Genomic DNA, 57,671 nt, shown 5'->3' on the forward strand with positions numbered 1-57,671 from the left:
CCGCGACGGCAAAGACCGCTGGGCCTACGCCTACACCGGCCGTCGGTACAGGCGGCCACGCCCGGATCGGGGAGACACCTCAGACGGCTCGACCGGGTCGCCCAAGGGCGCGACATCAAGCCCATCAGGACCATCAAGCCCATCAGGTCCATCGGGCTGATCGGCCGGCCATGCTTCATGCCGGCGAAGCCTCGTCCCGCTCATCTCCGCTCGCCGGCGGGCCGATCAGTTGCGGACGCGACGCCCGGAGATCTGCTCGGGTGCCATCACGATGAAGTGGAGGAAGTGATCATTGTGGGGAGGCGCCCACGACGTCAGGGGGAGCAGGGACAGCCGGGAGATCTCGTCGGGTTCCACCACGGCGCGCGCGTGTCCGATGGCGGTGACCGTCCATCCGGCGCGCATGGCGGCGTCGAAGTCGTCCACCTCGAAGGCCACGACGGAGTTCTTCGCGGCGGCCGCGACGTTGGAGCCGATGGTGGTGCGGATGACGACGTTGCCGTCGATCAGGCAGAAGGCCACCGGCTGTACGGCGGGGAGAGCGTGATCGGTGAAGACGATCCTGCCGATCGCCGTCGATGCCAGCAGATCCAGACACTCGTCCCGAGAGAGGATCTCCAGTCCGGCCGAGTCGAGCTTCATGCGAGCCAGCCTGCTCGATCAAGAGCGATACGGATAAGGGGCAAAGGTCCCGTCATTCCTGTCGATCGGCCTTCAACCGGGCGGCCAGCGCCGCCGCCTGCGTACGGCGCTGCATGCTGAGTTTGCTCAACAGGTTGGACACGTAATTCTTGACTGTCTTCTCCGCCAGGAAGAGCCGCTCGCCGATCTGCCGATTGGTCAGGCCTTCGCCGATGAGCTCCAGGATGTGCCGTTCCTGGTCGGAGAGGGCGGCCAGCGGATCCTTCTTCGTGGCCTGGTCACGCAGTCGCCTGAGCATCGTCGCGGTGGTGTGCGGATCGAGCAGCGACTGTCCCGCGGCCACGGTTCGCACCGCTCCCACGAGGTCCGATCCGTGGATCTGCTTGAGCACGTATCCCGACGCGCCCGCCATCACGGCGTTGAACAACGCGTCGTCGTCGGCGAACGAGGTCAGGATCAGGCAGGCCAGATCAGGCACCTTCGAGCGAACCTCCCGGCACACGTCCACGCCGCTTCCGTCGGGGAGCCGCACGTCGAGCACGACCACGTCCGGTTTGAGCGCCGGGATCCGCGCCATCGCCGACTCGGCGGTGGCCGCCTCACCGGCGACCTCGATGTCAGCCTCGGACTCGAGCAGCGCCGCGACGCCTCGCCGGACGACCTCGTGGTCGTCTACGAGGAACACGCGAATCATGTGATCACGCTAACCACGGCTCGGGGGACCGCTGTAGGGGCCAAGGTCCCGACCCCGTACGCATGGACGGACGCGGGCAGCGGGTACGGCGGGCGTCCCGTCGCCAGGGAGACCCGCCCCCGGGTGACGAGTGCGATCAGCGACGGAAGGCACGGCGCACCGCGCTCCGGATCCGCTCCATCATGACCGTACGACGCTTGCCCACCGGGGATTCCCCGAAGCGCTGGTTGCCGATCTGGGCGTTGCGGGCCTGGCGCAGTTCGAGGCGAGCCGTCGCCGCGTCAGGCCGCTTCGACGGCGTGTGATCGCGCATGCGCCGCACCAGGTCCATCACCTCAGGCGGAACCTCGCCGCCGTCGGCCTCGCCGTCCGGGTCGGGAAAGGGAAGCTGGCCGGTCAGCAACTGGAAGGCGATCACGCCCGCCGAGTACACGTCGGAGGCGGGACTCATCCGGTCCGGCCTGGCCCGGCATTCCGGCGCCACGTAGTGGGTGTCGAGGATGTTGGGCAGTTCCTGGGCGACGGTGTGCTTGCGCGGTCCAGGCTTGGCGTAGTCGAAGCCGGTCAGCATCGCATGATTGTTCTCGGTGACGAGCACGCAGGCCGGTGTGAGCGCCCGATGGATGACCTTGTTCGCGTGTACGTGGGCGAGGCCGAGGAGCATGTCCTCCAGCACGTCGAGCTTGGCCTCGGTCGTCAGCGGAAGCCCGGTGAGGTGCAGGTGCAGTGCCTGGCCGTGTACGTCGTCGAGAACGAGTACGAACCTGCTCTCATCGTCGATCGCGAAGAAGTCACGGGACCGTACGACGCACGGATGCGGTGGGATCTTGGCGAGCGACTGGTAGGCGTTGGCGATGCGTCGCTGCTCGGACACCCGCCGCTGCTGCTCGGCCATCGGATCGGCCCGATAGACCCGGAGCAGGACCGTCTCGCTGGTCGGAGCCGTGGCGTTGACCGCGCGGTATTCGGTGACTCTGCTGTCGCCGCCGAGTTGCTCCTCGACCTCCCAGTTGCCGAACCGCGGCGGCGCCGTCGGCCGGCGCACGGTCCCGTTGAGCGCCTCGATGACCGCCGTCCGGTACGGCGTGGCGTCCCGACTACAGCCGTGCCGTACGCGGGAGACGTCGCTCAAGATGCCGACCAGGCCGTTCAGGTCGGTGACGTGCCGTGCGTCGCGGCCGCTGGGGTCGATCAGGACTGCGCCGGGGGCGGTCAGCACGACGACGTTGTCCACATACAGCCGCTCGAGTTCGCGATGTTCGTCGATCAGGACACCCTTGAGCGCCCGGGCCGTCCCCCTGAGCTTGGCCACGGGGGAGCCGAACGCCTCCCTGTGCTGGGGGAACCATCGGGTGCCCGCCACTTCGAAGCGGCCGCGTGCGCCCTTGACGTCGATGACGCAGAGCGAGTGGCCCGTGAGCACGACGAGGTCGACCTCGAACAGGTCCGCCCCGCGGGGAATCTCGATGTTGTGAAGCAGAAGCCAATCGTCGGGGGCGTTGTCTCGCAGGTGTGCGATGACCCTTCGTTCGGCGTCATTGACGGGGCTTCCGCCACCGACGATCTGAGCCATCTTTCCCTGCCGCCTCTCTGACACTAAATGAGAACTTGATCCTCCTGAGTATCGGTATTCCCGTACCACAACTGGATTCCCCCTGATTGTCCAAGTCCAACCTTTCGTCTGGCCCGCAATGGGCGAAATGCCGGTGAGGTGATCTGGGAGTTTGCCCTGGTGTAAGGGTGTGGGCCATGGGGTGTGAGGGTGCGGCGCGAGGGGCGCGCCCGGGGTGGCGGTGCGCTGACGGGCCGGGTTGACGGTGCGATGACGGGCCGGCGAGACGGCGTGGTGAGCGGCCGGGGTAAGGCCGGGGTGGGTGGCCGGGGGAAGGGCCGGGGTGAGTGGCCGGCGAGACGGCGAGACGGCGGGGCGAGGGGTCGGGCGGAGGGGTGGTGAAATGCCGCCGGCCAGGCTCGCGGCCCGCGACCGCGTCCACGACCCAGGACGGCCCGGAACTCTGTCCGTTTGTCGACCTATTAGTCGGGAAACGCATTATTTATGCGGATTATCGTGGTCGGCGCCACCGGGAACGTCGGGACCAGCGTGGTTTCGGCTCTCGAGTCCGAGCCCTCCGTCACCTCGATCGTCGGGGTCGCGAGACGGCAGCCCGAGTGGCGGGCCGGGAAGACCTCGTGGCGGACGGCGGACATGAGCAGGGACGACCTCACGGAGATCTTCGCCGGGGCGGACGCGGTGATCCATCTGGCGTGGCTCTTCCAGCCGACCCATGATCCGGTGACGACCTGGGCGTGCAATGTGCTCGGCAGCATGCGCGTCTTCCGGGCCGCCGCGACTGCGGGCGTGGGCGCGCTCGTCCACGCGTCGTCGGTCGGCGCCTACTCGCCGGGGCCGAAGGACGGGCCGGTCGACGAGACCTGGCCCACTCACGGGTGGCCCAACGCGGCGTACGCGAGGGAGAAGGCCTATCTCGAACGGGTCCTCGACGTCTTCGAGAAGGACCATCCCGACATCCGGGTGGTCCGCATGCGTCCCGGGTTCATCTTCAAGCGCGAGTCCGCGACCGAGCAGCGCCGCCTGTTCGCCGGACCGCTGCTGCCCCAGAGACTCGTACGGCCCGGGCTGATCCCAATGATTCCGGACATCCCCGGGCTCCGGATCCAGGCGCTGCATTCCGACGACGCCGGTCAGGCCTACCGTCTGGCCGTGACCCGGCCCGTCTCCGGCGCGTTCAACCTCGCCGCCGACCCCGTCGTCGACCCGGAGGTCCTGGCCGAGTTGTTCGGCGCGCGCCGGGTGCCCGTGCCGCCGTGGCTGGCCAGGTCGGTGATCGCGGCCGGCTGGCATCTGCACCTGATCCCGGCGTCGCCGGGCCTGGTCGAGATGGCCCTGCGGATCCCCATCATGGACGTGACCCGCGCCCGGACCGTGCTCGGCTGGCGTCCCCGCCGTACGGCAACGGACGCCCTGCGCGAGCTGATCGAAGGCGTGCACGGAGGGGCGGGAATGGCCACCCCGCCGCTCGCGTCGGTGTCAGGCCTGCATGACCGGGTGAAGGAGCCGGCCGTCGGCGACGGGCAGCGGCGGTAGCCGGTCGGTCCGCCGTACTCGAAGGGAGGGCTTCGATGTCACTCGTCGATCAGGAATGTGTCAGACGGTTGATCGAGTCCGATGATCCGAACGTCGCCTTGGTCTTCGTCCGAGGGGAATGCGTGATCCGTTCGCTCGACGAGATCGAGCGGGAGATCGAGGAGGCGGCCGCGGCGGGAGACGCGAAGCCCCACCGCACGCTGGTGATCGTACGGCGGGAGGACATCCCGGGGGTGCTCTCCGGCGGGCCGGTGACCGAGGAGCGGCTCGCGGCGCTGGCCCACTGCCTGGACAACGTCGCCCGTGATCTCGGTGCCTGAGCGGGCTACCGCGGCCCTGGGCAGTCCGGCCGCGGCGGCACGGTCGGAGGCGAACTCCAGCCTCAGCTCGACGATCGACAGCGTCCCCGCCGGGTGGACGGCCACCGTCGTGAGACCGGCGGACTCCCCCAGAGCGGACAGTTCGCCCACTCCGCGCTCCCTGCCGCCGAAATAGACGAGCATCCGCAGGTCCATGCCGGTGTTCACGGACTCGCCGTCGACACCGGTCTTCTCGACGACGAAGATCGAGCCCGTGGTGCCGGCCGCCTCGGCGCAGGACCGCAGGATCGCCCGGGCCGACTCGTCGTCCCAGTCGTGGATGATCGCGGACAGGAGGTAGCCGTCGGCGTCCGGCGGCAGAGCCTCGAAGAAGCTGCCGGCCACGACGTCGCCCCGGCCGGTCAGACCGGCGGCCGCGAGGGTGGCCCGCGCGGCCTCGGCGGTCTCCGGCTGGTCGAAGACCGTGCCGCGAAGTGCGGGGTACGCCCGCAGCAGCGCCGCCATCAACGTGCCGTTGCCGCCTCCGACGTCGACCACGTGGCCCAGCGATCCCCAGTCGTACGCCGAGATGATCGGCGGCGCCCACTCGGCCACGTCCGAGCCCATCTGCATGTCGTAGGACGCGGTCCGGGCCGGATCGGCCGCGAGGTCGTCCCAGAACGAGCGGCCGAACTGCTCGGGGAACGCGGGCCGTCCGGTCCTGACGCTGTGCAGCAGGTGGACGAACGAGAGGTCGGCGCGGCCGATCGCGCCCTCGACGTCCAGCATCTCGCGCAGCCCGCCCGGGTGATCATCGCGAAGCGAGTCGCCCAGAGGGGTCAGCGCGTACCCGAGCGTCCCCTCCCGAGCCAGCACTCCCGCGCTCACGAGGTGACGCAGCAGGCGATCGAGCACGCCGGCGTCGGCGTCCACGGCCTCCGCCAGGTCCTTCGCCGTCCGCCGTCCCTGTGCGATGTGGTCGGCGACGCCCAGGGTCGCCGCCACGCGTACCGCCATAGGGGTCACCAGGTCCGCGACCTCTCCCAGGCTCCTGCCCGCGCCGCCCTCGCTCGCCATCCGGACTCCATTCGCGTAGTGAACCGCTGTCTCCCGTCATGCGGAGCAGCCCGTTCTATCGCGAATCCGCTCGAAGATCACACGCATTTCCGCAGTGAGACCCGCCTGGGGTAGCCGGACGCCGGCCCCTGTGACCAGGCGTGTGACCAGCCGTGTGACCAGGCGAGGGGGATCTCAGGCGTGGTCGCCGCAGCAGGGCGTCGGGTTGGGCACCTCCGCGGGCATCAGCATCCCGCCCGAGGCCGGCATCGTGAGAAGGGTCATCACGCCGTCCTCCCACACGGGCCGGACGAAGTCGTTGGTCGCCACCGGGAGATCGGCGTCCGCCGGCTCCGACTGCGCGAGCACGCGGACCCGGGCGACGGCCGACCTCTCCAGCAGTTCGCCGACCGACAGCGTGCCCACGAGTTCGCCCCTGCCGGGGAAGACGACGATCCGGCCGCTCGCCCGCGACTCGTGGGCCGCCGCCGCGAGTGCCGCACCGTCCGGGTCCGAGCCCGTACGGCTCTCGCCCAGCGAAGCGGACACGCCCTCCGGGAGGAGGGTCAGGTCGACCTGAGCGGGGACGGTCAGGGAGCAGGCCACGTGGGGCGTCCCCGTCGACACGAAATGGGTGCATCCGACCACGTCGGACGGCAGGCCGAGCACCTCCACCACGGTGTGGAGAAGGTGCTCGGCCTCGGTGACCGTCCGTGACCCGGAGTCGATGCCCAGGATCATCGGCGTCGTCATCGGCGGGGCAGGATCCAGATCGGGTTGCTGTAGAACCAGAGGTCCTTCCACGGGTCGGCGTCACCGAAGACGTCGATCGCGGGGCCGTGCGGGTCGACGGAGGCGCCGAGCAGGCCGGGGGCGCTGCGCTTGCCGTCCGTGCCGCGAAGCCGGACGTAGATCGGCCGGTCGACGGCGCCGACGTTGTACTTGAACGTGACGGTGCCGGTGTTCTTGTTCACCTCGAAGGACTTGACGACCTTCGTCTTCGGCGTGGTGAAGGTGTCCTTGTCGGAGACGGGGCCGGTCACCTCGCCCTGGATCACGTCGACGCGGGCGAGCGTCGGGATCTCGTTCGCCCAGTTCGGGCGGTTCGCCAGCGTGATCTCGATGGAGACCTCGACCTTGGTGCCCTGGCGGACGTGCAGCGCACCGCCGAGGGTCACGCCGCGGGTGTCCGACGTGTGGGCACGGACGATGAGGCCGCTGATCAGGCCTCCGTGATCGACCCAGATGCGGCCGGCGCGGATGGCGTCCATGATCGCGCCGTAGCCGAAGTCGGCGGCGCCGACGTGGGTCCGGCTGTAGTAGCCCGGCCAGAAGTCACCCTGGGTCAGGACGGGAGCTCCCCCGTAGACCGGGTCGTTGTAACGGCCGTTGGCCTCGAAGTCGCTGTTCGGCCCGCGGAGGCTGGAGTCCTGGTACACCGTGTGCGCGTCGGAGTTCGCGGTGATCCACCAGGTCTTGCCCTCGGCGAGGAGGCTGTCCCACAGGCCGCCCACGGTCGAGGTCATCCAGTCGAAGCCGCCGAAGGTCTTGTAGCTCTCCGCCGGGTAGCCGGGCCACGAGTCCGCGCTGGGGGTGCTGTCGTAGAAGCCGCGGCCGCCGCCGGGGCCGGCCGGCTTGGGGATGCCGGCGGCCTGGTGGCCGGGAGCGCCCTCCATGCCCACCGCGATCGTCGGCTGGGCGTCGCGCCAGCCGCGGATCTCGTGGGGCGAGTCGAGGCCCTTGCGGGCGGGGTGGTTGGCGAGGAACAGCGCGTCGTCCACACGGCGCTTCTTGACCGCGTTGGCCAGGAAGTTGAGGCCGGCGATGGCGAGGGCCTCGTTCTGCGGCGTGCTGGAGGTCGCGTTCTTGACCGAGCCGTCGAAGGAGTTCTCGAACTCCTTCAGCGTGGAGACCTCGTTGCGGCCGGGGGCCACGAAGACCGTGCCGTGCTCGGCGCCCGGGATGTTCCATTCCAGGCCCTGGAAGACCAGGGTGTCCTTGACGACCTTGCGCGCCGCGACGATGTCGGGGTTGACCTTCTCGACACCGATCTTGGCGTGCGCGACGCTGCCGTGGTCGGTGATGACCATCCAGTCCAGGCCGTACGCGTTGGCGTGCTGGACGTGGTCGATCACCCTGTACATGCCGTCCGAGCTGTGCTGCGTGTGGATGTGGTGGTCGCCCGCCAGCCAGAGGTACCCGTCCCTGGGCTCGCAGTTGCTGCGGCCCCACGCCTTGTCGGAGTCGGCGGCCGCCTGGCCGGGCGTCCCGAGGACTCCGGCGGCGGTGATCCCCGCGCCGAGGAGTCCGGCGCGCCGGAACATCTGGCGACGCGACACCTGGCCGGGGGAGAGCTCGGAGTCCGGGATCGACATGTCGACGACCGGCGCCATGTCGCCCTGGTCGACGGCGTGCTCGTGGGTGTGGTCGTGGTCGTGTGAATGCCCGTGTGAATGCCCGTGCGTATGACCGTGGGGGTGTGAATGCCCGTGGCTCATGCTGTTTGCCCCTTCGTCCCGCCGGAGGAGATCTTGTTCCGGCTACGAAGGCACGATTGCGAGGTTCAATTAACCGGGCGTAAACGTAACGAGCCGCGAATGGGGCCGGTTACTGTACGGCTGCCATTTCGATGTCCGTGCGTACCGGCTCGGTTACTTTCTGCTACGACCCGAAGATTGGCGTGGCGCGGAAAACCTCACTTCACGCGTCCCAGGGAAGGGCGGAAACGATTGGCTGGTTGCCGAAGCGAATGGCCGTGGACCGCGAACGCCGCCGGCTTCCCGGCGGAAACGGGACCCTTTCGGGCGTCGGGCCGCTCATGAAAGGCCGCACCACACGGCGTTGCCGCGCATGCGGCGGGGGGTCGCAGGGATCCACGCAGGGTGACGGCGGAGGTTCTGCCCACTCTCCCCGTCTGGAACGGCGTGTCGTGTCGTTATCCCAATTTCCGGAAAAGCCCGACGGACATATCGGACACGAAATACCCCTTTACCGGGACAAATTGGGACGTAAGTAGATAGACGTCTGGTGATTTTGTCGTCACTCTGCGTATGGAGCCTAGAATGCCGCTCGAATCCATTGCGTACACGGTGTGTTACCTGTGACCATGAAATGGAAGGTCCGGAATCCCCTCCGCCGGGTCGGCACGAGGGCGCGGTATTCCCCGCGGCCCTGGGGCGGGCCCAGACGGAAACGGGGTTCCCGGTCGGGCCTTTAACCGTATTCGCGGCTAAAGCCGCTAATAGTGCCATATCGGGGGGTGGTCACAATGACGGTTATTCGGCCTCGCGAAAGCGGGGGGCGTGGTCGTGACGGGCGGGGTCGCGACCCGGAGTTCGGTTCGTGGGTGGGGGAGGTGGCGAGAGTGGTCCGGGACGTGGTCGACAGCACGCCCCGGACCATCCGCCTCTGCATTCTGATCGCGGTTGCCGCCGCGTCATGGGCATACCTCAAGTAGCGCTGGTGACGTACCTGTGGTCGCGGGCCCCAGGTTAAGCCGAGCAGGTCCTCCAAACGGCCCGATTTACGGGATCACGACGATAATGAGGACCAACGTCAACGCTTGACCAGGGCCCGCCGCAGGGCCGTTGGGGCTCGTTTCACAGAGTCGTGGACGACGTCCCCTTGCTGTTGAACCCCCCTGTGGACCCCCCTGTGAACCCACTGTGAACCCCCAACCCTGTGGACCCCCGGCGAACCGTGCATGACTGCGGGTGGCCACGTGTCACGATGTGCGACCGGGTTCCGTCTGCTTTCCCCTGATTCCGGCTCCGCTCGGGCTCGGTCTAAGGCCTCGGACGGCCTGCAGGACAGTGATTGGCGGCATCTTTGAGCTTTTGGGTGATTTGCAGCTTCTGGTCGGGATAAGGGCGCGGTAGGCGATGTCGTCGATGCCGTCGGGTCGATGTCGTTGACGGCATCGATGTTCGTGCGCCGACACGGCCGAAGATCATGTCCCGCCGTCGGGAGCCCGCCGTACGTGGACGCGGGGATCATGACGCGGGCGTGACGCCGACATGACCGGTTCCATCAATCCAGAAGAGAGATCGAGATGCGATCACCAGTCGCGCCCCGACCGATGTCGGCCGGAGCAACGTGTGATCGGCGGGACGGAGTGCGGCCGTGACGACGGTCGTCGGCTCCCGTGGTGCGAGGGCGCCTTCCGTCGTCTCCGCGCCGGCGGCCTCGATGCCGAGACTCACCGTCGGGGTGGAGGAGGAATTCCTGCTGATCGACCCGGAGACGGGACGGGTGGTGCCGGGCGCCGACGCCGTACGCGCGCGTGTCCGGGGTCCCGTCGCGTCCCGCCTGGTTCCGGAGCTGACCCGCTTCCAGGTCGAGAGCAACACCGAGGTCCACACCGAGCTGAGCCGTCTCGGCGACGACCTGCTCGAGTTGCGCACGGCCGCCGCGACGGCGGCCGGCGCCGCGGGGCTGGGTCTGGTCGCCTGCGGGACGGCGCTGAGCGGGAACGGGGGAGTCCCGCCGCTGAGCCGGTCTCCTCGCTACCACGAGATCGCCAGGGAGTTCCGTGCCGTCATCCGAGGGCAGGGCGTCTGCGGATGCCACGTCCACATCGGGATGGAAGATCACGAAGAGGCCGTGCAGGTCAGCAATCATGCCCGCCCGTGGCTGCCGGTCCTGCTCGCGCTGACGGTCAACTCGCCGATAGCCGACGCTCTCGACACCGGATACGCCAGTTGGCGGACGATGTTGATAGGCCGGTGGCCGAGCGCGGAGCCGCCGCCGTTCTTCCACTCGTTCGCGCACTACGAGAGCCTCGTGACGGGCCTGCGGGCGAGCGGGGCGATCCTGGACCGCGGCATGGTGTACTGGCTCGTCCGGATCTCCGATCACGTGCCCACGCTGGAGTTCCGCGCCGCAGACGTCTGCGCGACGGTGCAGGAGACGGTCCTGCTCGCCGCGCTCGTACGGGCGCTCGCCGCGACCGCTCTGCTCGACGTACGGGCGGGGTTGGCCGCACCGCCGATCGACCAGACCCTGCTGCGGGCCGCCTACTGGCGTGCCGCCCGGGACGGCATGGCAGGACACGGGCTCGACCTGATCACCGGAAGCCGGGTGCCCGCCTGGCGGCTGGTCCGCGCGTTGCTCGACCGCATCCGGCCGAGCCTCGTGGCCAGCGGCGACCTGCGCACGGTGACCGCCGCCCTTGACGCCATCCGGCGCGGGGGCTCGGGGGCGGCCCGTCAGCGCGCCGTCTACCTGCGCCGGCGCCACCTGCCCGACGTGGCCAGGCTGCTGATCGAGCAGACCGTGGCCGTGCCCGGCCACAGGGCTCTGTGAGGGCGCCAGGCCGGCCCGAGGTGGGCCTGTGCACGGACGCCGGGCCGCGTCGAGGGGCCGCCGGTTCTGTAGCCGGTTCTGTAGCCGGTTCTACGGCCGGCTCTTGGGCCGCGGGTCGGCCATCGCACGCAGGCGCAGGACGAACCGGGCTCCCCGGGGCGAGTCCTCGACGCGCAACGTCCCTCCGTGCGCTTCGACGATCTCGCGGGAGATCGCGAGCCCGAGGCCGGTTCCGCCCGGATCGCGGCGCCGGGCTTCGTCGAGGCGGGTGAAGCGGCCGAAAACGCGCTCACGGTCCTGCGGGGCGATGCCCGCGCCGTCGTCCGTCACGCTCACGACGGCCTGGTCGTTCTCGGCCTCGACGGTCACCTCGACGTTGCTGTCGGCATGGCGCCTGGCGTTGTTCAGCAGGTTGTCCATGACCCGCATCAACTGGATGCGGGAGCCGCTGACCCGGACGTCCCCGGTCGCGTTCACGTGCACGGGCACGGTGTCGATCGGCCCGGTCGACGCCTCCTTCGCCAGGGCGGCGAGATCGATCGGCTCGGGCGGCTCCGGATCGCTGGCGCGCAGACGGGCCAGCACCAGCAGATCGCTGACGATCGCCTCGAGCCGGTTCGTCGTCGACAACGCCGTGCGGAGCGTCTCCTGCGCGTCGACGTCCTCGGGATGCGCGATCGCGTCCTCGAGGGCCACCCGCAGGCCGGCGATCGGCGTCCGCAGTTCGTGTGAGGCGTCCGAGGCGAACCTGCGCTGCTGCTTGACCGCGATCTCCAGCCGGTCGAGCGTCTGGTTGGCGGTCCGCGCGAGCATCGCGATCTCGTCCCGGCCGGGCGGCAGCGGCACCCTGAGGCTGAGGTCGGAGCCGGTGATCTCGGACATGCGTGCGCGGATCGTCTCCACCGGACGGAGTGTCCGCCCGACCAGCGCCCAGGTCACCCAGGCCACGAAGCCGAGGATCGGCAGCGCGATCAGGGCCAGGCCGAGTTCCAGCCAGTGGGTCGCGAGCAGGAAGGGCTCGCGAAGGCCGGCGTAGACGACCGGCGAGTCATCGGCGGGCGTCACCCGGATCGCCCACAGCAGCACGCACTCGCGCCCGGGCTCACACGAGGTGAGGTCCTGGAACCGGTCGTCGGCCGGAGGGCGGACCCGGCTGATCGGAGGCCTGGTCCAGGCCTGCTTGCTGGCTTGGAGGACATGGCCGTTCGCGTCGACGATCTGGATCAGGTTCACCCGCGTCATGGTGGGCAGCGTGTGTGGCACGCGGCCGTTCCGCACGGCGGCGCTCCACTGGCTGGCCACGTCCTTGGTGTCCTCGAAGGCGTTGGCCTCGACCCGGTACCGGGTGGTCAGGTCGACGCTCACGCCGATCGTGGTGAGGAACACCAGGGACAGGGCCGTCGCCATCATCGTGTAGCGCGTGCGGATGGAACGGGGGCGGAACACCGGCCTCACCCGTCTCCTTCCGGCCGGCGCGGCCATGCCACAGAACGCGACGGCGCGGGTGCGCGGTGCGTTCTGAGGGGAACGGGCTGAAGCCGATTCGGTCGAGATCGCGTCATGGGCGACGAGCGCTCAGCAGCCCGAGCGAGTGTTCGGCCGGGCTGCCCGGCTCGGCCTGGAGGATGATGAGCTGCTGGCCGGGTGCGCTGTTGACGGCGAATGTCTCGCAGTTGAGCTCCAGGTCGCCGATGCCGTGGATGTGGAACCGCTTGAACTCGTGCCCCTTGGGCCGTACATCGTGGCGCTCCCACAACCTGCGGAACTCCTCGCTCTGCAGGGAGACCTCCTCGACCAGATCCGGCAGGAATGGATCATCGGGGTCGGAGCCCGCGGAGGCGTGCAGGTTGGCCACCTTGAAGTAGGCGGTCTTCTCCCAGTCCGAATAGAAGATCTTCGCCTCGGGGTTGAGGAAGGTCAGCCGGATGAGGTTGTCCCTCAGGTCGAGCCCGGCGTAAAGGGCGTCGGCCATCGCGTTCGTCGCGAGCACGTCCATCCAGCGGTCGATGATGAACGCCGGGTTCTTGTCCCACGCCCCCAGCAACTGGAGCAGGCTGGGGCTCACGTGATCCACCCGGTTGACCGGGCGCCGCCGCACCCGGGGGCGGGCGAGTTCGTGCAGGTGCTCGATGGCGTCCACGTCGAGATCCAGAGCTCGGGCCAGCGCGTCGAGGACCTGTTCGGACGGCCGGCGCTCCCGGCCCTGCTCCAGCCGGACGAGATAGTCCGTGCTCACCCCCGCCAGGGTCGCAAGCTCTTCGCGGCGCAGCCCCGGCGTCCGGCGCCGGCCCGCGCAGGGCAGTCCGACGTCCTCGATCGCCGTACATTCTCGACGAGCTCGGAGAAATTGTCCGAGAAGTCTGGATCTGTCCACATAAACACTTTATGGCGTTATGTCGTTTTTAAGGTGGCAGTGGTGCACCCAGGCAGAACGCACCCTGGCAGGTCAGAAGGTATGTGACCACTATTGGTCGTGGCGGCAGCGTCAAGATTCGCTCAGTTCCACCCCGGTGGAACACACGACGATCACCGAGCGCCGCCGACGGGACAGCGGCCCCACGTGTCGACACATCCGACCACCGCATTCCGTCGCCACAGCGATTGGTTCCGCGGCTGGGGGGCCGTCGGACCGAGAAGGGAGAGCAGCAAGCTGATGTCTCTGTATGGCATAGCGATCAGCGAGCAGGAAGCATTGTTTCTCATCGTCAGCGTCCTGTTCTGGGTAGCGATCATCGGTGGCGTGGGCGCCGTTCTCCGCACCAGGGTCCCCGTCTCCGGACGCGGGTCGGCCTCTCGGGAGGAGGACATGCTGTTCAGGAGGTTCGTCGACGGCGAGATCGACGACGACGAGTACCGGTTCCGCCGCGAAGCCCTCCGCCAGATCCCTCACCCCTGCGGGCACGACGGCTCCTGACTCCCGGGAGCGCGACCCGAACGTACCGACCCCCGAAACCAGAATCCTGAGCGAGACCCGTGAGGAGGTGTGCCGGCACCTTATGCCTCCGCCGCTACGACACCTGCGGCTGCGACCGCGGTCGATCAGGGGGCGAGTGACCGCCCTGATCACCTTCTTCGCGGTGCTGTTGCTGGTGCCCGGAGGAGTGGCGGCGGCCGCGGTGGCGCGGCAACGGCTGACCGACATGGAGTGGGAGCACGCGCACGCGCAGGCGGTCATCACGGCGGCGGACATCCGCGCCGGACGCCTGACGAATCCGATCACTCCCCGTGTCACGGGAGCCGACCTCATCCAGGTCGTGGCCTCTGACCGCCATGTCGTGGCTTCGTCCGCCGCCGCCAAGGCGCTCGCGCCGCTGACCGACGCGTGGCCGACCAGGCAGGAACCCCGGCTGGACGTGCAGACCTGCGGGCTCCCGCACGTCGGCTGCGTCCGGTTGGAGGCGGTGCTCGTCTCGGGACCTCCGATGAGCAGCCCCACGACCGGCTCGCCCGGAGGTTCCGCGTCCCCGTCCGTGTCCCCATCCGTGACGCCGGTGACCTCGTCCGCGAGGCCCGCCAAGGCGTCCGCGACCCCGGTGGCGACCACGCCGGGCCCTTATGTCGTCTATGTGGGCGAACGGGTGTCCAGCCCGATGTCCACGGGGATCTTCGACACGCTGTTCGCGATCCAGGTCGCGGGCCTGATCTTCCTCACCGCCTGGGCGACCTGGAAGATCACCGGCCGGACGTTGCGTCCCGTGGGAGTGATACGGGCGGAGCTCGCCGCGATCAACGTCAACGACCTGAGCAGCCGCGTTCCCGAACCGGCCGGCGAGGACGAGATCGCGCGGCTGGCCAAAACGATCAACAACACCCTCGGCCGGCTCGACCACGCCCAGCGCGGGCTGGAGCAGATGCTCGAACAGCAGCGCCAGTTCGCCTCCGACGCCTCCCATGAGCTGCGCACCCCGATCGCGGGCCTGCGCACGCAACTGGAGGACGCCGTGCTCCACTTCGACGCCACCGATCTCCACACGACGCTCGACCACGCGCTGGGAGACGTCGACCGCCTGGAGGCGATCGCCGCCGACCTGCTGCTCCTGGCCCGCCTGGGCTCCGACGTGCCCGAGAGCCGGGTCTCGCTCGACTTGGCCGAACTGGTCGAGGGAGAGGTGTCCACCCGGGCAGGCCGGCACCCGACCCGCCTCAGCCTGGAGTCCGGCACCATGGTCGGCGTCGTCCCTGGTCAGATGCGCCGGGCGCTGGCCAACCTGCTGGACAACGCGCAACGGCATGCCAAGGGCGCCGTCTCCGTCGACGTCCGCAGAACCGGCGACGGAGCGGAGCTGATCGTCAGCGACGACGGGGAGGGCATCCCCGTGGCCGACAGGGAGCGGGTCTTCCGGCGGTTCACCCGTCTGGACACCGCCCGCAGCCGCGCCCATGGAGGCACGGGCCTCGGCCTGGCCATCGCCCAGGAGATCGCCCGCGCTCATCACGGCACGTTGTCGGTGGAGGACTCACCCGGCGGCGGCGCCCGCTTCATCCTCCGCGTCCCCCTCGACGGATCGGCTCCGGCGAGGAACTGATCCGTCGATCACAGCAGCCGGTCCAATGTGATGGGAAGGTCGCGCACGCGCCTGCCGGTCGCGTGATGAACGGCGTTGGCGATCGCCGCGGCGGCTCCGGTGATGCTCACCTCGCCCACACCGATCAGCCCGAGAGGCATGGTCGGGTCGGGTTCGTCCAGCCAGGAGACGTCGATCGCGGGGATGTCCGCGTGCACGGGCACGTGATACTCGGCGAGGCTCGGGTTCATGATCCGGCCGTTCCTCGGGTCGACGAGCGTCTCCTCGGACAACGCCATGCCGATGCCCATCACGATCCCGCCCCGCAGCTGGCTCGCCGTCGTCTTCGCGTTGATCACCGTGCCCACGTCGAACACGCCGACCCAGCGGGACACCCGTACCTCGCCGGTGTCCGGGTCGACGCGCACCTCGCAGAACTGGGCACCGGACGCCGCCTTCACCCAGCGGCGCCGGTCGAGCATCAGCTTCGACATGAACCGGACCTGGCCGGCGATCGCGCCGACGCGGGTGTCGGAGCCGACCCTGGCCTCCATCGAGTCGCGGCCGGCCCTGGTCAGGATCTTCGCGTACGACTCCCCGAGCCCCGCACCGCCCGTGCGGTAGAGCCCGCCGTCCCTGGCCTCGACGCCGGTCATCCGCTGTCCCCGCAGGGGCGAGTCCCCCGACCGTCTGGCGAGGGCGAGGACCGAGCGCTTCAGCTTCTCGCACGCGCTCAGCAGGCTCGCCGCGATGCTCGCGGTCTGGCCGGACCCGCCGGCTCCCGGGCCGGTGGGCAGCGCGGTGTCGCCGTACTCCATCCTGACGGCCTCGAACGGCACGCCGAGCGCGTCCGCGGCGATCTGCGCCTGCGCGGTCGCGCCGCCCATGCCCATCTCGTGGAAGCCGCAGCGCACCACGACCGTCCCGTCGGGCGACAGCCGTACCGTGACGTTGGCGGCGAACTGCCACGACGGGTGGTAGGCCGAGGCGACGCCCATGCCGACGAGCCACCTGCCGTCGCGCATCGAGCGGGGCTCAGGCGTCCGCTCCGACCAGCCGAACCGCTCCGCTCCCCGCGCGTAGGCCTCGCGCAACATGCGGTGGGCGAAGCGCTTGCCGTCGATCGGGTTGCGCTCCGGCTCGTTGCGCATCCGCAGCGCGATCGGGTCCATGCCGAGTTCGCTTGCGAGTTCGTCGATCGCCGACTCCAGCGCGAACGTGCCGATCGACTCGCCGGGGGCGCGCATCACCGTGTTCGGAAGCAGGTCGAGCTTGACGAGGTTCTGCTGGACCAGGATGTTCTCGGCGTCGTAGAGGTGCCGCGACTGGGAGGTCACCTGCTCGGGTCCGCCGCCGACCCGGCCGAGCCGCGTCACGCTGGTGTGGACGAGCGCGGTGAGCCTGCCGTCGGCCTCGGCTCCCAAGGCCACCCGCTGCGTCGAGGGCGTGCGCCCGCCGACCGTGCGGTAGACCCCCTCGCGCGTGAGCATCAGGCGCACCGGCCGGCCCGTGACCCGTGCCGCCAGCACCGTGAGGATCGTCCCGGCCCAGACCATGGTCTTGCCGCCGAAGGCGCCGCCGACGTAGGGCGAGATCACCCGCACGTTCGCGGCCGGGATGCCGAACTTCATGGCCAGGTTGTCGCGCACCCAGTACATGTTCTGCGCGCCGTCGTGGACCGTGACCCGGTCGCCGTCCCACGCGGCCGTCGTCGCGTGGGGTTCGATGGCGTTGTGGTTGTGCGGAGGCGTGGTGAACCGGAGGTCCACGGCGACGGGCGCCGCCGCGAGCGCGGCCTCCGCGTCGCCCTTCGTGGCCCCGCCGGACTGCACGAGATCGCTCTTCTGGGGCTTGGCGTTCTTCTCCTCGGCGGCGAAGTCGAAGGTCGCCGGCAGCGTCTCGTACGTGACCCGCACCAGCGACGCGCCCTGCCGGGCCGCCTCCAGGGTCTCCGCGACGACGACCGCCACCGGCTGGCCGTCCCAGTGCACCTCGTCGGTGTTGAGGTAGTTGACCGTCGTCCCGGACGCGAGCGTGCTCAGGTTCATCATGCTGACCGGGGGCGGAGGCTTCATCGCCGGCGCGTTCAGATGCGTGATGACGGCGAGCACGCCGGGCACGGCCGAGGCGGCCGCGGCGTCGATCCCGGCGATGCGCCCGCGGCTGACGGTGGCGTGCACCAGCGCGGCATGGGCGATGTCGGGATAGGGATATTCGGCCGAGTAGCGCGCGGCCCCGGTCGTCTTGACCCTGCCGTCGACGCGGTCGATCGGCTTGCCTACGCTGCGTTCCGCCGTCGCCGGCGCCGGACGGCTGTGCACGGGTGCCTGGGTCATGCCGCGCTCCCCTCGGTGTGCAGCCGGCGCAGGGTCGCCACGATCACGCGACGGGCCAGCTCGATCTTGAACGCGTTCTGTGACTGCGCGACCGCGGGCGCGAGCTCGGCGTCCGCCGCCCGCTCGAACGTCTCATCGGTGGCCGGCGCGCCGAGCAGGACCCGTTCGGCCTGGTGGGCCCGCCACGGCTTCGCGGCGACGCCGCCCAGGGCCAGCCGTACGGCGGAGATCGCGCCGTCCGTCGTCTCGAGCGCCGCGGCGACGGACACCAGCGCGAACGCGTACGACGCGCGGTCGCGGACCTTGCGGTAGGCCGAGGTCGCGGCGACGGGGATCTCCGGAAGCTCGACCGCGGTGACGAGCTCGTCGGCGGCCAGCGTGGTCTCGACGTCCGGCGTGTCACCGGGCAGCACGTGGAACTCGGTCATGGGGATGCGGCGGACGCCTCGGACGCTCTCGGCCACGACGGTCGCGTCGAGCGCGGCCAGCGCCACGCACATGTCCGAGGGGTGGGTCGCCACGCAGGCCTCGCTCGCGCCCAGGATGGCGTGGCCCCTGGTGAACCCGCCGATCGCGTCGCACCCCCGGCCGGGCTCTCTCTTGCTGCACGCGGCGGCGCCGTCGTAGAAGTAGAGGCAGCGGGTGCGCTGGAGCAGGTTCCCGCCCACCGTCGCCATGTTGCGCAACTGGGCCGAGGCCCCCGTGAGGACGGCCTGGGACAACATCGGGTACCGCGTCCTGATCAGACGGTGCGCGGCCAGGTGACTGTTGCGGACCATGGCGCCGATCCTGACGCCGCCGCCGGGCAGTTCCTCGACGCCGGACAGCGGGAGCCGGGTGATGTCGATGATCGTGTCGGGTCGCTCGATCTCCTCGCGCATCAGGTCGACGAGGTTCGTGCCGCCGCCGATGAACTTCGCGTTGGGCTCGGTGGAGATCGCCCGCAACGCCGCCGGGACGTCGGCGGCGCTCACGTAGGAGAACGCCTTCATCGCGCCGCCTCCATCACGTCGCGTCCGGACTCGCCGGAGGCGACCTCCCTGATCGCGCCGACGATTCCGTTGTAGGCGCCGCAGCGGCACAGGTTGCCGCTCATCCGCTCCCGGATCTCGGCGTCGGACAACTCGATCGTGTCGGCCGACAGGTGCTCGGTGACGGCGCTCGGCGCCCCCGCTCCGTGTTCGGCCAGCATCCCGATGGCGGAGCAGATCTGGCCTGAGGTGCAGTAACCGCACTGGAAGCCGTCGTGGCGCACGAACGCCGACTGCAGGGGATGCGTGTGCTCCCCGTCTGCCACCCCCTCGATGGTGGTGATCGCACGGCCGTCGTACTGGACGGCCAGGGCCAGGCAGGAGTTGATCCGCTCACCGTCGACGAGGACCGTGCACGCGCCGCAGGCGCCCTGGTCGCATCCCTTCTTCGTGCCGGTCAGCCCGAGGTGCTCGCGCAGCGCGTCGAGCAGGCTGACCCGCGGCTCCAGGTCGAGCGACTCCATGACTCCGTTCACCCGCATCCGTATCTCGACCACGGGTCGTCCCCCCATCCTGACGTCCATCCCGACGTCCACCGTCGGATGGCGCCGACGTTAACAGAACGATGTTGCCTTAACAAGAGGACAGCGTTCTTTTAACGAAGCGTATGCTTGCCGGGTCATGACACAGCAGGAATTCGTCCGGGCCAGGCGGCCGGAGCACAAGCAACAGCGGCGTGAGGCGATCCTGGAGGCCGCGCGCGACCTCGCCGAGAGGTCCGGCGTCCGCAATGTCAGCCTGGGCGGCGTCGCGGCCGCCGTGGGCCTGGCGAAGTCGAACGTGGTCCGCTACTTCGGCACCCGTGAGGAGATCTACCTCGAACTCGCCGCCGAGGCCTGGCGCGAGTGGGGCCAGACGGTCTCCGAGCGCCTGCGGACCGCGGCCGGTCCGGACGACGTCCTCGCCGCGCTGACGGACCCGCTGGCCGAGCGTCCGCTGTTCTGCGACCTGCTCAGCCACATGTCGACCAACCTGGAGCACAACGTCTCGGTCCCGGCGGCCCGGGCGTTCAAGCTGGTCGTGCTCGGCGTGATCGCCGACCTCGGGGCACAGGTCGCGCGGGTGCACCCCGATCTGACGGAGCCGGAGGGGATCGAGTTGGTCGGGGTGGCCACCGCCTTCGCCGGCACGCTCTACCCGGTCTCGAACCCGTCGGCCACACTCGTCGAGCTCTACGCGCAGTACCCGGAGATCGGGGCGGCCTGCCCGCCCTTTCTGCCCACGCTGCGGCGGTGCGTCGCCGCGGTCGCGGCCGGGGTGCCGACGCTGCGCGCCGCCGGTTCCGCCGTCACCTGGACAACAGGACCAGCAACAGACTGACCAGGGCGGGGACGGTCTGGACGAACAGGATCCTGCGACTGGCGGTCGCGGCGCCGTAGAGTCCCGCCACCGCGATGCAGACGAGGAAGAACACCTTCGCCTGGAAGCCCACAGGATCGGCGGCGATCAGGCCCCAGACCAGGCCGGCCGCGAGGAAGCCGTTGTAGAGCCCCTGGTTGCCCGCCAGGACCCGGGTCTTCTCCGCGAACTCGGGGTCGGTGCCGAAGGCCTTCATGGCGCGCGGGGAGGTCCAGCCGAACATCTCCAGGACCAGGATGTAGAGGTGGAGCAGCGCCATCACGGCCACTGCGACATTCGCCAACACCGTCACGGTGCCACTCCTCGTGAAACAGGCAATCCTGGTACGGCGGGTGCCGTACCAGGATTGTGGCGGGGCCTGAACTACTCACACAAATCGCCTTGAAGCGATTCGCATCCGGTCAGAAGCCGGCCGTGATGCGAGAGAAGTCCCAGTTGCTCCCGCCGAGGCCGCTGCAGGTCTCCTGCAGACCGCCGCCCGCGCAGGGCCGGTCCCGGTTGACCGACCAGAAGGCCAGGCGGACGAGGCCCTTGGAGTTCGCGTAGTCCCGGATCTGGGTCCAGGTCGCCTGCGTGGTCACCTCCTGCTGGTCGGAGAGGCCGTTCATGCCCGAGATGCCCATGTGCCCGTACGCCTGGGCGTCGGACCAGCCGAAGGTGCTCTTGAGCTGGTTCTTCAGGCCCTCGGCCGCGTTGACCGTGCTCTGGTACATGTTCGAGCCGCCGCCGAAGTCGAACGGCATGATCGTGTAGGCGTCGACCGGCACGCCGAGCGCCTTCGACTGGTTGATCAGCCGGATGCCGTCGCCGGTCGGCCCGGTGGTGCTGGTGCCGAAGGTCAGCGCGAGCTTGACGTTGGGGTTGTTCTGCTTGACGATCTTCAGGCCGTTGAGGATGCGGTCCTGGACCGTGTAGTTCGAGAATTCGTCGGTGTTCTCGATGTCGAAGTCGACCACGGCGGGGCCGACCGCGTTGATGACCTGCTGGACCGCGTTGGCGTACGCCGACGGGGACGAGCAGTTGGGGCCGAGCTTGTTGCCGGACCAGCCGCCGAACGACACCTGGACGCTGCCGCCGGCGCTCTTGATGGCGGAGATCGTCTGCGCGTCGACCCCGCCGGTCAGCGGCCTGGCGCCGTCCCACATCGGGTTGCACCCGCCGCCGGACAGGATGAACGCCATCGTGAAGGACTTGACGCCGGTGGCGCTCATCACCGAGGTCGCGCTGGGCGGGCTGCCCCAGCCCATGTAGAGGTACGGCGCGCCCGGCATCTTGGCGCCGGTGGGCGGCGGGTTGGTGCCGCCGCCGCTCGGGAGCGTCCACCGCTGGTTCGAGCCGGCGAAGCAGTCCCAGATCTGGAGCGGGGTGCCGTCTGCCGAGCTGGGGCCGGTGGCGTCGAGGCACTTGCCGAGGGCGCGCAGGGTGCCGTCGGAGTTCGCGGTCCACCTCTGGGCGGCGGAGCCGTTGCAGTCGTAGATCTGCACCTTTGTGCCGTTGGCGCTGCTGGCGGCGGCGACGTCGAGGCACTTGCCGAGGGCGCGGATCGTGCCGTCCGTGCCGACGTTCCATGACTGGGCCGCGGTGCCGTTGCACGTGTAGAGCTGGACCTGGGTGCCGTTGGCGGAACTGGCGGCGGCGACGTCGACGCACTTGCCGCCGAGGCCGGTGATCTGGCCGGTCGCCGCCATCGCGGGGGTCAGGCTCGTGGCGACCAGGGGGAGGGAGGCGACGAGGGAACCGAGGAGCAGCCGGAGCCGGATCCGGCGGGAGCGTTCGGGGTTCACGGGGGGTGTCTCTTTTCTGAGAGGAGTCAACGCTTCGACGGCGAAAGGGAGAAGAGGCTGGGGACCTCCCGGGGTCCGTCCTTCCGGCAGGCGCCGGGTGGGCAGCCCCCGGCAACTGTTAGGAAGGTTTCTTTATAATTACTGAGCCGTAGTTAACTCCGACGGGCCCTCGCGAGTCAAGGGCCCAGTCGAGTTTCGTGGGGTCAGGTCTGGACGGCCCACTTCTGGTTGGAGCCGCCTGTGCAGTCCCAGATCTGGAGCGGGGTGCCGTCTGCCGAGCTGGGGCCGGTGGCGTCGAGGCACTTGCCGAGGGCGCGCAGGGTGCCGTCGGAGTTCGCGGTCCACCTCTGGGCGGCGGAGCCGTTGCAGTCGTAGATCTGCACCTTTGTGCCGTTGGCGCTGTTCGCGGCGGCGACGTCGAGGCACTTGCCGAGGGCGCGTATCGTGCCGTCGGTCCCCACGGTCCACTGCTGTGCGGTTGAGCCGTTGCAGGTGTAGAGCTGGACCTGGGTGCCGTTGGCGGAGTTGGCCGCCGCCACGTCGACGCACTTGCCGCCGTAGCCGGTGATGGCCTTGCCGCCGCCGCCCCCGCCCGACTGCGTGCCCCACGTGAAGGTCGCCGAGGTCTTGGTGGGCAGGCTGTAGGTGAACGACTGCCCGCCCCAGTTGACCTTGACCGTCTGGGTGCTCCCCGTCGTGTTGTAGGCGATGAGCGCCTTGGACCCGTCGGGGTTCCTCCACGCCACGTTCTTCACCGCGGAGTTGGCGGTCGAGTCGATCCGGTACGCGCCGGGCTTCACGAACTTGGTGAGGTGGCCCATGGTGTAGTACTCGATCGTGTAGTCGACCTGGCCGCTGCGGCTGCCGCCGTTCTGCACGGTGATCAGGCCGGTGCACGAGTCGCACCCGCCGTTGTGCGGCCCGTGGAACTGGTCGACGGCGAGGCTCCACTTGACCCAGCTGCGGTCCCAGTTGCGGGTGTAGTCGATCAGGTTGTTCATGTCCTCGGTCTGCTGGTTCCCGATCCACCCGCCACCTGAATGTTCGGTCATGTACGCGTTGACCTGCGGATACTGGTTGTGCACCGTCGTCTGGGTGGTCACGTCGCCGCCGTATCCGTGCCAGGCAACGCCGCCGAACAGCGGGTCGTTGCGGATGGCGGTGTCGGCGAGCAGCGGGGCGGCCCAGGTGTTGTAGGCGTCCCAGTTCCAGTCGTTGACGAGCGTCTTGGTGGTGATGCCCGCGCTGCGGAAGGCCGGCCAGAGCGCGCTCTTGATGAAGTACTGGATGCCGGAGGCGTTCCACTGCATCGACGGGTACCCGGCGCAGCAGGTCGGCTCGTTCTGCACCGACACGTAGTCGATGGGCACGCCCTGCGCCTGGTAGGCCTGGATGTACTTCGCGAAGTACTGGCCGTACAGGCCGTAGTACTGCGACTCGAGCCAGCCCTGGCTCCAGGCGTCGTTGTCCTTCATCCAGGACGGCGCGCTCCACGGCGAAGCCATGATCTTGAGCGCGGGGTTGAGCGCCTTGGCCTGCTTGGTCAGCGGCAGCACGTCGGCGAGGTCGTGGTTGATCGAGAACCCGTTCAGGTCGCAGCAGGTGTCGTCGTAGGAGTAGCTGAAGCGGGCGAGGTCGGACGACCCCATCGGGTTGCGGATGAAGCTCAGGCCGATGCCGTTGACCGGGTCGAACAGCTTCTGCATGACCGAGGCGCGGGTGCTCGCGCTGAGCGCGCCGCTGCTGTTCATCAGCCATGCGGCGGTGTCGGTGAACGACGCGCCGCCGCCTTCGAACTGCTGGTAGGTCGTGTTCTCGTTGACGGTGATCGTCTGCGCCGCCGCGGGGCTGGTGGCGGCGAACGACACGGGCGCCTGCTGCTGGAGTCCTCGGGTGACGGTACGGCCGCCGGCGTCGGAGGTGGTGGTGAGCCAGATGTTCACGTTTTCGCCCGCGGCCTGGGCCGCGGGGGCGCCGACGACGGTCAGCGCCGAGGCGGCGAGCAGGAGCGCGGGCAGCGCACGACGGAATCGTGGGAAGGGCATGAGCGGGGTCTCCCTCTGGGGGGTCGAGTGAAGACCGCCCGTACGGCCCTGCCCGGCAGCGCACTCGGCGTGACGTAAGTGATAACACGCCTGACACCGGTGTGCAACGGGATGACAACGGATGGATGACGAAATATCACGCCGTCGTCATCCCGTGCCATGCCCGCCGGTGTCAGGCGCCGCGTCGGTATGGCTGCGTCGGTATGCGGTGTCAGTGTGACGGTGTCGGGGGTGCCCGGTCAGGGGGCCTCGATGCCGCCGTCGGGCCGCCGCACCCGGGTCGACCAGCGCTCGTGCAGATGGGTGAGCGGTGGATGCCCGGCCGCCAGTTTCTCGTCGAGATCGATTCCCCAGCCCGGCGCCTGGTTCGGATACAGGTATCCGTTCACCGGGGCCAACGTTCCCGGGAAGACCTCGTGGACGACGTCGGGGTAGACGTGCCCCTCCTGGATCTGGAAGGCGGGCGTCGTCACGTCCAGTGCCACGTTCGCGGCGGCGCCGACAGGGGAGACGTCGGCCGGCGAGTGCCAGGCCGTTCCGACGCCCATCAGCTCGCACAGCGCGACGAGCTTACGCGTCGGGGTGGCGCCGCCCACCGCGGAGACGTGCAGGCGCAGCAGGTCGACGCCGCCGTCGCGGACCAGCCGCGCCGCGTCGGTGACCGAGCTGATCTGCTCGCCCGCCGCGATGGGCATCGGCGCCGCCGCGCGCACCTCGGGCAGGCGGTCGTAGAACTCCGGCGCGATCGGATCCTCCAGGAAGAACAGCCGGTACGGCTCCAGTGACCTGGCCAGGGCGACGGCCTGCTTGGGGGTCAGCCGGGAGTGCACGTCGTGCATGAGGCCGGGCTCCTCGCCGAGCTCACGCCGGGCACGCTCGAACAGCCGCGGGGTTTCCCGCAGGTACCGCTGCACGTCCCAGCCGTCGGGGTACGGCGAGCCCGGATAGCCGCCGGGAGTGCCGGGAGCGCCGTAGTGACCCAGCCCCGGGGCGCCCGTCTGGAGCCGCACGTTCCGGTATCCCGACGCCAGGATCGCCGCGGCCTCCTCGATCGTCTCCTCGAGGGTCGCCCCGCCCGCATGCAGGTAGGTGTCGGCCGCCGCGCGAACCCGTCCGCCCCAGAGCTCGTGGACGGGCATGCCCGCGCGCTTTCCCGCGATGTCCCACAGCGCCTGGTCGACTCCGGACAGGGCGCTGTTGAGTACCGGGCCGCCACGCCAGTAGGACGAGAAGTGCACCGTGCGCGTGATGTCCTCGATGTCGGCCGGATGACGGCCGACCAGGAGCGGCCCGACGTGCAGGTCGACCGCCGCCGCCACGGCGTGGAAGCGCTGGGTGAAGGTCGCGCAGCCCAGCCCGTAGAGGCCGGGCTCGCTCGTGTCCACCCGCACGACGACCAGCGGCGGCCCCTCGGGGGCGGTGACGATCGCGCGGACCCCGGTGATCCGCAGGTTGTCCCTGTCCGGCCAGGGTGCGGGGAACTCGGGCGCGGACGCCGTCGTTCCGGCGGTGACATCCGCAGCGTGCTCGGTCATCGTGGCTCCCCCTGTGGTTCGACCTGTGGCTCGAACGGTTGCCCGACCTGTGGCTCGACGAAGAGGTCCATCCGGCGGTGCCGCCTGAAGGGCATCGGCTCTCCTTGTCGCGCTTCGTGTCGCTCCCGTCGCGCAAATCGTTTTGCCCGCCGAGATCGCGAGAAGTTTTTCCTGGGTGTCGTCCCTTGTCAACGGCTCGGCGCGACCCTTGCCGAGGAGACCGCGGCAAGCGGATCGCCGGCCACGACGCCAAGCTCGGCGCCCGCCTCCCCCATTTCGCCGATCCGGTCTGATCGCCCTCACCCGGCGGCCATGCCGGTTCCGTCTTTTTCCGGTGCTGCGCGAGAAACAGGGATCTAGCATCGAATGAGCGGCGTTGTGCCCAAAATACTAATTAGAGGTTTATGGTGAGTTCGCTGGCTAAAGCATTCTGAGTCGTAACCCCAGGGGGCAGCCGTCATGGGGTGACTTCCTGCTAGCGTAAGCCGTCTACCGTCCTCGGCGGCATTCTCGAATGCCCGTTCGCATTGGTGTGGGATTATGAGCGCTACTGCAATGACGCAGTCCACTGTGGCTTCGAATGTCACGGATCTACGGGACATTCCGCTGTCCCTCGTCCCCACGTCCGATGTCGACCGTATTCTGGGACGTGTCCTTCCGGAGGTCGTGTCCGTCGAGTCCGTCTCCGTGGCGGCTTTCAACTCGTCGATCTGACCTCTAGGGGGGCCGGTGAACGGGCCCTTCCTGCCATTCCGGCAATTCGTACTAAAAGTACACAGCCGATGTGATCTCGCCTGTGATCACTGTTATGTCTACGAACATGCCGATCAATCATGGCAGGTACGTCCGAAAGTCATTTCGGATGAAACGGTAACCTGGTCGGCCAGCCGTATGGCGGAACACGTCAAACGGCACGGCCTCGATCAGGTGCACGTCGTGCTCCACGGCGGCGAGCCGCTTCTCGCCGGCCGGGCCAGGCTGGGACGCGTCATCGCCGAGCTGCGCGGTCACCTCGACGGGCTGTGTGATCTCGACCTCCGGGTGCACACCAACGGCGTGCTCCTCGACGACGCCTTCCTCGACCTCTTCGCCGAGCACAAGGTGCTGGTCGGGGTCTCGCTCGACGGCGACCGGGTGGCCAACGACAGGCATCGCCGCTACGCCGACGGCCGCAGCAGCTACGACCGGGTGATCCGGGCCGTCGAGCTGCTGCGCCGTCGTCGCGACCTGTACGCGGGTCTGCTGTGCACGATCGACGTCGCCAACGACCCGCTCGCCGTCTACCGTGCGCTGGCCGAGCTCGACCCGCCGCGCATCGACTTCCTTCTCCCGCACGCCACCTGGGACGTGCCGCCTCCGCGGCCGACCCCGACCGCGTACGCCGACTGGCTCATCCAGATCTTCGACGTCTGGCTCGACGAGGGCGCCAGGGTGCCGGTGCGCATGTTCGAGTCGATCCTGCGCACCAGCCGGGGAGAGTCCAGCCTCACCGAGTCGCTCGGCCTCGAACCTTCGGACCTCGTCGTCATCGAGACCGACGGGGCCTACGAACAGGCGGACTCCCTGAAGGTCGCCTTCGACGGCGCGCCCTCGACCGGACTGAACGTCGTCACCGACGATCTCGACGCCGTGGCCGCCCACACCGGCGTCCTGGCCCGGCAGCAGGGACTCGGCGGACTGTGCGACACCTGCCGGGCGTGCCCGGTCGTCGACAGTTGCGGCGGCGGACTGTACGCGCACCGCTACCGGACGGGTTCCGCCTTCGCGAATCCGAGCGTCTTCTCCGCCGACCTCCTCAAGCTCATCACTCATGTCAGGCACAGGACCGCCATGCCCACGCACGCCCTGCCGTACGACACGATCGAGGCCCTCGCCGCCGGGTTCGGCGACGAGGCCGACATGAAGCACCTTCTGGCGGGACAGCGGACGTTGCGCCGCGGGCTTCTGGCCGGAGTGCACGGCCAGGATGGCGCGGCGGACGGATGGGACCTGCTGACCCGGCTCGACGCGGAGCACCGCGGAGCCGTCGACGTGGTGCTCGACCACCCGTACGTCAGGGAGTGGGCCGCCCGGTGCCTGACCGGCGGGGGGCACCCCGGCTACCTCGCGAACATCGCCGCGGCGGCCGCGGTCAGGGCGGGCGCCGACGCGGAGATCACGCTGCAGGACGTGGACGGGGTGTTCCACCTCCCGACGCTGGGCGCGTTCGAAGCGGCGCCTGGCTCCGACGGCCGGCTGCTCGTCAAGGACGAGCGGTTCACGCTGGCGGGGCAACCGGACGCCGTCTGGCATCCCGTGCGGACGCTGGAGGCGGACGGGTTCACCGTCGTCTTGGAGGACACCGATCCGCACCGCCACTGCCACGGTCACCAGGCGGCGGGACGGCTGTCCGAAGCGGAAGCCGGCGCATGGCAGCGCGCGTTCACCGTCGCGTGGTCGCTGATCGAGACGGACCACCCGCAGCACGCGGCGGGTTTGCGCGCCGCCCTGTCCACTGTGGTCCCCCTTGCTCCTCCCGTCGGCGGTGGGGATGTCAGCTCGGCGGCCAGGCACGCGTTCGGCGCCGTCGCCATCGCCCTGCCGGAGGACCCGGCCACGCTCGCGCTCCTGCTGATGCACGAGTTCCAGCACGTCAAGCTCGGAGCGGTCCTCGACATGGTCGACCTGTACGACCGGCGGCACGCGGGCCTCTATTACGCGCCCTGGCGTCCGGACCTCCGTCCGCTCGAGGGTCTCCTGCAAGGCACGTATGCCCATTTGGCCGTTTCCGACTTCTGGAGAATGCGGCGTCGCGCCGAGGGTGGCAGGCCTGAGGTTCAGTTCGCGCTGTGGCGCAAGCACACCGCCGACGCGATCGAATCCCTCGGCGAAACGCAGGCGCTCACTCCTGTTGGCATGCGGTTCGTGGCGGGGATGCGGCGGTCCGTGGAGCCCTGGCTCGCGGAACCGGTTCCTTCTGCGGCCATCGCCATGGCCGCGGACCTGGCGGAACGGCATCGAACGGAGTCGGCCGCGCAATAGGGCCCACCACTTTTTCCGGGGTTTCGCGATCGCGCCCTTTCCTCGCAAAGGCCGTGTTTCTATAGTGAAATCCCCGGAAGGAGGCGGATGGCGACTCCCCAGCCCTCGGCTCAGCCCGCGGGGCCGTACTTCTTCCTCAGCTACGCGCACGTGCCGCCCTACGACATCACGGACGGGGGCGACCCCAACCAGTGGGTGGAAAAGCTGTTCAAGGTGCTCTGTGAGCACATCATGCATCTGACCCGGGTGCCGGCCGGATCGGCCGGCTATATGGACCGGGAATTACGCGTCGGCGACAACTGGCCGCAGATGCTTTCCGAACGCCTCTCGAGCTGCCGGGTCTTCGTTCCCCTGTACTCGCCGCGCTACTTCGAGAGTGTGCATTGCGGCAAGGAATGGGCGGCCTTTCTCGAACGCGCGCCCGGGCACACCGGGCCGACGGCGATCGTGCCCGCCATCTGGGCTCCCATGCGGACGGCGACGCTTCCGAGAGCGGCGCAGGCGATCCAGTTCAACCACGCCGACCTCGGCGCACGCTACGCGGACGAGGGCTTCTACGGGATCATGAAGCTCAGCAAGTACCGCAACCAGTACCAGCAGGCGACCATGGGCCTGGCCCAGCGGATCATCGAGGTGGCCGAGTCTTCGCCCATGCCGTACGGCAAGATCCGCGACTACACGTCCGTGCCGACCGCGTTCACCGGCCACACGCCGGAACGCCCGGTCACCGTCACCGTCGTCGCCCCCGACCTGCGCCACCTGCCCGAGGGGCGGGACGCCTACCACTACGGGCGCACACCGTACGAGTGGGACCCGTTCCGCACCCGCAACGGGATGCGCCCCCTCGCCGACTGCGCGGTGGACGTGGCACGTTCCCGCGGCTACCTGCCCGAGGTCGGCACGCTCGACGATCACGGCGGCGAACTCGCCGCGGAGAGCCCGCACGCTCCGGGAGTGATGCTCGTCGACCCCTGGGCCACCACACAGGAGCAGTGCCAGGAGTCGCTGGTGTCGGTGAACCGGCCGGGACGGCAGTGGATCTCCGTCATGGTCCCGTGGAACCGCGACGACCAGGAGACCGTCGAGCACGAGCCGCGGCTGAAGGGGCACCTCAGGGAGGCGCTCGGGCACAAGCTGGCCGAGCCGGCCGCCGAGCCCGACGTGCGGAGCCTGGAGGCGTTCCGGAGTCTTCTGCCCGACGCCCTGCACAAGGCCACCCAGCAGTACTTCAAGCACGCCCCCGCGTACCCACCCGAGGGCGCGAGAGTCGACAGACCCCGGCTGATCGGGCCAGAGGAGTAGCGATGAGCGAGGGCCGGATCGTCACCTTCTACTCGTACAAAGGCGGCACCGGACGCACGATGGCGCTGGCGAACACGGCATGGATCCTCGCCAGCAGCGGCAAGCGGGTCCTGGTCGTCGACTGGGACCTGGAGTCACCCGGCCTGCACAAGTTCTTCCGGCCGTTCCTGGACAGCGGGCTGGTGGCGACGACCTCGGGGGTCATCGACCTCATCACGACCTACCAGTGGGCGGCCATGAAGCGGGAGGCCCGCTCACGCGAGTGGCACAAGCAGTACGCGCGCGTCGAGCCGCACGCCGTTTCGCTGGAATTCGAGTTCCCCGGTGAGGGCACGCTCGACTTCATCTCGGCCGGCCGGCAGAACCGTGACTACTCCTCCCTGGTCTCGGGTTTCGACTGGGACACCTTCTACGAGCGCCAGGGCGGCGGCCAGTTCTTCGACGCGCTGCGCGAGGACATGAAGGCCTGCTACGACTACGTGCTGATCGACAGCCGCACCGGACTGAGCGACATCGCGGAGATCTGCACCGTCCAGATGCCCGACGTCCTCGTGGCCTGCTTCACCCTGTCCGACCAGGGCATCGAGGGAACCTCCTCGGTGGCGCGCCACATCGATGACCGCTACGGCGACCGCAACATCCGCATCCTGCCCGTCCCCATGCGCATCGAGACGGGGGAGAAGGAGAAATGCGACGCCGGACGTGGTCTGGCCAGGCGCAGGTTCGACAAGTTCCCGCGCGGGATGTCCCCGGAGCAGCTCCATCAGTACTGGGGCGCGGTGGAGATCCCGTACATGCCCTTCTACGCCTTCGAGGAGATCCTGGCCACCTTCGGCGACGAACCGAACCGGCCCAGCTCGATACTCGCCGCCTTCGAACGGCTGACCGGCATGATCACCGAAGGGGAGGTCACCTCCTTCCCTCCGATCGAGGAGCCCACCCGGACCCGTTACCTGGACTCCTTCACCCGCCGCCATCCCGCACACCAGACCGACGTCTACCTCAGTTACACGGCGAAGGACCGGATGTGGACGGACTGGATCGCCGCCCTGCTGGACCGGCACGGTTACCGGGTGACCCTGCGTGAGGTCGACTCCGAGGACGCGATGGACTTCGCGGGCGACGCGCCCCGCACGGTCGTGGTGCTCTCCGACGCCTACATCCGCTCCTCGCGCAGCCACGAGGTCTGGCAGTGGCTCACCAACGCCGAAGGCTCCGTCCGCGGTGAGCTGATCCCGATCCGGGTGTCGGAATCGCACTTCCCCTCGCCCTTCGGCGACCGCGCGCTCTCCGACCTCACCAGGATCTCCGAGCAGGCGGCCGCGGAGCGGGTGCTCAAGGCGTTCGGACGGCCGGACGAGGGACAGCCGCCGGACACGGCGGGGCTCGGCGCCCGCTACCCCGGAAGCGTCCCCGCGGTCTGGAACGTCTCCGACCGCAACGCCGTCTTCACCGGCCGGGGGGCCGTCCTGGACGAACTGCGCGACCAGTTGGTCGGCGGCAGCTCGGCGGTGGTCCTCCCGCAGGCGCTCTACGGCCTGGGCGGCGTGGGCAAGACCCAGGTGGCGCTGGAGTACGCCCACCGCTTCCGCGCCGACTACGACCTGGTCTGGTGGATCTCGTCGGAGGACCGCGAACGCATCAACGCGGCGTTCGAGGAGCTGGCCCGCCAGCTGCACATTCCGGTCGCCGACAACATCGCGGAAGTCGTCGCCGCCGTGCGCGAGTCCCTGCGTCTGGGCGAGCCGTTCGGCCGCTGGCTCCTGATATTCGACAACGCCGGGGATCCCGACGACCTGAGAGGCTTCTTCCCCGGCGGCTCCTCGGGCCACATCCTGATCACCTCGCGCAACCAGGCGTGGTCGGCCGTCGCGGCCCCCCTCGAGGTGGACGTCTTCAGCCAGGAGGAGAGCCTGGAACACCTCAGCCGCCGGGTGCCTGGGCTGGCTCCGGCCGAGGCGATCCGGGTGGCCGAAGCGCTGGGGAACCTGCCGCTCGCCGTCGAGCAGGCCGCCGCGTGGCTGGCGGAGACCGGCATTCCCGCCGTGACCTTCCTCGAACAGCTCGAGACGGAGGCCGCCCGGGTGTTGTCGCTGAGCCAGCCGGCCGACTATCCCCACCCGGTCGCCGTGACCTGGAACCTGTCGCTCGGGCAGCTCCAGGAGAGCTCGCCCGCGTCGGTGCGGCTGCTTCAGCTGTGCGCGTTCTTCGCGCCGGAACCGATCTCGATGCAGCTCCTGTACAGCGACGAGATGACCGATTCGCTGCTCCCTTACGACGACACCCTGCGCGAGAAGCTGGTCCTCGGCCGCGTGATCCAGGAGATCGGCAGGTTCGCCCTGGCCAAGGCCGACCAGGCCAACAACACGATCCAGGTGCACCGGCTGGTGCAGGCGGTCATCCGCAGCCAGATGACACAGGAGGAACAGGACCAGGCCTGTCATGAGGTCCACCGCATCCTCGTGGGCGCGAGGCCGCGTCAGGGCGACGTCGACGACCCGGAGAACTGGATCCGCTACGACCTGATCTGGCAGCACCTGCAGCCTTCCCGCGCGACCGAGTGCACGGAGGAGGAGACCCGGCAGTTGCTCACCGACCGGGTGCGGTACCTCTGGAAGCGCGGCGACTTCGACAGCGCCCTCGCGCTGGGCGACCGTCTCGCCAACTTCTGGGAGGACGTGTTCGGCATCCACGACAGGCAGCGGCTCCACCTGCTGTTCAACGTGGCGAACGTGAAGCGGTCGCAGGGCAAGTACGAGGAGGCGCGCGAACTCGACGAATGGGTCAGGCAGCAGCAGCTGCAGGTCGTCGGGGAGCGCCATCCGCACACGCTGATGACCGCCGGCGGACTGGGGGCCGACCTGCGCGGTCTCGGCGACTACCAGAGCGCGCTTGAACTGGACCAGGTGACCTACCAGCAGTGGAAGACACTGTTCGGTCAGGACCATCCGCGGACCCTCGCCTCGGCCAACAACCTCGCGCTCGGGTACCGCCTGGTCGGCGACGCGGCCAGCGCCCGCGACCTCGACCACGACACCCGCCAGCGCCGCATGAGGGTGCTCGGCCCCAACCATCCCTACACCCTGTTCTCCGCTGCCCAGCTGGCCCGTGACCTGCGGGAGATGGGCAGGTACCGCGAGTCGGTCGACCTGCTGCGGACCACGCTCCAGCACTACCGGGAGTCGCTCGGCGAGTCCTTCGTCGACACGTTGCGCGCGGCCAAGAGCCTCGCCGTCTCGCTCCGCAGGGCGGGCGAGCAGCAGGAGGCGTGGAACCTGGCGAAGGACACCGACGAGAGGTACTCGCAGCGGTACGCGGGCACCCCCGACGCGCTCGCGGCGCGGCTCGAGCTCGCCTGCTGCATGTCGGCTCTGGGCGACAAGAGCGGGGCGCGGGACCTGGCCGGCGAGATCGCCCGGATCTACCAGGACACGCTGGGCGTCGACCACCCGGGAACGCTGATCGCCCAGAACAACCTGGCCATCTACCTCCGCGGGACCGGCGAGGCCGGCAAAGCGAGCGACGTCGCGAGGGTGTCGTACGAGGGGCTGTACTCCCAGCTGGGGTCGGATCACCCGTTCACGTTGTCGGCGGCGATCAATCTCGCCAACTGCTTGGGTGACGAGGAGCGACTGGACGAGGCGGAGGCGCTGGAACGGCGGACGCTGGCCGATCTGCGCACGAAACTGGGCGAGAGTCATCCCGACACGCTCGCCTGCGAGGCCAATCTGGCGGTGACGCTGTGGTCCGCCGGCCGGACCGCCCAGGCCGAGCGCGTCCGCGCCCGCCTGCTCCCCATCAACAGCCGGATCCTGGGTGACAACCACCCGACTCTGGCGTACCTCAGGGAGTGGCGGCGGACCAACAGGGACCTCGAGCCGCAGCCGTTCTGACGTCAGGCGGCCGACAGCCAGGACAGCACGTCGGGCATGACGCGGAGGGCGCCGAAATGCGCGGCGCCCTCCTGGATCACGACTCGGGCGCCCGGAATCTGCTCGCCGAGCCAGCGGCAGTGGTCGACGGGTGAGAACACGTCCTCGTCGCCGTGCCACAAGAATGTCGGCACCGAGATGTCCGCCGGTTCGAATCCCCACGGGGTGCTGAACGCCAGGGCGTCGTCGATCCAACCGGCCGCGGAATTTCGCAGGGCCTCGGCGAAATTGTCGGCGAGCATCGACCGGATTCCGAAATCCGCCATGACGTGCCTGTCGTTTTCCGGTAGGTCCTCGTCGAAGGCCGGGACCAGCCGGGTCGGATCCGCCCGGATCCGCTCCACCGCCGGGGAGAGCAGTTCCGTCATCGCGGCGTGGCCGCTCTCCGCGGCCTTGTATTCGCTGACGTTGGACGGCGTCATGCCGTTGAACCAGTCCAGCCCTTCCGCCTCCCGGGGCGCCAGCGGGACGAGGGCGGCCGCCCTCGTCGTCCGCTCCGGCAGCAGCCCGGCGCAGGCCAGCGCGTGCGGAGCCCCGCCGGAGCGGCCGATCACCGCGAAACTGTCGATGCGCAGGGCGTCGGCGATGGCCTCCACGTCCGCGGCGGCGTCCGCGACGGTACGACCCCTCCTCCGGTCGGACAGGCCGTATCCGGGACGGTCGTAACTGATCAGTTTGATGCCGAGCCGATAGAGCACCGACGCGCGCGGAAACGGCCCCAACCTGCTCCCTGGTGTGCCGTGTAACAGGAAGACCGGGCTTCCGTCTGGCTCACCCCTCTCGTCGACCGCCAGTGTCCGTCCGTCATGAGCCTTCACGAAGCTCGTCAAGGCACCTCCCCGTCTCCCGATCGCAATGCTCTCTTATCAGCGGCTTTCGTCATATAGCTGTTTCTGACGAATATTCCGCACCGCATTGAAAGCACTGGGAAAACTGAGGTGAGATGACATGGAAAACGAGCGGCTGATTACGAGAATGGCGCGATCGCCATTCCGGCCATTCCTTCGATGCCGATGCGGAATGACCGGCCGGGTCATGCGGCGAACAGGAGCAGCAACCCCATCACGGTGTAGAGCACCATCAACACCAGCAGCGGGATCTGGCCGGTGACAGCGGCGCGCCGCGGGAGCAGCGCCAGCGCACGATCGTGGGCCAGCACAGTCCCGAGCACGTGGCCGATGATGATGACCGTCACCTGGAGCATGGCGATGCCGGCGGGGGTGTTGCCCAGGCCGCCGACGGTCCAGCCGGCCGTGCCCAGCCAGTCGGCGCCGGAGACCAGGGGATCGGAGAGCAGCGCGATCGTCCGCTGCCCTTCGAGCAGGAAGAGCGTGTAGTAGTGCGCGATCAGATAGCCGACGGCGATCGGCACGATCGAGTGGGCGAGTTCGCCCGCCATCACGCGGGGCTCGGTCGCGCCGCGTCCGGCGGCCAGGGTGGTCGCGCCCAGGAACGCCGCGAGCACGAGGCCGATGACGACGAGCAGGCCCGCGGTGCCCACGACGGGCGCGGGCAGCGGGTTGTTCTGCACGAACCGCACCCAGACCGGGGCGCCGGAGAGGCTGTCGTACATCGTCGAGCCGAGAAGCACCACGACGAGCACCGGCAGACCGGGGGCCGGCCGCAGCCCGGACATCCCGTCGAGGGAGTTCCGCCACGCCACCCGGCCGTCCTCCCGCCTGACCACGGGGGAGAGCCTGCCGATGAGGTCGCTGTAGGCCTCGAACGCGTCCGCCCTGTCGAACCACCGGGCCCCGAAGACCACCGCTCCCACCAGCATGATCACGGCGTACGCGGCCAGCCAGATCCCGATGACCGGCAGGGTGGCCCGGTCCGGGGCGACCAGTTCCAGCCAGACGAACGCGAACAGCCCCGCGGCCGCCGGCCAGTATCCGAGCCCGTCGGGCAGCGGCCGCAGCCCGGCGTCTGGGTCACGCCGCAGCGCTCTGGCCGCCAGCAGGTGCAGCGTCCGCAGCGGGTTGAGAGCGCGCCACACCGGCCCGAGCAGCAGCGACAGCGGGACGAGGCCGACCCAGAACAGCACGTAGAAGACGCCGGCCGTCGGATTGTCCACGTCGTCCGGACCGAACACGAGCCCGACGCAGAAGTACGCGGCGACGACGAGCCCCACGATCCGCCAGGTCCAGGCCCAGGCGTCGGAGGAGACCGCCCGCTGGAACAGGCCGGACCACGGCCGGACCCGTGCGAGCGCCCCGCCCAGGCGGGGGTCGGTCCACAGGACGCCGAGGGCCGCGAACGACACCAGCAGCGCGATGATCGCACCCGCGAGGGCGGCGGAGAATGGGATCGGCAGGTCCTGACGGCCGCCTACGCCGTGAGCCAGCAGCACCGCGCGCCCTAGCGGACCGCGAGCTGGAACAACTGCAGGTCCGACTCGTGCGTCTCGACCTCGAACAGACCGTCCTGGTCGGCGACGAACTCGATCGTCGCCGGGGTCCCGGGCTGCAGGCTCACGCCCTTGTCGTAGCCGTGCACGTGCGCCTCGTCGGCCACGTCGCTGGTCACCGTTATCCGCACGGTCTGGCCCTTGGTCACGTCGATCCGGCCCGGGGGCGGTGTCACGCTCTTCGCGGCGATCGTCACGTTGATCTCCTTGACCCCCGCCGCGGTGGCGGAGGCGGGTGTGGTGTCGGCGCTCGATTCCGAGCAGGCGGACACGCCCCCCAGGAGGGCCGCGCCGAGCGCGAGGCCGGAGAGCAGCGAACGGAAACGGGCAGGGGCGTGCGTCATGACTGCTCTCCCGAGGGGAAGGAGGGTGGGGATCCCTGTGCCGGCGGTGAAAGGTCGTTCAACGTCGCTTGGCGGCCTTGGCCGCCTTGGTGCCTGAGGCGCTTCGCGGCGCGTCCGTGCGCTGGGCCAAGGGTGATCTTCCGGGCGGGCCGGGGACTCGACGGGCAGGAGACGCGCCGTCGGGTGAGGGCCGCCGTGCCGCTCTGACCACCATGAATCCGGCCGCCACGACGAGGACGGCGGGGATCAGCCAGACCAGCACGCCGGTGCCGGAGTCGTCCTCGGCCGCGGCCTGCGCGGCCACGGCCGGCGACGGAGCGCCCGTGTCACACCCGGTCTCCGGCACGCCGCGCGGAGTGCAGCCCGCGGCCGGAGTGGGAGACGTCGTCCCCCCGGCCTGAGGCCCGGCCGCCACCCCGGAGCCTGTCGCGGCGAGCAGGGCGGCGTCCGGCTGGTTGGCGGGGGCCTGCCAGTTCTTGGGAGCCGCCGTCATCCTGCCCTTGTAGGTGAACCTGACCTCTCCCTGGACGTGCTCGCCGTCCGAGGCGATCGTCATGTACTTCGCGGTGTAGACGCCCTGCTCGGGCCAGTACGCCACGGGGATCTTCGCGGGATATCCGGTGTGGTAGAGCTTCGGCTCCCAGACGCCGTCGATGAGGTGGTCCTCGCGAACCGGTTCGTCGAGCCGCTTGGGCTCGTCGGTCAGCCACTGCCGGTCCACCCTGACGCCGCTCGGCGTGGTGACCGTGAAGTACGAGTTGGGCGCGGGCGGCTCGGTGAAATAGAGGAAGACCGCCTCAAGCGGGTCCCTGACCGTGCTGTCCTTCGCCGGATTGGCCATGCCGAGCTGGCCGTGGGCCGACGCGGGTGACGACAGTGTGGTCAGGGCGGCGGCGCTGAGGAGAGCCGTGAGAAGCACGAGGGACAGCCGGCGGAGCCGTCGGCTCGCGGTTCCGGTCGTGGTCGCGGACGGCGCGGGAGAAGAACGCGTGAGTCGGGACAAGCGCGGGGCCGATCCTTTCCGGTACCGAACACGTGCGCCGACCACGTCGTACGTCGAGTTGTCCTCCCACCTTCGCCGGGGTGCCGACCGGCTTACGTGAGAGGCGCCTGGGGCCACATTGTCACCAGCAAGTTGATCGAGCGTCAACCCTCAGAAAACGGTGCGAGCCGGGCACGTCGAGTGACGTGCCCGGCTCGGGAGCCGTGGGTCTCAGACGAGTTTCTTGTAGGTGTTCCAGCCAGAGCCGATCTTGACCCTGGGACTGATCGCGCCCTTTCCGTTGCCGGAGTAGCGGTAGAGGTTGCCCGCGGCGTCGCGGGTCAGCAGGTCGTTCTTGCCGTCCTGGTTGATGTCGCCGATGCCGATGATGGCGTTGTAGGTGTTCCATCCGGCGCCGATCTTGGCCCGCGGGCCGAAGCGGCCGTTGGCGCCGAGCATCCGGTAGAGGTTGCCCGCGGCGTCCCGGGCGACCAGGTCGCCCCTTCCGTCGCCGTTGAGGTCGCCGACGCCGACCATGGCGGTGTAGCCGCCCTGTCCGTAGCCGATCTTGATTCGGGTGCCGTATCCGCTCCTGCCGTTGGCGGGGTAGAGCCACAGCACGCCCGCGGTGTCGCGTGCGACCAGGTCGTCACGCCCGTCACCGGTCAGGTCGCCGGGGGAGGTCAGCACGTTGTACCTGTTCCACCCGGTGGTGATCGCGGTGGACTTGAGCGTCGGGGAGAATTCGCTGTAGCCCCGGCCCCAGTACGCCCGTACGGCGCCCTTGGAGTTGCGCACGAGCAGGTCCGCGTTTCCGTCGCCGTTGAGGTCGCCGATCGGCACCAGCAGGGACGAGGTCGGCCACGTCGCTATCCACCCGTCGTTGCGCAGCGTTCCCTTCGACAGGCCCGCCCACGAGTACGTCCGCCCGTCCGTGCGGATGCCCAGCAGGTCGGGGATGCCGTCACAGTCATAGACATGGGTCAGCAGACGGCCGCACCACACTGGGACGGTGCCGCTGCCCACCTGGGTGGCGGAGGTCCTCCCGTCGTACTTCACGGTCAGATTCCAGACGTAGGGTCCGCTGGGCGCGAAGGCGCCGTTCGGCTCCTTGCCGTTCCAGAAGGCGCTTATCGGTTCGTCGCCACGTGCGGCGCCGCCCCGAAACGTCGCCACCCGGCGGCCGGTGACCTTGGAGGAGATGCCCAGTTCCCAGGAGTCGACCGGACGGCTCAGCCAACGGTGCGAGTACCAGGTCAGCACTCTCGGCTCGATGATGGTCGGGAGCACCGCGTCGCCGATCACGGGCGCGGAGTTCGGGACTCCGTCCGCGCGGACGTGCACGTAGTGTTCCCCGTCGACCCAGGCGATGTGGCCGCTGTACTTGTCCACCGCCCAGGTGATCCTGGACTCGTCGGGAAGGCCGCTCGGCGGCAGGTCGCCGATGCGGCGCTCCGCGGCCGGGGCGCCGGTGTGGAAGTCGGTCAGCTTCAGCTCGTGCGCCGTCCGGTCGTTACGTACGACGTAGCCGTCCCCGAGCATGGACGGACCGGACGGCACAGCGAACCCGCGGTTCCGGGCCAGGTCGTACACGCCGGCCCGCTTGCCGTCGCCGCAGGACCAGTAGAGCCAGTGGTTGGTCGCCTGCAGTTCGGTGGGCACACAGGCCACGCCGGTCTTCACGGTGCGGACGGGCTTGCCCGGGGTGGTGACGCTCGGGGTCAGCCTCTCGGCGGTCAACGTGCCGGGGCTGCTCGCGCTGGCGCTCCACAGGGTGCTGTACCAGAGCGCCGCGGCCTGGACGGGGCGGCTGCGCAGCACGTTCGGGCTCCCGGAGGAGCTGACGATGTATTGGGTCCTCGGCGAGCCGCCGTCGACCACCGCGTAGTCACCTGACGCGTCCCTGACCTGCCCGCCGCGTCCGGGTATCGGGAGCATGAGGGACGAGCCCACACCGAGCATGAGGTACGTACGGCCGTTCTCCTCGATCAGGTGGGCGAGACCGGACTCGTTTCCCTCCACCAGTCGCACGCACTCCACGGCGGCCGAACACGACGGCGTTTTCCACGTGGGAGGAATGAACCCCAGCCCCGTGGTCGTACCGGCGACCGGTGCGGCCCCGATGCCCACGTTCGTCTTGTACACGTCGAGCTGGTCGGAGGAACGGACCACTCGGTTGAGGAAGCCCCGGTAGAGGGTCAACCCGACGAGTTTGACGTTGCCGGTGATGGGCGGGAGTACGACTTCCTGGGCCGCGGCGGCCTGGGCCTGCGGCGCGTTCACGGCGAGCGGCAGCGCGGCGGACGCGAGTGCGAGCGCGGCGGCCGCCACGCGGGTGGTGATTCGGGCCTGCCGTACGGAGCGTCGTGGTCCGTGCGGTGGCTCGGCTGGAACGTGGGTCGATGGCCCCACAGTTTCTCCTTGGGGGTGCACGGTTAGCGGAGCGCGACGTGGATGTACTTGCTCGCCGCGGAGGAGTGGTAGCCGGCCTTCACGGGCACGGTGAACCGGCCCGTGGGATCGGTCGTCACTGTTCCGCCGGTTTCGAAGGCCAGGCACCGGTGAGGTCGGACGCGGCCGTCAGCGTGATCTTCGTCGTGCTTTTGGTCGTGCTTTTGGTCGTGTCCGCGTGGGCGGGAGGGGTTGCCAGGCTGATCGTCGTCAGGATGCCGGGCAGCCCCAGGAGAGTACGGCGCAAGGCTGCCTCTTCGATGGGGGCGGAGAGAGGTAGGAAGAATATCGTTCCAAAGCGACAAATCAAGACCATTAATGCGTATGCGACTCGAACCCATCTATTGCGGCATGAGCCGCATATCAGTCACGTGTGCCTCAATCACCGCGTACCCAGTCGAACAGAGGCGACCCGACTCGATTCCCGCCTCCGCTCAGATGTTCATGTGACGGGTGATGAGCGGGTGCCGAGGGCGAGGCCCGGTCGTGGGTGCGCGTCGCCGAGGGGATCGCGATCACTCCGGGGCGCCGCCGGCGCCCGGGGCGGCCTGCTCCGGAAAATGAAAAAGTCCCGAGCCTGTGACCTGCACAGATTCGGGACCGAGGTTGGTGTCCGAGGGGGGACTTGAACCCCCATGCCCATCACTGGGCACTAGCACCTCAAGCTAGCGCGTCTGCCTATTCCGCCACCCGGACGTGGTGCCTGCACGCGAGACCGTCATCCCGCGTCGGCTGATACAGGTTAGCACTGTCCCGCGGCTGCTTCATACCGAGAATCAGGGCGGCGTACGGCTTGCGCCCGGCCCGTGGTGATGATCCAGGTCGGCCGACGGCAGGATGGAGGCGCGAGCCGTTCCGGCCGCATGCCGTACAAGATCGCGAGCCGGGCCGGCAACGAGCGCGAGGAGGCGCAATGACCCCATTGAACGGCGAGGACGAAGTCGTCGAGTTGTGTGGCGACCTCATCCGGATCGACTCGACGAACGCCGGGGACAATTCCGGCCCCGGAGAGCGCAAGGCCGCGGAATACGTGGCCGCCAAGCTCGCCGACGTGGGCCTGGAGCCGGAGATCCTCGAGTCAGACGGCGGGCGGGCGAATGTGATCGCCCGCATCGAGGGGACCGACCCCGGCAGGGACGGCCTGCTGCTCCACGGGCACCTGGACGTGGTGCCGTTCGACGCGGCCGACTGGCGTCACCACCCGCTGAGCGGCGAGGTCGCCGACGGCTGCGTCTGGGGGCGCGGCGCGGTCGACATGAAGAACATGGACGCCATGATCCTGGCCGTCGTGCGGCAGCGCCTCAGCGCGGGACGCAGGCCCTCGCGTGACGTCGTCCTCGCCTTCACGGCCGACGAGGAAGCGGGCGGCAACTACGGCGCGCAGTGGCTTGTGGAGAACCACCGCGATCTCTTCGCAGGTTGCACGGAGGCGATCGGGGAGGTCGGCGGCTTCAGCGTGACCATGGACGCGCAGGACGGGGGCTCGCGCAGGCTCTACCTGATCGAGGCGGCGGAGAAGGGCATCGCCTGGATGCGGCTGACGGCCAAGGGCCGGGCCGGCCACGGTTCGATGCTCAACGACGAGAACGCGGTCACCGAGCTCGCCGAGGCGGTCGGGCGTCTCGGCCGCTACGAGTGGCCGGTACGGCTCACCTCCACCGTCCAGTCCTTCTTCGACGAGGTCTTCGAGGTCGAGGTGAAGGCCGAGGACGCGGAGGCCGCGGTGGCCGAGCTCGGCCTCCTGGCCCGGATGATCGGCGCCACGCTGCGCAACACGGCCAACCCGACCATGCTCGCGGCGGGGTACAAGGCCAACGTCATCCCGCAGTCGGCGACCGCCCATGTCGACGGGCGGTTCCTCCCCGGTTACGAGGACGAGTTCTTCCGGACGGTCGACGAACTGCTCGGGCCGAACGTCACCCGGGAGTTCGTCTACCACGACGTGGCGGTCGAGACCCCGTTCACCGGGGACCTCGTCAAGGCGATGGCCGACGCCCTGCACGAGGAGGACCCCGGCGCGAAGGTCGTGCCGTACACGCTCAGCGGTGGGACGGACCTCAAGGCCTTCAGCCGCCTCGGGATCCGCGGGTTCGGTTTCGCGCCGCTCCAGCTTCCCCCGGACTTGGACTTCTCTGGGATGTTCCATGGCATCGACGAGCGGGTTCCGGTGGATTCGCTCCGGTTTGGGGTCCGCGTTCTTGACCGATTCCTCGATTACTGCTGAGAAATCTCTTGTGATCACGTGGTGTGCGGCTACAGTGACTCTGCGTTGAGGGCGGGATCCGCACCGGGCGGACTCCACGGACTCGGGAGGTCGTGTGACGCGCACGCCGGAGCTGCAGTGGGGGGCGCCCATGCCCGCCGCTGTCCGGTGCGCGGCCGACGCTCCCGAGCCCGGCAGGGGCGACCGGATGGCGCGGTTCGCGGCCGGTTCCCGACTGGGTCCCCTTCTGGTCATCGGCGGGCTGATCGCCGTCGGATGGCTGCTCGGTGTGATCTTCGGTGTCTTCGGCACGGCGACGTCCGTGGCGCAGACGGCCCTCTCGCATGTCGCCGCCGGATCGGCGCTCTCCGATGTTCTCCCCGTGGCGGGCTTCAGCGGGTCGCCCGCGGCCGCCGACGGGGGCTTCACGGAGGGCTCCGGTGATTTCCCCACGGTGAGTGACGACGCCCCGGCGAACGCCGCGGCCATGGCGGGGCGCACGGTCGACGGGATGACCAGTCAATCGAAGCCCGTGCTCCCCTCACCGTCCACTGTGGACCACGCCCCGGACAACCATGGGCTGGTTCCGCAGGCGGGCAGTGGATCCTCCATGTTCGGGGATCTCGCGCGGCCGGTTCTTGAGCCGCGTCTCACTTCGCTGCGCGCCCCTCTGGCGGCAGTGGTTCCTCCGGTCGTCCGCACAGCGGCGGATGACCCTTCTTTCTCTCCAGACTGATCCCGCCTCAGCGCCGGCTCTCCCCTTAGACGAGTGGCCGGTGCCGACGCCTGCCCTGAGCCGTTCACCCACGGCCCGGCGGGCTCCGCGCGGGTGACGCGGAATCTCTCCATCTCGTGACTGACGATCCACGGTCCAGTGGTGCCTTGGCCTGGACGCATGTCTCGAGCTGTCAGGAAACCCCCTAAAGAACGACATAGGAGCATTCATTATGCGAACGTGGGCGAAGGGCTCAGCCCCCGCAGCGTTTCTGGCCGCCGGCGTCATGGCTCTCGGCAGCGGCACGGCTCACGCCGACACCGGCGGCGACGGCTCGATCGGTGGCGGCAACCAGCTGAACCTGCCGATAACCGTGCCGATCGACATCAGCGGGAACGCCGTGGCCATCGCCGGCGACGCCGACGCGTCCTCCAAGGGGGGAGCGTCGGTCCAGGGCGGGAACGGCGGCGGCATCTCGGGCCGGACCTCGGGTGCGCACAGCATCCTGGGCGGCAACCAGGTCAACGCTCCGATCACGGCGCCGATCAACGCCTGCGGCAACGCCGTGGCGATCTTCGGCAACGCCGACGCGGGCTGCAAGGGCGGCGCGACGGTCAAGAACTCCGGCAGCGGCGGAGCGGGCCACAACGTCACCTCGGGTCGCTCGTCCATCCTGGGCGGCAACCAGATCGTCGCGCCCATCACGGCGCCGATCAACGCCTGCGGCAACTCCGTGGCGATCTTCGGCAACGCGACCGCGGGCTGTAAGGGCGGCGCGTCCGTCCAGGGCTCCCGCCGGGGCGGAGCGGGCCACAACGTCACCTCGGGTCGCTCGTCCATCCTGGGCGGCAACCAGATCATCGCGCCCGTCACCGCGCCGATCAACGTCTGCGGCAACTCCGTCGCCGTCCTCGGCCGGTCGTTCTCCGGCTGCAAGGGCGGCGCGTCCGTCTCCGGCGGCGGCCACGGTCACGGCGGCTACGGCGGCTGGAAGGGCGGCGGTCACGGAGGCTGGAAGGGCGGCTGGAAGGGCGGCTCGAAGGGCAGCGGCGGCCGCAACGTCACCGACGGTCGTTCCTCCATCGGGGGCGGCAACCAGGTGGTCGCGCCGATCACCGCTCCGGTGAACGTCTGCGGCAACGCGATCGGCAACGGCAGCGCGAGCTGCGGCGGCGGTGCCAGCGTCAAGCACCCCACCCCCGGCGGCTGGAGCGGCCGTAACGTCACCGACGGTCGTTCCTCCATCGGGGGCGGCAACCAGGTGGTCGCGCCGATCACCCTCCCGATCAACATCTGCGGCAACGCCGTGGCCCTGCTCGGCGACGCCTTCGGCGGCTGCAAGGGCGGCGCGTCCGTGAAGGGCGCCTGGTGGGCCAGGAGCGGGTCGGGCCACAACGTCACCTCGGGCCGCTCGTCCATCCTGGGCGGCAACCAGGTCGTGGCGCCCATCACCGCCCCCGTCAACCTGTGCGGCAACGCGGTCGCGGTGCTCGGCCGGTCGAACGCGAACTGCGCCGGCGGCGCCTCGGTGCTCGGCGGGGTCGGCGGGGGCCACAACACCACCTCGGGCCGGTACGGCATCCTCGCGGGCAACCAGATCGTCGCCCCGATCACGGCTCCCGTGAACGTGTGCGGCAACGCCGTCGCCGTTCTGGGCGACGCCGCCGCCGGGTGCCTGGGCGGAGCCCAGGTCGGCTCGCAGCACGGCCGGTACGACCGCCACGCCTGGGGCCGTCCTCAGCACCAGGCGGCGGCCCGTGACGGGATGTCCGCTCTCCCCGCCGTTCCCGCCCTGTCGGGGCTGAAGGAGGCCAACGGCGTGCAGCAGATGAGCGCGGCGGCGACTCCGTCGGCGCCGGCCGTCGGCGACCTGCCGAGCATGACGGGCCTCCCGGCGCTGCCGGGCGCCCCGGAGGCGCTGCCCAGCGGCAGCCTGGACAAGACGGCGCGCACCCTGACGGGCAAGAACACCGTCAGCGGCGTGACCGACGCGCTGCCGACGAGCGACCTCGACGAGACGACCGACGCGCTGCCCCTCAAGAACCTCGGCCTGATGAGCGCGGAGCAGCCGGTCGGCGTGACCGGCATGAACTCCGGCTCGCTCGCCGCCCTGCTCCTTGGTGCCATGTTCGCCGCTTCGGCGAGCCTGTTCGCCGTGACCCGGCGCGTCCGCGTCGGCCGGAAGTGACATCGGTCCGAAGCGACTCCGGCCGGGGAGGACCCGGCCGGAACTGATCCCAGCGGGAACCCGTTCCGGCTGGATGTGGCACCAAGCCCTTCACAGCTTTTCGCCGGAAGACGCCTCGGTGGAGGAAGCACTGGCGGAAAGTAACAAATATCACTCGTCCGCGTCAGGGTGAGGGACGGCGCATCAGTCGCCCGTCCCACGCCGGGCGTGGACGACCAGAGACGCTCCCCCGTCGTCCAGACGGAGGTGAGCACAGATGCTTTGCCCGTTCCGGGGGCGCGGCCCGGGGCGGGCAAAGCGCATTTGGCCGGTCGATCACGTGACTATTACTCACATGGTGCGAACTGCACGGATGACCTTGCGCCGCAGGCGGATACGCCTGCTCCCGTCGGGATACAGGCGCAGACGGTCGATCTCCCAGCTACCGTGCTGGGCGTGCTCCGTCAGCATCTGCCTCGCTATCTCCCGCGAGGTGCCACGTGGCAGATAGATGTCCATGTAGGAGTAATCCAGCACAGCGATTAGTCTCCGAGGGGCGTGCTAGGGAACCCGAACGGCTCTATTCTGCGTCCTCGTGGATAACGGGTCCAGGCGGGTTAGATCCCGGGAGAGAACCGGGTAGCCCGAGGGGGAGGGACTTGCGGATCCAGGTACCTTCAAATCGGCTCCCTGGCCGGGGACGAACAAGGCGGCAGGCGCCGTGCCGCCCGGGGTCAGAGGGACGAAGGACGCCAGTGGTCGGGAACGCAAGGCCCGCAAGCACGGGGAACGAACAGCGAACAGCGAGGTAGGAAGCAGCGTGCCAGCCAATAACGGCAACGCCGGCGGAACCCGCCTGGTGATCGTCGAGTCGCCTGCCAAGGCGAAGACGATCGCCGGGTACCTCGGGCGCGGCTACATCGTGGAGTCCAGCATCGGGCACATCCGTGACCTGCCGGAGAAGGCCGATGACATCCCGGAGAAGTTCAAGGGAGAGGCGTGGGCGCGTCTCGGCGTCAACGTCGACCATGAGTTCGAGCCGCTGTACGTCGTCAACCCCGACAAGAAGTCTCAGGTCTCCAAGCTGAAGCAGCTGCTCAAGGAGGCCGACGAGCTCTATCTCGCCACTGACGAGGACCGCGAGGGCGAGGCCATCGCGTGGCACCTGCGTGAGGTGCTCAAGCCGAAGATCCCGGTGCACCGGATGGTCTTCCACGAGATCACCCCGCACGCCATCCAGGACGCGGTGTCCAACCCGCGCGACCTCAACCTCCGGCTGGTCGACGCCCAGGAGACCCGCCGGATCCTCGACCGCCTCTACGGCTACGAGGTCAGCCCCGTCCTGTGGAAGAAGGTCAAGCCGAAGTTGTCGGCCGGCCGGGTGCAGTCGGTGGCGACCCGTCTGGTGGTCGAGCGCGAGCGTGAGCGCATGGCGTTCACCGCGGCCAACTACTGGGATTTGCAGGCGCTGTTCGACACGGGCCGTTCGACCGACGACCCGAGCACCTTCACGGCCGCGTTGACCGGGGTCGACGGAAAGCGCGTCGCCCAGGGCCGCGACTTCACGTCCCAGGGGACGCTGAAGGGCACGGGCGTCCTCCACCTCGACGAGGCGTCCGCCCGCGCTCTGGCGGGCAGGCTCGCCGACTCCTCCTACGCCGTCCGGTCCGTCGAGCGCAAGCCGTACACGCGCAAGCCGTACGCGCCGTTCCGGACCACGACGCTGCAGCAGGAGGCGAGCCGCAAGCTGGGCTTCTCCGCGAAGTACACGATGCAGATCGCCCAGCGGCTCTACGAGAACGGTTTCATCACCTACATGCGTACCGACAGCATCACGCTGTCGGAGACGGCCGTCGCCGCCGCGCGGAGCCAGGCCATCAAGCTGTACGGCTCGGCCTACGTGCCCGACAAGCCGCGGGTCTACACGAGCAAGGTCAAGAACGCCCAGGAGGCCCACGAGGCGATCCGCCCGTCCGGCGAGGAGTTCCGGACGCCGGGTGAGACCGGGCTGTCCGGCGACATGTTCCGGCTGTACGAGCTGATCTGGCAGCGGACCGTCGCCTCCCAGATGAAGGACGCCGTCGGCGAGTCGGTGTCGGTCAAGGTCGCCGGCACGTCCAGCACCGGGGAGAGCGTCGAGTTCAGCGCCACCGGCCGGACGATCACGTTCTACGGGTTCCTCAAGGCGTACGTCGAGGGGGCCGACGACCCGTCCACCGACAGGGACGACTCGGAGAAGCGCCTGCCCACCCTGACCGAGGGTGACCGCCTGACGGCGAGGGACCTCACGGCGCTGGGCCACTCGACCAAGCCGCCCGCCCGCTACACCGAGGCCTCGCTGGTCAAGGAGCTGGAAGACCGCGAGATCGGCCGCCCGTCGACGTACGCGTCGATCATCGGGACGATCCTCGACCGCGGGTACGTCTTCAAGAAGGGCACCGCGCTGGTGCCGTCCTTCCTGGCGTTCGCCGTGGTCAACCTGCTGGAGCAGCACTTCGGCAACCTGGTCGACTACGACTTCACCGCCGACATGGAGAAGGTCCTCGACGACATCGCCAACGACCGGGCGGAGCGGGTGCCTGAGCTGCGCCGGTTCTACTACGGCGAAGAGGGCGACGAGGGCCTCAAGGAGATGGTCACCGACCTCGGCGAGATCGACGCCAAGGAGATCAGCTCCTTCCCGATCAGGGGCAGCGACATCGTGATCAGGGTCGGCCGGTACGGGCCGTACCTCGACCGCGAGGGCGCCCGGGTGAACATCCCGGAGGACATGACCCCCGACGAGCTGACCGCCGACAAGGCCGAGGAGCTCTTCTCGCGCCCGAACGGGGATCGTGAGCTCGGCGTCGACCCGGCCACCGGCCGCACGATCGTGGCCAAGGACGGCCGGTTCGGACCGTACGTCACCGAGATCCTGCCGGAGGAGCAGCCGCCCGCCGACACGAAGAAGCGGACCAGGAAGGCCGACGTCGTCAAGCCGCGCACCGGCTCGCTGTTCAAGACGATGTCCCTGGACACGATCACTCTTCAGCAGGCGCTGATGTTGCTGACGCTTCCCCGCGTGGTCGGTGAGATCGATGGCGAGGAGGTGACCGCGCAGAACGGCAGGTTCGGCCCGTACATCAAGAAGGGCACGGACTCCAGGTCCCTCGCGTCGGAGGACGACCTGCTGACGGTCACGATCGAGCAGGCCAAGGAGTTGTTCGCGCAGCCGAAGCCGCGTGGCCGCGGGCGCGCGGCGGCCGCCCCGCCGCTGCGGGAGTTGGGCGTGGACCCGAACTCCAAGAAGCCGGTGGTGGTGAAGGAGGGCCGCTTCGGGCCCTACGTCACCGACGGCGAGACCAACGCGTCCCTCCGCAAGGGCGACGGTGTCGAAGAGATCACGATTGAGCGCGCCGCCGAATTGCTCGCCGAGCGCAGAGAGCGTGCGCCGGCGCCGAAGCGGACCTCTACCAGGGCGAAGACGACCACGAAGAAGCCCGCCGCCAAGTCCTAGGGGGGCGGCGGGCCCCGCGTGCGCGGCGCACCTGTCGGCGGTAGCTCATAGCATCGTCGTCAGCCGGTCGAGGGGAGTCCGTCGTGGGGTTTGGGATCGCCATCGTGGTGGCCGTGGCGGTCGTGCACTACTACCTGTGGCGACGTGTGATCCGGCCGGCGACGACGCCGGGATCCCGCACGCGGCGGGTGGCGGTGTGGGCCCTGTTCCTGCTGGCCGCCCCACTGGTGCTGACCCGTGCGGGCGGCCGGATCTTCGGCACCGGGTTCGAGCACTTCCTCGCCTGGCCGGGCTACCTGTGGCTGGCGATCATGTTCTACCTGCTGGTGTTCGCGCTGGTCATGGAGATTCCGCGCGCCCTCGCCCTGCTGGTGGTGCGGCGGATCGAGCGTCGCGAGGCCGCTGCGGCCTCTGCAGCCGGTGCGGCCGGTGCGGGGGCTCCGGCCGCCGGGGGCGAGTTGCCGGTGGCGGCCCTGGCGGCTTCGGGAACGTCCTCTTCCGAGGTCGTCCCGGGATCCTCGTCTCCCGCTTCCGCTGACGTCGCCGTACAGGACGGCCACCCGGTGGCCACGGATCCCGCCGGTCCGGCGCCCGGCCGGATCGACCGGCGGATGTTCATCTCCCGCACGGCGTCCGCGGTCGTGGGCGTGGGCGCGCTCGCCACCGTCGGGTACGGCATGACCACCGCTCTGGGAGACCCGGTCGTCGAACGGGTCCCGATCCGCCTGGCCCGGCTGGACCCGCGGATGAACGGGCTGCGCATCGCCGTGGTCAGCGACATCCACCTCGGCCCGCTGACGGGAATCGGGCACACCCGGCGCATCACCAGGATGATCAACGGTCTCCATGCGGACGTGGTCACGATCGTGGGAGACCTGGTAGACGGCAGCGTCGCCGAGCTCGGCGCGCTGGCCGCGCCGCTCAAGGACCTGGAATCCCGCTACGGGGCCTATTTCGTCACCGGCAACCACGAGTACTACTCCTCCGGCGGGCCCCAGGAGTGGATCGAGGAGCTGGACTCCCTGGGCGTACGGTCGCTGCGCAACGAACGGGTCGAGATCAGCCACGGCGGGGCCGTGCTCGACCTCGCCGGGGTCAACGACCTGAACGGCGCGTCGTACGGAGACGGCCCCGACTTCGACAAGGCGCTGACCGGCCGGGACCCCGCCAGGCCGGTCGTGTTGCTCGCGCACCAGCCGGTCCAGGTCGAGACGGCCGCGGGCCACGGCGTCGACCTGCAGCTTTCCGGGCACACCCACGGTGGCCAGATCGCGCCGTTCAACCTGGTCGTCAAGCTGCAGCAGCCCGTGGTGGCCGGTCTCGCGGCCTTCCCGCGCACCGGTGGCGGGGAGACGCAGATGTACGTCACCAGGGGCGCCGGATACTGGGGGCCGCCGGTCCGTGTCGGCGCTCCGCCCGAGATCACCTTGGTCGAACTGCACGCCTGAATCCCCGGCGGGTTAGGCCCAGGGCATATCCGTAGGAAAGGGGCATAAGAAGGTGACCGTTCCTCGCGTCCACAGTGCGGGACACGGCGGGACGTAATACCCTCAGGCGACGAGCAGGCGGGGTCCTGTCCGGCCCGCTCGTCCCCCATACAGCCCAGCGAGCACCTGGATACGCTGACATCATGAGCACCCCTGGTCGGGCAGCCCAGCGACGTAAGACGTCGCATGTTCTGGCGATAGCGCCGTTCCGCAGGATCTGGACGGCGATGGGGGTGTGCAGCCTCGGCGACTGGCTCAACATCATCGCGCTGACGGCTCTCGCGGGTAACCTCACCCAAGGCTCGGGCTTCCAGGCGCAGAGCCTGGCCGTCGGAGGCGTCTTCGTCGCCAAGATGCTGCCCGCGATCCTGCTCGGGCCGATCGCCGGGACGGTGGCCGACCGCTTCGACCGTCGCCTGACGATGGTCGTGGCCGACGTCGTCAGATTCGCCGTGGTGTTGTCGATTCCGCTGGTCGGCAGCTACCAGTGGGTGCTCATCGCCGCGTTCCTGGTGGAATGCGTCAACCTCTTCTGGGTGCCGGCGAAGGACGCGACCGTCCCCAACCTGGTGCCCAAGGAGAAGCTGGAGGAGGCCAACCAGTTCAACCTCCTGGTCACCTACGGCACCGCCCCCGTCGCCGCCGCCCTGTTCGCCGTCGTGTCCGCGCTGACGAGCATGGTGACGACCGCCTTCCCCGCATCCGGAGTGCAGCCGACCGACCTGACGCTCGGCATCAACGCCGTCGCCTACCTGGCCTCGGCCGTCCTGATCTTCACGTTGCGGAGCATCCCCAAGGACCACACCCGCCAGGCCTCCACCGCCTCCGTCCTCGGGCAGATCGTGGACGGCTGGCGCTTCGTCGGCGGCAACCGGGTCGTCAAGGGCCTGATCATCGGAATGCTCGGCGCGTTCGCCGCCGGTGGCGCGGTCGTCGGCGTCGGAAAGGCGTATGTCAGCGCCCTGCACGGGGGCGACGCGGGATACGGCGCGGTCTTCTGCGCGGTGTTCCTCGGCATGGGCCTCGGGATGTTCTTCGGTCTGCGCCTGCTCGGCGGGCTCTCCCGGCGCCGCATGTTCGGGCTGTCCATCATCGTGGCCGGGCTGACTCTCGCGGCCATCGCGTTGATCCACGACCTCGTGATCGTCGTCATGCTGACCGTGCTCCTCGGAGCCTGCGCCGGCATCGCCTGGATCATCGGCTACACGATGATCGGGCTGGAGGTCGAGGACGCGCTGCGTGGCCGTACCTTCTCCTTCCTGCAGTCGATGGCGCGCGTCGTGCTGCTGGTGGTCGTGGCCGTGGCCTCGGGTCTGGCCGCCGTCTTCGGCCTGCACGTCCTCACCATCGGCGGGATCAGCTACCAGTTCGACGGCTCCAACGTGGTGCTCCTGATCGCCGCCCTGCTGGCCGTGATCGTGGGACTGCTCGCGTTCAGGCACATGGACGACCGCCGGGGGATCCCGATCGGCGTCGACCTCATGGCGGCGCTGAAGGGCGAGAAGTTCGTTCCGGAAACCGAGGAGCAGCCCCGCGGGTTCTTCGTAGCGTTCGAAGGCGGCGAGGGCTCGGGCAAGACCACCCAGTCGCGCCTGCTCGCCATCTGGCTGCGTGACCAGGGCTTCGACGTCGTCCAGACCCGGGAGCCCGGCTCGACCAAGGTCGGCATGCGGCTTCGGGCCATCCTGCTCGACGCGACCCACCAGGGCCTGTCCGCCCGCTCGGAGACCCTGCTGTACGCCGCCGACCGGGCCGAGCACGTCGAGAAGGTCATCCGCCCCGCTCTTCAGCGGGGATCCACCGTCGTGACGGACCGCTATGTCGACTCGTCCCTGGCCTACCAGGGGGCCGGGCGGGCTCTCGACCCCGAGGAGGTCGCCCAGATCAACTCGTGGGCGACTGGCGGGTTGGTGCCCGACCTGACCGTCCTGATCGATGTGCCTCCGTCGGTCGGGCTGCGCCGGATGGCCTCTCCCGCCGACCGGATCGAGGCCGAGCCCCTGGAGTTCCACGAGCGGGTCCGGCGGGAGTTCCGGGCGCTGGCCGCCGCGGCCCCCGACCGGTATCTCGTGGTCGACGGAACGCTCGCGCAGGCCGAGGTGTCCCGCGTCATCCAGGATCGGGTCAGGGAGATCCTCCCCGACCCCGTCCCCCACGAGGCCGAAGCCGCCACCGGCACCATCCCCGCCATCCGCGACTGACCCCCCGCCCGCCCCCTCGCCGTGATCATGCACAGGTTCGTGGCTGTGCCGTCGGACCAGCCCCGACGCTTGGCGTGATCATGCACAGGTTCGTGGGCATGCCGTCGGACCAGCACCGACGCTTGGCGTGATCATGCACAGGTTCGTGGGCATGCCGTCGGACCAGCACCGACGTTTCGCGTGATCATGCACGGGTTCGGCGATGTGGGCGCTGGTCTGGCCGAACGCGAAGCGTGATCATGCACGAATTCTCGGTTGCACCGCTTGACGTGCGATTTCTTAGCCCGTGATCTGGCAACAGGCCTGACGCGGGCGATGCATGGTCACGAACGGTATTCGTGCAGCTGGGCCACTTCTCGCCGAAGCTATGCATGATCACGAGATGTGTTCGCCCAGCTCGGCGGTGGTTGCCTCGAATCCGTGCATGATCACGGCCTGGGTTTTGGCAGGTCGGCCGGCCTTTTTCCGAGTCTGTGCATGATCACACCTGAGGGGTGAGCAGGTCATGACGCGTATCCACGAACCTGTGCATGATCACGCGGGGAAGGGTGGGGGCTTGGGCAAGATCATGAGGGTAGGTTGATGGGGTGAGTGTCTTCGGCGATCTGGTGGGGCAGGAGCGGGCTGTCTCCGTGCTCCAGAAGGCGGCAGCGGCCGCTGCCGACGCCCTCGCCGGAGGACGCGGTGCAGGCATGACGCACGCCTGGTTGTTCACCGGGCCACCCGGATCGGGGCGTTCCAACGCCGCCCGAGCCTTCGCCGCCGCGCTTCTGTGCCCGGATCAGGGCTGTGGACACTGCGACGCCTGCCACCAGGTCGACATCGGCTCCCATCCCGACGTGACCTGGGTCCGGCCCGAGGGGCTCTCCTACAGTGCGAAGCAGACGCGCGACCTCGTGCTCAAGGGCGCCGGGGCGCCGACGCTCGGCCGCTGGCGAATCGTGCTCTTCGAGGACGCCGACCGGGCGACGGAGGCCGCGGCCAACGCGTTGCTGAAGGCCATCGAGGAGCCGCCGCCGAGGACGGTCTGGCTGCTGTGCGCCCCCTCGCCCGATGACATGATCATCACGATCCGGTCCCGGTGCCGCGTGGTGACTCTGCGCACTCCCTCGACAGAGGCCGTCGCCCACGTGCTGATGACCAGGGACGAGGTCCCTCCCGACACCGCGCTGTTCGCCGCCCGGGCGGCGCAGGGGCACATCGGTCGGGCGCGGCGGCTGGCGCTCGACGACGAGGTACGGCGGCGCAGGGCCGATGTGCTCTCGATCCCCCAGTCGTTGTCCGGCGTGGGGGACTGCATCACCGCGGCGGAGCGGCTGGTGAAGACTTCGACCGCGGACGCGGATGCGGCCACGACGGCTCTGAACGAGGCCGAGACGACCGAACTGCGCAAGGTGTACGGCGAGGGCTCGTCCGGCAAGGGGCTCAACAAGGGGCTGGTCCGCGGAGGCGCCGGGGCGCTGAAAGAGCTCGAGACCATGCAGAAGTCGCGGGCCACCCGGATCAAGCGTGACTCGCTGGATCTCGCCCTGCTCGACCTCGTGGCCTTCTATCGCGATGTGCTGGCCGTTCAGTTCGGGGCGCAGGTCGAGTTGGCCAACGAGGACCGGCGGCACGAGGTGGAGACGCTGGCGCGCAAGTCCTCGCCCGTCGACACGCTTCGCCGTACGGATGCGATCATGTTGTGCCGCGAGCGACTGGCCGCCAACGTGAACCCTCAGATCGCCGTGGAGGCCATGGCCCTGGCGCTTCGCGACCCCTATCTGGTCTGACTCGCTTCTCGTCTGCCGCGGGCGAAATCGCAGCCTCTGGCCATCTGGACTGCCCGAAATAGGAGCTTTCGGCATGATGATTCCGGCAGGAGTCGACCGGAGGCCCTGACCGATTGTGGTGGGCGCCACGTATGGTGGGGGGCACGGCGAAAGCCGTACGAGATCGAGGAGGGCCGGCTCTTGGGCATGATCATGGCCGTGAGCTTCACCCGTTACGGTCGGCTCTACTATCTCGACCCCGGTGGCCACAGTCCCAAGGTGGGCGACAAGGTGCTGGTGCCGACCGACACCGGTCCCGAGGTGGCCGAGTGCGTGTGGGCGCCGCAATACGTGAGCGAGGACGTCGACGGCCTTCCGGTCTGCCAGGGAATCGCCGCCACCGAGCATCTGAGCCGCGACGAGGGGAACCGCCGCCGTCGCGCCGAGGCACGAAGCGTCTCCAAGCGACTGATCAAGCGGCACGAGCTCCCGATGAAGGTGGTCGGCGTCGACTATCTGGACGCCGACAACGTCTACACCGTCTACTTCTCCGCGCCGCACCGGGTCGACTTCCGGGCGCTCGTCCGTGATCTCGCCAGGAACCTGCGCGCCCGGGTGGAGTTACGCCAGATCGGCCCGCGCGATGAGGCGAGGCTCCAGGGCGGCATCGGCCCGTGCGGCCGCGATCTGTGTTGTGCGACCTTCCTGAAGGACTTCGAGCCCGTATCGGTCCGCATGGCCAAAGATCAGGATCTTCCCGTCAATCCGCTCAGAATCGCGGGAGCATGCGGTCGTCTGATGTGCTGTCTGAAGTACGAGCACCCGCTCTACCAGGAATTCAGGGCATCTGCACCACGTACCGGGCTCGCTGTGGACACGCCGGAAGGCCCGGGAACCGTCGTCGGGCACAACGTTCCGTCAGACTCGGTGATCGTACGGCTGAACGACGGGGGTCGGCGCTGTGCCTGTTCCAAGGCGAGTGTCTGCGCTCCGCGTAAGGCGTATGACTCGGCCTACGGGACGGATGAGGCGTGACCAACCGACTTTTGGCCGCTGGCACAGCGGCCCTGCTGATCGCTGCGCTCGTGGGCGCGTGCTCGACGAGCCAGGAATCTCCGGCGAAGACCGGGACCGACGCCAGGAAGGCGCCGACCGCGGCGCTGCAGTCCTTCTACAGCCAGACGCCCGACTGGGCAGGCTGCGGTGAGGGCTTCGAGTGCGCGAAGGTCAAGGTCCCCCTCGACTACGCGAAGCCGTCGGGGGAGCAGATCGAGATCAGCGCGATCCGGCTGCCCGCCACGGGTGAGCGCATGGGATCGCTGTTCATCAACCCCGGCGGGCCGGGTGCGTCGGGAATCCAGTACGCCCGGGCGGCTCCGTTCCTGTTCAGCGACGACCTGCGCGCCCGGTTCGACATCGTCGGCTTCGACCCGCGCGGCGTGGGGGAGTCGGCCCCCGTCACGTGCATGACGAGCCACCAACTGGACGCCTACGTGGGTCTGGACGGAAGTCCGGACACGCCGGCCGAGATCGCGGCTCAGGAGAACGGCTCGAAGTCCTTCGCCGCCGCCTGCCAGGCGAAATCGGGCAGCCTGCTCCCGTTCGTCGGTACGGCCAACGCGGCCAGGGACATGGACGTGCTGCGCGGGGTCGTCGGCGACTCCGGACTGACGTATCTCGGCAAGTCCTACGGCACCTACCTCGGCGCGCTGTACGCGGATCTGTTCCCGAAGAGGGTGCGCGCCCTCGTCCTGGACGGCGCCGTCGACCCGGCGGTCTCCTCGTTCTCGGCCAACAAGGTCCAGGCCCAGGGGTTCGAGGTGGCGCTGAAGGCCTTCACCGAGGACTGCCTGCGGGCCAGCGGGTGCCCCTTCACCAGCCGTACGGTCGACGGTGCGATGGCGGAGGTCTCAGGCCTGCTTCAGAAGGCGGACGAGCACCCGTTGCGCAACGACCTCGGGGACGGCCGCGTGATCGGCGAGGCCTGGACGGTGCTCGGCATCGTCACCCCGCTGTACGACCACCAGCAGTGGCCGAGGCTGCGGGCGGCCCTCGGTCAGGCCTTCAAGGGGGACGGTTCCGATCTCCTCCGCATGGCGGACATCCTGGTGGACAGGCGGCCGGATGGCGTCTACTCCAACCAGACCGAGTCGAACATGGCGATCAACTGCGTGGATCATCCGTACCCGAAGGGCACGGCCACCTATGAGAAGGCCGCCGTCGACGCGGCCAAGGCGGCCCCGCACTTCGGGTCCTTCGTGATGTGGGGGTCGTTCCCCTGCTCGTTCTGGCCGGTGAAGGCGGCGGGTGGCGACGCCGCGGACAGCGTCAAGCCACTCAAGGCCGAGGGGGCTCCGCCCATCCTCGTCGTGGGCACTGTCCGTGATCCCGCCACGCCGTACGAATGGGCGAAGGGGCTGGCCTCGGAGCTGTCCTCGGGTGTCCTGCTGGGCTACGACGGTGACGGGCACACCGCCTATCGGACGGGCTCTGCCTGCGTGGACACCGCTGTCGACGACTATCTGATCGCGCTGCGCGTGCCCAAGAATGACATGGTCTGCCCGGAGGCCGGATAGCTCGAAAACCATCGGACGGCGGGGGCGATCAGGGTGCGCGAGAACCCCCGCCGAACCTGTAGACTTGCCGTGCCGTTCTGCGGCGCGCCGCCTTAGCTCAGTCGGCCAGAGCACTTCACTCGTAATGAAGGGGTCAAGGGTTCGATTCCCTTAGGCGGCTCCAGTTCAGAGGCCCTCATGATGATCATGGGGGCCTCTTGGGTGTCTATCTGAGTGACTACCCTTTTCGATCATGATTTGAAGATGCGGTCCATGACGACGGCGCCACCCTGGAGCACGGGCCGGATCTGCTTGCGGTAGACCAACTCGGTGACGGCGGTGCTGCTGTGGCCGGCCAGCCGGGAGATCTCTTCCAGAGGGATGCCGTTGTCGGAGAGCAGGGACACGAAGCTGTGTCGCAACTCGCGAGGCGACCAGTCGGCAGGGTTGAGCCCGGCGCTCTTGAGTAGGCGCGGCTCTTGGTGGAGAAGTGGCCCGGAAGCCGAGCATGTGCGCCCAGGGTCGTAGTCGCAGGGTGCTGAACTCCGGTCGTGCGCCGAGGTCCCAGCAGGTGCGGATCATGCGTCGGGCATGATCGGTGACGGGGAGTGCGTCCAGGAGCAGTCCGGGTTTGAGGCCGGTGCCGTGGCAGCGTTCGCAGGGGGCCAGGACGTTCACTCGGCCCAGTCCGCCGCAGGACGAGCAGGACAGCCGGTGATCTACGGTGCCGGAGGCTTCCGCGCCCTTGGTGGCGTACTTGGCGATGTAGCCCGCGACCGCGCGTTCGCTCAGCCCTTCAGCCTTGGGGTCGAGCAGGACGGGACGGATGTCGAGCTGGTCACCCCATCGCAGTACCCGGCGACCGAGATCGCTGACCGGCGACTTCACCGACACCCGTTTGGCGGCGGGAGGGATCGCACGGACCAGCAGGTCATGATCGGCCCAGTCGGGAGGCGGCTCG

General features: G+C 69.2%; 39 protein-coding genes, 2 tRNA genes and 1 pseudogene (1 of these 42 running past the window's edge). 18 read left to right on the forward strand and 24 right to left on the reverse strand.

Going from position 1 to position 57,671, the window contains the following annotated elements; translation table 11 throughout:
- Window positions 1-225 precede the first annotated feature (225 nt).
- The 3 genes from Pka01_RS37925 to mads6 form a co-directional block, all read right to left on the reverse strand.
- Window positions 226-642: a pyridoxamine 5'-phosphate oxidase family protein gene (locus Pka01_RS37925; protein ID WP_203887840.1), complete on the reverse strand. Its 417-nt coding sequence runs from the start codon at window positions 640-642 to the stop codon at window positions 226-228.
- Window positions 643-694: 52 nt separating this feature from the next.
- On the reverse strand, window positions 695-1,336 hold the full coding sequence (locus Pka01_RS37930; protein ID WP_203887841.1) for a response regulator transcription factor: 642 nt from the start codon (window positions 1,334-1,336) through the stop codon (window positions 695-697).
- A gap of 136 nt (window positions 1,337-1,472) precedes the next feature.
- Window positions 1,473-2,909: a methylation-associated defense system protein kinase MAD6 gene (mads6, locus tag Pka01_RS37935; protein WP_203887842.1), complete on the reverse strand. Its 1,437-nt coding sequence runs from the start codon at window positions 2,907-2,909 to the stop codon at window positions 1,473-1,475.
- Between the two features lie 483 nt (window positions 2,910-3,392).
- Here mads6 and Pka01_RS37940 point away from each other — a divergent pair, with 483 nt between their 5' ends.
- Entirely contained in the window at window positions 3,393-4,442 is a 1,050-nt protein-coding gene (locus Pka01_RS37940; protein WP_203887843.1) for an NAD-dependent epimerase/dehydratase family protein, read from the forward strand.
- A gap of 38 nt (window positions 4,443-4,480) precedes the next feature.
- On the opposite strand, the gene Pka01_RS37945 is transcribed toward Pka01_RS37940, so the two are convergent.
- The 3 genes from Pka01_RS37945 to Pka01_RS37955 all read right to left on the reverse strand — a co-directional run bounded on the left by Pka01_RS37945 (window position 4,481) and on the right by Pka01_RS37955 (window position 8,295).
- A complete protein-coding gene (locus tag Pka01_RS37945) occupies window positions 4,481-5,818 on the reverse strand; it encodes a methyltransferase (protein ID WP_308442319.1) in 1,338 nt (445 codons plus the stop codon).
- Window positions 5,819-5,992: 174 nt separating this feature from the next.
- Window positions 5,993-6,550 (reverse strand): hypothetical protein, encoded by a 558-nt coding sequence (locus Pka01_RS37950; RefSeq protein ID WP_203887844.1) that lies wholly within the window; start codon window positions 6,548-6,550, stop codon window positions 5,993-5,995.
- Window positions 6,547-8,295, reverse strand: coding sequence for a PHP domain-containing protein (locus Pka01_RS37955; protein ID WP_203887845.1), 1,749 nt, complete (start codon window positions 8,293-8,295; stop codon window positions 6,547-6,549). The genes Pka01_RS37950 and Pka01_RS37955 overlap by 4 nt, the downstream gene beginning before the upstream one ends.
- Window positions 8,296-9,919: 1,624 nt before the next feature.
- Here Pka01_RS37955 and Pka01_RS37960 point away from each other — a divergent pair.
- The gene (locus Pka01_RS37960) at window positions 9,920-11,101 is read left to right on the forward strand and encodes a carboxylate-amine ligase (RefSeq protein ID WP_203887846.1); all 1,182 of its coding nucleotides are present in this window, start codon (window positions 9,920-9,922) and stop codon (window positions 11,099-11,101) included.
- Between the two features lie 90 nt (window positions 11,102-11,191).
- Here the strand turns inward: Pka01_RS37960 and Pka01_RS37965 are convergent, their stop codons facing one another.
- Window positions 11,192-12,556 (reverse strand): sensor histidine kinase, encoded by a 1,365-nt coding sequence (locus tag Pka01_RS37965; RefSeq protein WP_239116127.1) that lies wholly within the window; start codon window positions 12,554-12,556, stop codon window positions 11,192-11,194.
- Window positions 12,557-12,659: 103 nt separating this feature from the next.
- Window positions 12,660-13,475: a helix-turn-helix transcriptional regulator gene (locus Pka01_RS37970; protein ID WP_203887848.1), complete on the reverse strand. Its 816-nt coding sequence runs from the start codon at window positions 13,473-13,475 to the stop codon at window positions 12,660-12,662.
- Between the two features lie 279 nt (window positions 13,476-13,754).
- Between Pka01_RS37970 and Pka01_RS37975 the strand changes: the two genes are divergently transcribed.
- Window positions 13,755-14,015, forward strand: coding sequence for an SHOCT domain-containing protein (locus Pka01_RS37975; protein WP_203887849.1), 261 nt, complete (start codon window positions 13,755-13,757; stop codon window positions 14,013-14,015).
- A 136-nt stretch (window positions 14,016-14,151) separates the two neighbouring features.
- Window positions 14,152-15,627 carry a sensor histidine kinase gene (locus Pka01_RS37980; RefSeq protein ID WP_239116129.1) on the forward strand — a complete coding sequence of 492 codons (1,476 nt, stop codon included), beginning with the start codon at window positions 14,152-14,154 and terminating at the stop codon, window positions 15,625-15,627.
- Window positions 15,628-15,635: 8 nt separating this feature from the next.
- On the opposite strand, the gene Pka01_RS37985 is transcribed toward Pka01_RS37980, so the two are convergent.
- The 3 genes from Pka01_RS37985 to Pka01_RS37995 are packed head-to-tail and all read right to left on the reverse strand — an operon-like array spanning window position 15,636 to window position 19,485.
- Complete coding sequence (locus Pka01_RS37985) at window positions 15,636-17,942, reverse strand: xanthine dehydrogenase family protein molybdopterin-binding subunit (protein ID WP_203887850.1); 2,307 nt, start codon at window positions 17,940-17,942, stop codon at window positions 15,636-15,638.
- A complete protein-coding gene (locus Pka01_RS37990) occupies window positions 17,939-18,934 on the reverse strand; it encodes an FAD binding domain-containing protein (protein WP_203887851.1) in 996 nt (331 codons plus the stop codon). The genes Pka01_RS37985 and Pka01_RS37990 overlap by 4 nt, the downstream gene beginning before the upstream one ends.
- On the reverse strand, window positions 18,931-19,485 hold the full coding sequence (locus Pka01_RS37995) for a 2Fe-2S iron-sulfur cluster-binding protein (protein WP_373318242.1): 555 nt from the start codon (window positions 19,483-19,485) through the stop codon (window positions 18,931-18,933). The genes Pka01_RS37990 and Pka01_RS37995 overlap by 4 nt, the downstream gene beginning before the upstream one ends.
- Before the next feature lie 109 nt (window positions 19,486-19,594).
- Between Pka01_RS37995 and Pka01_RS38000 the strand changes: the two genes are divergently transcribed.
- On the forward strand, window positions 19,595-20,293 hold the full coding sequence (locus tag Pka01_RS38000) for a TetR/AcrR family transcriptional regulator (protein ID WP_203887852.1): 699 nt from the start codon (window positions 19,595-19,597) through the stop codon (window positions 20,291-20,293).
- Here the strand turns inward: Pka01_RS38000 and Pka01_RS38005 are convergent.
- The 4 genes from Pka01_RS38005 to Pka01_RS38020 form a co-directional block, all read right to left on the reverse strand.
- Window positions 20,262-20,624, reverse strand: coding sequence for a DUF1304 domain-containing protein (locus Pka01_RS38005; protein WP_203887853.1), 363 nt, complete (start codon window positions 20,622-20,624; stop codon window positions 20,262-20,264). The genes Pka01_RS38000 and Pka01_RS38005 overlap by 32 nt on opposite strands.
- Window positions 20,625-20,733: 109 nt before the next feature.
- Window positions 20,734-22,116, reverse strand: coding sequence for a chitinase (locus Pka01_RS38010; RefSeq protein WP_239116132.1), 1,383 nt, complete (start codon window positions 22,114-22,116; stop codon window positions 20,734-20,736).
- A 203-nt stretch (window positions 22,117-22,319) separates the two neighbouring features.
- Window positions 22,320-24,161, reverse strand: a complete 1,842-nt coding sequence (locus Pka01_RS38015) for a ricin-type beta-trefoil lectin domain protein (RefSeq protein ID WP_203887854.1) — start codon at window positions 24,159-24,161, stop codon at window positions 22,320-22,322.
- A gap of 239 nt (window positions 24,162-24,400) precedes the next feature.
- On the reverse strand, window positions 24,401-25,696 hold the full coding sequence (locus Pka01_RS38020) for an enolase C-terminal domain-like protein (RefSeq protein ID WP_203887855.1): 1,296 nt from the start codon (window positions 25,694-25,696) through the stop codon (window positions 24,401-24,403).
- 729 nt (window positions 25,697-26,425) lie between these two features.
- On the opposite strand from Pka01_RS38020, the gene Pka01_RS38025 reads away from it, so the two are divergent.
- The 3 genes from Pka01_RS38025 to fxsT all read left to right on the forward strand — a co-directional run bounded on the left by Pka01_RS38025 (window position 26,426) and on the right by fxsT (window position 33,912).
- On the forward strand, window positions 26,426-28,717 hold the full coding sequence (locus tag Pka01_RS38025; RefSeq protein ID WP_203887856.1) for an FxsB family cyclophane-forming radical SAM/SPASM peptide maturase: 2,292 nt from the start codon (window positions 26,426-26,428) through the stop codon (window positions 28,715-28,717).
- An 87-nt stretch (window positions 28,718-28,804) separates the two neighbouring features.
- The gene (locus Pka01_RS38030; protein ID WP_203887857.1) at window positions 28,805-30,019 is read left to right on the forward strand and encodes a TIR-like protein FxsC; all 1,215 of its coding nucleotides are present in this window, start codon (window positions 28,805-28,807) and stop codon (window positions 30,017-30,019) included.
- 2 nt (window positions 30,020-30,021) lie between these two features.
- Entirely contained in the window at window positions 30,022-33,912 is a 3,891-nt protein-coding gene (fxsT, locus tag Pka01_RS38035; RefSeq protein ID WP_203887858.1) for an FxSxx-COOH system tetratricopeptide repeat protein, read from the forward strand.
- A 2-nt stretch (window positions 33,913-33,914) separates the two neighbouring features.
- Here the strand turns inward: fxsT and Pka01_RS38040 are convergent, their stop codons facing one another.
- The 6 genes from Pka01_RS38040 to Pka01_RS38065 form a co-directional block, all read right to left on the reverse strand.
- Entirely contained in the window at window positions 33,915-34,769 is an 855-nt protein-coding gene (locus tag Pka01_RS38040; RefSeq protein WP_275414541.1) for an alpha/beta fold hydrolase, read from the reverse strand.
- Window positions 34,770-34,984: 215 nt separating this feature from the next.
- Window positions 34,985-36,301 (reverse strand): hypothetical protein, encoded by a 1,317-nt coding sequence (locus Pka01_RS38045; protein WP_203887860.1) that lies wholly within the window; start codon window positions 36,299-36,301, stop codon window positions 34,985-34,987.
- An 8-nt stretch (window positions 36,302-36,309) separates the two neighbouring features.
- Window positions 36,310-36,702: a cupredoxin domain-containing protein gene (locus Pka01_RS38050; protein ID WP_203887861.1), complete on the reverse strand. Its 393-nt coding sequence runs from the start codon at window positions 36,700-36,702 to the stop codon at window positions 36,310-36,312.
- Between the two features lie 58 nt (window positions 36,703-36,760).
- Window positions 36,761-37,705 carry a copper resistance CopC family protein gene (locus tag Pka01_RS38055; RefSeq protein WP_203887862.1) on the reverse strand — a complete coding sequence of 315 codons (945 nt, stop codon included), beginning with the start codon at window positions 37,703-37,705 and terminating at the stop codon, window positions 36,761-36,763.
- A 210-nt stretch (window positions 37,706-37,915) separates the two neighbouring features.
- Complete coding sequence (locus Pka01_RS38060) at window positions 37,916-40,096, reverse strand: FG-GAP repeat domain-containing protein (RefSeq protein WP_203887863.1); 2,181 nt, start codon at window positions 40,094-40,096, stop codon at window positions 37,916-37,918.
- A 646-nt stretch (window positions 40,097-40,742) separates the two neighbouring features.
- Window positions 40,743-40,831, reverse strand: a tRNA-Leu gene (locus Pka01_RS38065).
- Window positions 40,832-41,048: 217 nt separating this feature from the next.
- Between Pka01_RS38065 and Pka01_RS38070 the strand changes: the two genes are divergently transcribed.
- From Pka01_RS38070 to Pka01_RS41055, 3 genes are all read left to right on the forward strand, one after another.
- The gene (locus tag Pka01_RS38070; RefSeq protein ID WP_203887864.1) at window positions 41,049-42,359 is read left to right on the forward strand and encodes a M20/M25/M40 family metallo-hydrolase; all 1,311 of its coding nucleotides are present in this window, start codon (window positions 41,049-41,051) and stop codon (window positions 42,357-42,359) included.
- 94 nt (window positions 42,360-42,453) lie between these two features.
- Window positions 42,454-43,074: a hypothetical protein gene (locus Pka01_RS38075; RefSeq protein WP_239116134.1), complete on the forward strand. Its 621-nt coding sequence runs from the start codon at window positions 42,454-42,456 to the stop codon at window positions 43,072-43,074.
- Window positions 43,075-43,285: 211 nt separating this feature from the next.
- A complete protein-coding gene (locus Pka01_RS41055; protein WP_239116137.1) occupies window positions 43,286-45,241 on the forward strand; it encodes a chaplin family protein in 1,956 nt (651 codons plus the stop codon).
- Window positions 45,242-45,571: 330 nt separating this feature from the next.
- On the opposite strand, the gene Pka01_RS38100 is transcribed toward Pka01_RS41055, so the two are convergent.
- Window positions 45,572-45,757, reverse strand: coding sequence for a DUF5703 family protein (locus tag Pka01_RS38100; RefSeq protein WP_203887865.1), 186 nt, complete (start codon window positions 45,755-45,757; stop codon window positions 45,572-45,574).
- Between the two features lie 283 nt (window positions 45,758-46,040).
- On the opposite strand from Pka01_RS38100, the gene topA reads away from it, so the two are divergent.
- From topA to Pka01_RS38135, 7 genes are all read left to right on the forward strand, one after another.
- A complete protein-coding gene (gene topA / locus Pka01_RS38105; RefSeq protein WP_203887866.1) occupies window positions 46,041-48,716 on the forward strand; it encodes a type I DNA topoisomerase in 2,676 nt (891 codons plus the stop codon).
- An 83-nt stretch (window positions 48,717-48,799) separates the two neighbouring features.
- On the forward strand, window positions 48,800-50,164 hold the full coding sequence (locus tag Pka01_RS38110) for a metallophosphoesterase (protein ID WP_239116139.1): 1,365 nt from the start codon (window positions 48,800-48,802) through the stop codon (window positions 50,162-50,164).
- Between the two features lie 182 nt (window positions 50,165-50,346).
- The gene (tmk, locus tag Pka01_RS38115; RefSeq protein WP_203887867.1) at window positions 50,347-52,404 is read left to right on the forward strand and encodes a dTMP kinase; all 2,058 of its coding nucleotides are present in this window, start codon (window positions 50,347-50,349) and stop codon (window positions 52,402-52,404) included.
- A gap of 587 nt (window positions 52,405-52,991) precedes the next feature.
- Window positions 52,992-54,176 carry a DNA polymerase III subunit delta' gene (locus Pka01_RS38120; protein ID WP_203887868.1) on the forward strand — a complete coding sequence of 395 codons (1,185 nt, stop codon included), beginning with the start codon at window positions 52,992-52,994 and terminating at the stop codon, window positions 54,174-54,176.
- A 186-nt stretch (window positions 54,177-54,362) separates the two neighbouring features.
- Window positions 54,363-55,190, forward strand: a complete 828-nt coding sequence (locus tag Pka01_RS38125; protein WP_203887877.1) for a PSP1 domain-containing protein — start codon at window positions 54,363-54,365, stop codon at window positions 55,188-55,190.
- Window positions 55,187-56,731 (forward strand): alpha/beta hydrolase, encoded by a 1,545-nt coding sequence (locus Pka01_RS38130; RefSeq protein ID WP_203887869.1) that lies wholly within the window; start codon window positions 55,187-55,189, stop codon window positions 56,729-56,731. Before Pka01_RS38125 ends, Pka01_RS38130 begins: the two co-directional genes overlap by 4 nt.
- 86 nt (window positions 56,732-56,817) lie before the next feature.
- Window positions 56,818-56,894 (forward strand) — tRNA-Thr (locus tag Pka01_RS38135).
- A gap of 67 nt (window positions 56,895-56,961) precedes the next feature.
- On the opposite strand, the gene Pka01_RS38140 is transcribed toward Pka01_RS38135, so the two are convergent.
- Together Pka01_RS38140 and Pka01_RS41470 are read right to left on the reverse strand one after the other, a co-directional pair.
- Complete coding sequence (locus Pka01_RS38140) at window positions 56,962-57,132, reverse strand: site-specific integrase (protein WP_239116140.1); 171 nt, start codon at window positions 57,130-57,132, stop codon at window positions 56,962-56,964.
- A gap of 133 nt (window positions 57,133-57,265) precedes the next feature.
- A pseudogene (locus Pka01_RS41470) lies at window positions 57,266-57,671 on the reverse strand (replication initiator) (its annotated part continues 116 nt past the right edge of the window); the annotation flags it as partial.

Origin of the sequence: Planotetraspora kaengkrachanensis (assembly GCF_016862895.1) — a bacterium.
Taxonomy (GTDB): Bacteria; Actinomycetota; Actinomycetes; order Streptosporangiales; family Streptosporangiaceae; genus Planotetraspora; species Planotetraspora kaengkrachanensis.

Excerpts from the sequence above, each read along its gene's own strand:
- Pka01_RS37925 (WP_203887840.1), bottom strand. The coding sequence starts at position 642 with ATGAAGCTCGACTCGGCCGGACTGGAGATCCTCTCTCGGGACGAGTGT.
- Pka01_RS37930 (WP_203887841.1), bottom strand. The coding sequence starts at position 1,336 with ATGATTCGCGTGTTCCTCGTAGACGACCACGAGGTCGTCCGGCGAGGC.
- mads6 (WP_203887842.1), bottom strand. The coding sequence starts at position 2,909 with ATGGCTCAGATCGTCGGTGGCGGAAGCCCCGTCAATGACGCCGAACGA.
- Pka01_RS37940 (WP_203887843.1), top strand. The coding sequence starts at position 3,393 with ATGCGGATTATCGTGGTCGGCGCCACCGGGAACGTCGGGACCAGCGTG.
- Pka01_RS37945 (WP_308442319.1), bottom strand. The coding sequence starts at position 5,818 with ATGGCGAGCGAGGGCGGCGCGGGCAGGAGCCTGGGAGAGGTCGCGGAC.
- Pka01_RS37950 (WP_203887844.1), bottom strand. The coding sequence starts at position 6,550 with ATGACGACGCCGATGATCCTGGGCATCGACTCCGGGTCACGGACGGTC.
- Pka01_RS37955 (WP_203887845.1), bottom strand. The coding sequence starts at position 8,295 with ATGAGCCACGGGCATTCACACCCCCACGGTCATACGCACGGGCATTCA.
- Pka01_RS37975 (WP_203887849.1), top strand. The coding sequence starts at position 13,755 with ATGTCTCTGTATGGCATAGCGATCAGCGAGCAGGAAGCATTGTTTCTC.
- Pka01_RS37985 (WP_203887850.1), bottom strand. The coding sequence starts at position 17,942 with ATGACCCAGGCACCCGTGCACAGCCGTCCGGCGCCGGCGACGGCGGAA.
- Pka01_RS37990 (WP_203887851.1), bottom strand. The coding sequence starts at position 18,934 with ATGAAGGCGTTCTCCTACGTGAGCGCCGCCGACGTCCCGGCGGCGTTG.
- Pka01_RS37995 (WP_373318242.1), bottom strand. The coding sequence starts at position 19,485 with ATGGGGGGACGACCCGTGGTCGAGATACGGATGCGGGTGAACGGAGTC.
- Pka01_RS38000 (WP_203887852.1), top strand. The coding sequence starts at position 19,595 with ATGACACAGCAGGAATTCGTCCGGGCCAGGCGGCCGGAGCACAAGCAA.
- Pka01_RS38015 (WP_203887854.1), bottom strand. The coding sequence starts at position 24,161 with ATGCCCTTCCCACGATTCCGTCGTGCGCTGCCCGCGCTCCTGCTCGCC.
- Pka01_RS38020 (WP_203887855.1), bottom strand. The coding sequence starts at position 25,696 with ATGACCGAGCACGCTGCGGATGTCACCGCCGGAACGACGGCGTCCGCG.
- Pka01_RS38030 (WP_203887857.1), top strand. The coding sequence starts at position 28,805 with ATGGCGACTCCCCAGCCCTCGGCTCAGCCCGCGGGGCCGTACTTCTTC.
- fxsT (WP_203887858.1), top strand. The coding sequence starts at position 30,022 with ATGAGCGAGGGCCGGATCGTCACCTTCTACTCGTACAAAGGCGGCACC.
- Pka01_RS38050 (WP_203887861.1), bottom strand. The coding sequence starts at position 36,702 with ATGACGCACGCCCCTGCCCGTTTCCGTTCGCTGCTCTCCGGCCTCGCG.
- Pka01_RS38070 (WP_203887864.1), top strand. The coding sequence starts at position 41,049 with ATGACCCCATTGAACGGCGAGGACGAAGTCGTCGAGTTGTGTGGCGAC.
- Pka01_RS41055 (WP_239116137.1), top strand. The coding sequence starts at position 43,286 with ATGCGAACGTGGGCGAAGGGCTCAGCCCCCGCAGCGTTTCTGGCCGCC.
- tmk (WP_203887867.1), top strand. The coding sequence starts at position 50,347 with ATGAGCACCCCTGGTCGGGCAGCCCAGCGACGTAAGACGTCGCATGTT.
- Pka01_RS38125 (WP_203887877.1), top strand. The coding sequence starts at position 54,363 with ATGATCATGGCCGTGAGCTTCACCCGTTACGGTCGGCTCTACTATCTC.